This window comes from Actinomyces dentalis DSM 19115, assembly GCF_000429225.1.
GTDB lineage: Bacteria > Actinomycetota > Actinomycetes > Actinomycetales > Actinomycetaceae > Actinomyces > Actinomyces dentalis.
Map to the genome: position 1 here is coordinate 1,541 of NZ_KE386865.1, position 56,635 is coordinate 58,175.

A 56,635-nucleotide genomic window follows, 5' to 3' on the forward strand; every position below is an offset into this window, starting at 1 on the left:
TTGAGGATCATCCCCGCTCGCGCGGGGTTTACCCCTATGACACGCGGACGGAGGAGATCTCCATCGGATCATCCCCGCTCGCGCGGGGTTTACGAAACGCTACATCCTGCTACACTCACTGTGCTCGGATCATCCCCGCTCGCGCGGGGTTTACCGGAGGGCCTCGCGGAGGGCCTCACGGGTGACGGGATCATCCCCGCTCGCGCGGGGTTTACGGACGGCGGGGCCGGGCTGATAGTGGGGGTTAAGGATCATCCCCGCTCGCGCGGGGTTTACCTCCGCAACCCTGTCAACCCTCCGAGGTCTGTCGGATCATCCCCGCTCGCGCGGGGTTTACGTCGGCTTCGGATTGGTACTCACTAGACAAGCGGGATCATCCCCGCTCGCGCGGGGTTTACAATGTGGCGTAGGTTACGTTATCTATTTTTGACGGATCATCCCCGCTCGCGCGGGGTTTACAATTTCCATACTCCCAACCCACCCTCGCGCGGGGGATCATCCCCGCTCGCGCGGGGTTTACGTGAGGACCGCGTGGGCGTCCTCGTACAGACGAGGATCATCCCCGCTCGCGCGGGGTTTACCGTCACACACAGTATGTTTCGGCCAGCCGAAACGGATCATCCCCGCTCGCGCGGGGTTTACCGGGTTTGCTACTCACGCATGCACATAACAGCGGGATCATCCCCGCTCGCGCGGGGTTTACTTGCTACTCACGCATGCACATAACAGCGTTATCGGATCATCCCCGCTCGCGCGGGGTTTACCGGGGCGGGGGTTCATTGTTCGGTTCCTCTCGGGGATCATCCCCGCTCGCGCGGGGTTTACGCTTGCGGATCGTTGGTATCCCAACGAACCCGTAGTCTATCAGACCCCCGCCGCCTTCACTGCCGACCCAGGGCCCGCTCCGCCGGGTCGCCGTAGCGTCGCCGTCGTTCGGGGCGGCGCCTCTCCACTGCCGGACGTGCTGGACGCGACTCGGCCACCGCGGGTCTTCCCGGCCCCGGTCCGGGAACCGCTCCGACACGCCCAGACGAGTGGCAGCGTCATCCGGCTAGAAGCGGATCGCGTCGATCGGGCGGATCCGCACCGCCACGAACGCGGGGATGATCCCCGCCAGGGCTCCGACCCCGGATGCCGCCACCAGTCCGATGAGCGCGGCGGACATGGGGAAGGGCGGGTTGTCCGGCACCGGGATATCCAGAATGGCGCTCAGTGGCACCACCCGCAGGGCCACCACCGCGATGCCGACGCCGACGATGCCGGCCACGACCGTCGCCACCACCGACTCCAGCATGATCGAGAAGAAGATCCGGCGGCTCGTCGCGCCGAAGGAGCGGCGCACCCCGATCTCGTGGATGCGCTGGCGCACCGTCACCAGGGAGATATTGACCAGCCCCAGCGCCCCCAGCACCATGACGAAGACGCCCGCGCCGGAGACCACGGAGGTGAAGGCCCCCGTGCTCAGGTTCGCATTGGCGGACTGCAGATTGTCGGTGACCTGGGTCGAGCCCTGCCCGAACTGGGCGTCAAGATTGTCCTTGGCCCGCTGCTTGATCTCACTGACCCCCGCCGCCCCGGTCCAGATCTCCAGGGACGGGGCGGGGCGCGCGGCATGGGAGGGCAACTGCTGCTCGTAGGAGGAGTTCAGGACGAACGCGGACAGCGTCTGCGGGCAGGGCACCGTATTGCCCTCGGCGTCGGTCGTCGTGCAGTAGGACAGGTCCTCGGGCTTGAGCACCCCCACGATCGTGTAGGTGGTGCGCGTCGGTTCGTAGGAGGCGACCGTGAGCGGGCCGGAGAGGGAGCCCACCCCCAGGGCGTCGAGGAACCCCTGGGAGACGACCAGCGACGGGGACATGTCATCGGCGTCGTCCGAGCGCAGCCAGCGCCCCTGGGTCACCTGCGTGTGGTGGATCAGGCCGTAGCCCGTGCTGACGGCCTGGGTGCGCACCTGGCGGGGGCCGTCGGGGAAGGCGAAGCGGATGGAGGTGTCGTAGGTCGTCGCCCAGGAGTTGATCTCATAACGGTCCACGAAGGAGCTCATCGCCTGAGAGATGCGGATGGAGGTGTCCGGCGACGACGCCCCGGCCCCGCCGGTCCCGGCCGCACCGGCGGCCCCGGCCACTCCGGCTCCGCCGGATCCGGCCTGGCCCTCCGCGGCCGAGCCCCCGGAGCCCGCCCCCGCCTGGCCGCCGGAGCCGGCGTCCCCGGAGCCGGCGTCGTCCCCGGAGTCGTCGTCGGCCGGACGGCTCACGCCCCGCCAGGTGGGGGAGACGCTGATCGTCAAGGTGCCGGGGCGTCCGCTGTACTGCTCCATGACGGCGTTGACCGCGGAGACCGACACCTGGCCGACGGCGATGACGAAGGACATGGCCGCGACCGCGGCCGCCACCCCCACCAGGGACAGCAGCACCCGCAGCTTGCCGATCCGCAGCTGCGCCCACGCCTCGATAACGGCGCCGGTCAGGCCCGTGAACACGCCCCCCAGTCCCGTGAAGAGTCTCATCGTGGACCTCCCGATATCGATGCGGCGGCGGGCGCCGTCTGGACCTCGCCGAACTCCTCCAGCGAGCCCACTCGGCGGCGGGTGACCGTGATCGGCGTGAGCACGCCGTTCTCCAGGCGGTACTGGGTGTGGGCCCGGCCGGCCACGGCCAGGTCGTGGGTGATGATGATGAGCGCCGCGCCGGTCTCATGGCACTGCCTCTCGAGCAGGTCCATGACGACGGCGCCCGTGTCGACGTCGAGGGCGCCGGTGGGCTCGTCGGCCAGGATCACCCCGGGCCCGCGGGCCAGCGCCCGGGCGATGGCGACGCGCTGCTGCTCCCCGCCCGACAGCCGGCCTATGGACATCCCGGCCTTGTCCTTCAGCCCCACCGCCTCCAGCAGCTCCCGGGCGCGGGAGCCGCGCCGCCAGAAGGCGGCGCCGTGGTCGTACAGGAGCGGCGCCGCGACGTTCTCCGTCGTCGTCAGCCCGGCGATGAGGTTGAAGGACTGGAACACGAATCCGAAGGTCTGCCCGCGCAGGTGGGCGCGGCGGCTCTCGCCCAGGCCCGCGACGTCCACCCCGTTCAGCTGGTACCCGCCGGAGGTGGGCACGTCGATGAGGCCGAGGATGTTGAGCAGCGTCGACTTGCCCGTGCCGGACCGGCCGACGACGGCCACGTGCTCGCCGGGGCGCACGTCGAGATCGACGCCGGTGAGGATCCTCAGCGGCGGGGCGCCGGGCACCGAGAAGGTCCGGGTGATGCCCCGCAGGCGCAGCAGGGGGGCCGGTGTCACCGGATCTCCTTGCCGTTCTCGTCGTAGCACACCGAGTTGTCGGGCTCGCAGCTGCTGGGCGTGCCGTTGCGCACGATGTCCTTGCCGGGCACGAAGAGCAGGATCGTCTCGCCCTCGGTCAGCCCGTCGGTGACCTGGATGTTCGTGCCGTCGTTGATGCCCAGGGAGACCTGGCGCTGCTCGGTGGTCGCGGGATCGGCCGGGTCGGGGACCACCCAGACGATGCCGGTGGACACCGAGCCCTCGACGGCGGTGACGGGCACGAGCAGCGCCCCGGTGGCGCTGCCCGCGTCGATGCCGATGGTCACCGACAGCCCCGCGAAGACCTTCTGCTCGGACGGCACCGGGCAGCGGACCTCCACGCTCGTGCCGTCCCCCGTGGTCGTCGTCGTGCTGCCGTCCTGGCCGGTGGTCGTCGACGTGGTGGGCTTCGTGCCGATGGTCAGGTCGGAGCAGGAGAAGGGGGCGGGGCCGCCCTCGACGCTCAGGGTCGCCGACGTCGGGGCGCTGGTGAGCCGGTACTGCTGGGAGGCGCTGATGGTGCCGGTCGCCGAGTAGGTGTCGGGCGTGACGGTGGCGATCACCATGCCGACGGTGGTGTCCTGGTTCGCGATGACGTTGAAGGAGACGGTGCCGGTCGTCGGGGCGTAGACGGTGTCCCAGGTGACCTTGTCGGGAACCTCCGTCTGGGTGGTGTTCCCCTCCTCGTCGGTGGTGACCTTCGGCTGCTGCGGCTCGACCTTCTTGAGGTAGACCAGGGGCGCCCCCTGCGTGATGTGCCCGCCCTTCTCGACCCCGAAGGAGTCGACGACGCCGGTGAGCGTCGCCTTCGCCTCGACGGCCTTGTCCTGCACGATCTTCCCCTTGACCTCCACCGTGCTGGAGATGTCGCCGACCGCGACCGTCGTCGTCTTCGTGCTCAGCTGGTAGCCCGGGGTGATGTCTGCGGTGGCGGAGTCGCCCTGGTCGGGGAAGAAGGCGATCTTGGCCAGGGCGACGGCGACGACGACGGCGATGAGGACCTTGAGGGCGGGCATGATGTAGCGCTTCACGGAGTCCTCCACGGCGAAGGGGGGCGAGGGATGTGACGGGGCCAGGCTAAGGGCTCCCGCCGCGCCGGCGGATCCTCCTGGAGAAGGCCCGCGAATCCTCCCGGAGGATGAGGAGGGGCCGGCCGCCTCAGGCCAGGCGGCCGGCGGGGGCCGAGGGCACGGCGTCGAGGAAGGCCGGCGGGGTGAAGCCCTCCCGGGCGTAGGCCGCCACGACGGCGCGGGCGACGGCGTCGACGGCGTCGGCGTCCACCAGGGCGATCGCGGAGCCGCCGAAGCCGCCGCCCGTCATGCGGGCCCCGTGGGCCCCCGCCGCCCGCGCCGCCTCCACGGCCGCATCCAGCTCGGGGCACGTGCACTCGTAGTCCGCGCGCAGGGACTCGTGGGAGGCGTCCATGAGCTCGCCCGCGCGGGCGAGCTTGTCCCCGGCCAGCGGGCGGCCGTCGCGCAGCAGCGCGACCAGGTCGCGCGTGCGCTCGATCTCCGTGACCACGTGGCGGGTGCGCTTGACCAGCTCGGCGGCGTCGGGCTCGCCGCAGGCGGCCAGGTCGGCCAGACGCTCCTCCAGGTCGGCCGCCTCCAGGTCCGCCAGCAGCTCGACGCCCAGGATGCGGGCCGCCTTCTCGCAGGCCGCCCGTCGGGCCCCGTACTGGCCGTCGACCAGGGAGTGCCTGGCCCGGGTGTCGATGACCAGCAGGGCCAGGCCCGCCTCCGCCAGGTCGAAGGGCACCCGGCGGGCCCGCCCGGTGCGGCAGTCCAGCTCCAGGGCGCGGCCCGCGGCGGCGCGCAGGGACGCCGCCTGGTCCAGGCCGCCCGTGGGGGCTCCCGCCATCTCGTTCTCCGCCCTCACGCAGGCGGCGGCCAGGCGGGCCCGGCCCTCGTCGTCGGGCTCGTCGGCCGTGCCGGCCAGCCCCAGGTCATTGACCTCGTCCAGGGCGACGGCGGTGGCCGCCTCCAGCGCCGCGGAGGAGGACAGGCCCCCGCCCAGCGGCACGCACGAGTGCAGGGCCGCGTCGAAGCCGGCCAGCGGCCCCAGGCCGTCGCGCTCCAGCGCCCAGGCGACGCCCGCCACGTAGGCGTTCCAGTGGCGCACCTCGCCCGGCGTGCCCTTGGGGCCGATGACGTCGAGGTCGAGGACGTCCACCGAGTCCCGCGTCTGCGAGGAGACCAGGCGCACGGTCCGGTCGTCCCGGCGGCGCAGCGCCAGATGGGCCCGGTGCGGCAGGGCGATCGGCAGGGCCAGCCCGCCGTTGTAGTCGGTGTGCTCGCCAATGAGATTGACGCGCCCGGGCGCGTACCACACGCCGTCGGGTTCGGCGTCGAAGGCCTCGCGGAAGAGCGCCGCGGCCGCGGCGACCCCCTGAGCGGGTGCGAGGGCGGGGGAGAAGACGGGAGCGGCGACGTCGTCGGAGCCAGAGTACTGCATGGGCCCATTGTGCCCCAACCTCGAGCGCACCACGTCACAACCCCGTGTCACGCCGGTCGTCGGGTGGGACCACCGTCCCGGTGCGGGATAGGGTGCGCAGATGGGGGCCGCGCCCGTCGGGCGCCCGCACCCGGATCCGCTGCCGCTCCTGCGCTCGCGCCGCCACATCACGGAGGAACCATGGACGTCCCCACGGCCGGACCGTCTCAGTGCGTCCTGGGCGTGACCCTGCCCGTGCCCGAGCCCTGGGCCGCCCGCATCCGGCTCGTGCGCTCCGACGCCGGTGACCCCCTGGCCCTGGCCGTGCCCCCCCACATCACCCTCCTGCCCCCCACGCTCATCGCGCTCGACGCGCTCGGCGCGGTGATCGCCCACGTGCGCGCCATTGCGGAGCGGGCCGCCCCCTTCGTCGTCGAGCTGCGCGGGGCCGAGACCTTCCGGCCCGTCAGCGCCGTCGCTTACCTGGCCCTGACCCGGGGGGCGCGGGACTGCGCGGGCCTGGAGGGGGCGCTGCGCGCCGCCGGCGGCCCCCTGGCCGTCCCGGTGCGCTTCCCCTTCCACCCCCACGTCACCCTCGCCCACGACGTGGGGGACGAGGCCCTGGAGGCCGCGCGCGCCGAGGCCGCCGGCATTGAGGCCCGCTTCGTCGTCGACCGCATCCACCTGCACCGCCTGGCCCCCGACGCCACCTGGGCCCGGCTCGACGCCCCGCCGCTGCGCGGGCCCGCCGCCCCCGCCGCCCTGTGAGGACGCCATGACCCGCTTCGCTGCGCTCGCCGAACGCGTCAAAGCCCTCCTGGGGCGCTGCCGGCGCACCCGCGCGGGCCGCGCCCTGGCCCGCTACTCCGACGGCCGCGGCCCGCTCCTGGCCGGGGGCATCGCCTACACCGGCCTGTTCTCCGTCTTCGCCGCCCTGACCATCGGGGTGAGCCTGCTCATGGTCGCCATCGGCCGCCGCCCCGCCATGAGGCGGGCCACCCTGGATGCGGTCGACTCGATGCTGCCGGGCATGATCGACGACGGCACCGGCACGGGACTGGTGAGCATCGACCAGCTCACCCTGGATTCGGCGGTCAATCCGGGCTCCGTCCTGGCCGCCGGCGCCCTGCTGTACTCCGCCCTGAGCCTCATGGGCGCCCTCGCCAGCGGCATCCGGGCCATGTTCGGCCTGGCGACGGCGCATCCGGGCGGCCCGCTCCGGGCCCAGGCGCGCAACCTCCTGGGCTTCGCCGTCATCATGGTCTCCGTCCTGGTCACCGCCGCGGCCTCCATCCCCACCACCGCCCTGGCCGGCGCCGGCTCGCTGCCGGACTGGCTGACCGGGCCCGGCGCGAGGCTGATCGCCCTGTTCGTCTCCTTCCTCATCGACGCCGGCGTCCTGGCCCTGCTCATCCGCGTGTGCGGGGTCAGGGCGCCCCGCGGGGACCTGCTCCAGGGGGCGGGTCTGGGCGCCCTCGGCTTCGGGATCCTGCGTCAGACGGGCACCGGGGCGGTGGGGGCCGCGGCGAGGGGGAACCCGATGCTCGCCCCCTTCACCGCCATGATCGTGCTCATCCTGTGGCTCCACCTGGCCTGCCGCGTCGTGCTGTACGCGTGCGCCTGGACCGCCAACCCGCCGCTGCCCCGGCCCGTCGCCCGCCCCGACGGGGCCGGCGCCGACCACCGGCCCAATTACGCGAGCCTCTCGGCGCCCCCGGGCCGCGGGCCGGGGGCCGGTGCGCCTACCGCTAGCCTGGACCCGTGAAGGACCAGCACCGCCAGCGCCGCGACGACCGCCCCATCCACGCCATCATCCCCGCCGGGGGGGCGGGCACCCGGCTGTGGCCGCTGAGCCGGCGCGCGCGCCCCAAGTTCCTCCTCGACCTCACCGGCGCGGGCCGCTCCCTCCTCCAGGGCACCGTCGCCCGCCTGGAGCCGGTGGCCGCCTCGATCAGCGTGGTCACCGGGGCCGCCCACCTGGCCGCCGTCGCCGACCAGCTGCCCGGCCTGCCGCGCGAGAACCTGCTGGCCGAGCCCGCCCCGCGCGACTCCATGGCCGCCATCGGCCTGGCCGCCGCCGTCATCGCCGCCCGTCACGGCCGCGGGGCGATCGTCGGCTCCTTCGCCGCCGACCACGCCATCGCCGACGAGGCCGCCTTCGTCGGCGCCGTGCGCCAGGCGGCCGCGCTGGCGGAGGCGGGGTGGGTGGCCACCATCGGCATTGAGGCGAGCGGCCCGTCGACCGCCTTCGGCTACATCCACTGCGGGGGCCCGGCCGGGGTCGCCGGCGCCCCCGACGGGCGGCGCGTCCTGGCCTTCACCGAGAAGCCCGACGCGGCGACGGCCGCCGCCTACCTGGCCGCCGGCGACTACCGCTGGAACGCCGGCATGTTCGTGGCCCGCGCCGGCGTCCTGCTCGACCACCTGGCCGCCCGGCGGCCCGCGCTGGCGGCGGGCGTGGAGGCCATCGCCGCCGCCTGGGACGGCCCCGAGCGCGAGGAGGTGCTCGCCGCCACCTGGCCGGGCCTGGAGCCGATCGCCATCGATCACGCCATCGCCGAGCCGGTCGCCGCCGCCGGGGGGGTGGCCACCGTGCCCGCGTCCATGGGCTGGGACGACGTCGGCGGCTTCGACGCCCTGGCCGGGCTCGTGCCCGCGCGCACGGCCGGGGCGGCGGCGGGGGTCGCCGTCCTCGACGACGCCGCGGGCGGCGGGCCGGGCGCCGACGTCGAGGCCGTGGACTCGCCCGGGGCCCTGGTGGCCTCGACCACAGGCCGCAGGGTCGTGCTGCTCGGGGCGGCGGGCCTGGTCGTCGTCGACACCCCCGACGCCCTGCTCGTCACGACGCCGGCGCGCGCGCAGGCCGTCAAGGGGGTCGTCGACCGCCTGGGGGCCGAGGGCCGAACCGAGCTGCTGTGAGCGCCGCGGATGCCGGCGCGGGGGAGGGGGAGATCCGTCTATCCTGGTGCGAAGGTCGTCCGAACGCCCCGTCCGGACGACGTCTCCTCACACCACGGAGAGTCACAGTGATGAAGAAGTCCCACCCCGCCATCGCCCTGGGCCTGGCCACTGTTCTCAGCCTCGGCCTGGCCGCCTGCGGCTCCGCCCCGACCAGCTCGGCCTCCTCATCCGGGGGCTCGGGCACCACCTCGGACTTCAAGGCCTGCATGGTCTCCGACGAGGGCGGCTTCGACGACCAGTCCTTCAACCAGTCCGGCAAGGAGGGCCTGGACCGGGCCGGTGCCGACTTCGGCATTGAGACCGTGGCCGTGGAGTCCAAGAGCGCCGCCGACTACCCGACGAACGTCGACTCCCTCATCCAGCAGGAGTGCAACCTCATTATCGGGGTCGGCTTCAACCTGGCCGACGACATGACCAAGGCCGCCAAGCAGAACCCCGACGTCCGGTTCGCCCTCATCGACGCCCAGTTCACCGAGGCCGGCCTGCCCAACGCCAAGCCCCTCATCTTCAACACCGCCGAGGCCGCCTACCTGGCCGGCTACGCCGCCGCCGGCACCACCAAGACCGGCAAGGTCGCCACCTACGGCGGCCAGGCCATCCCCACCGTCCAGATCTTCATGGAGGGCTTCGCCAAGGGCGTGGAGAAGTACAACGCGGACAACGGCGCCTCCGTCCAGGTCCTGGGCTGGGATCCGGCCAACCCCTCGGGCGGCTCCTTCGTGGGCGACTTCTCCAACACCGCCAAGGGCCAGCAGCTCACCGAGCAGTTCCTGTCCCAGGGCGCCGACATCATCATGCCCGTGGCCGGCCCGGTCGGCCAGGGCACCCTGGCCGCCGTCAAGGCCGCCGGGGGCGACTCCAACGCCATCGTCTGGGTCGACGCCGACGGCTACCTGACCACCGGCAAGGACGGCGGCGCCCCCTACATGCTCACCTCCGTCATCAAGGAGATCGGCACCGCCGTCTACGACACCGTCGATGAGGCCCAGCGGGGCGCCTTCTCCGCCACCCCCTACGTCGGCACCCTGGGGAACCAGGGCGTGGCCCTCGCCCCCTACCACGACTGGGACTCCAAGGTCTCGCCCGAGCTCAAGACCAAGATCGACGAGCTCAAGAAGCAGATCGTCGACGGGACGCTGGACGTGTCCACCGCCTACGACCCCTCCTGAGGCCCGTCCCCGGCGGCCGGTCGCGCCGGCCGCCGGGCGGGAATCTCCACCGTTTCCCACCAGCCCCGCCCACCACCGACGGAAGCGAGCACACGTGCAGCTCGAGCTACGCGGGATCACGAAGACCTTCGGGCCGCTCGTGGCCAACGACCACATCGACCTCACCGTCGAGCCCGGTCAGATCCACGCCCTGCTGGGCGAGAACGGCGCCGGCAAGTCCACCCTCATGAACATCCTGTACGGCCTGTACCGGGCGGACGAGGGCGAGATCCTCATCGACGGCGAGCCCGTGACCTTCTCCGGGCCGGGCGACGCCGTGGCCGCCGGGATCGGCATGGTCCACCAGCACTTCATGCTGGTGCCGGTCTTCACCGTCGCCGAGTCCGTGGCCCTGGGCTACGAGCCGGTCGGGCCGATGGGGATCATCGACGCCGCGGCCGCGGCCGCCAGGGTCCGCGAGATCTCCGAGCGCTTCGGCTTCGACGTCGACCCGGCCGCCCGCATCGAGGACCTGCCCGTCGGCGTCCAGCAGCGCGTGGAGATCATCAAGGCCCTGGCCCGCGAGGCCCGGGTGCTCATCCTCGACGAGCCCACCGCCGTGCTCACCCCCCAGGAGACCGACGAGCTCATGGGGATCATGCGCGACCTCAGGGCCGCGGGCACCTCCATCGTCTTCATCACCCACAAGCTGCGCGAGGTCCGCGAGGTGGCGGACACGATCACCGTCATCCGCCGCGGCGCCGTCGTGGGCACCGCCGATCCCTCCGCCCCGGCGGGCGAGCTCGCGGGACTCATGGTGGGCCACGACGTCTCCCTGAGCGTCGACAAGGCCCCGGCCCGCCCCTCCGGCGCCGGCCTGGTCCTGGAGGGCGTGAGCCTGGTGGCCGACGGCGCCGTCCTGCTCGACGACATCAGCCTCGAGGTGGCCTCCGGCGAGATCCTCGGCGTGGCCGGGGTCCAGGGCAACGGCCAGACCGAGCTGGGGGAGGTGGTCCTGGGCCTGACCCGGCCGACGGCCGGATCCATCCGCTTCGGCGAGCGCGACGTCACCCGCCTCGGCGTGCACCGGCGCCTGGGGGCGGGCCTGGGCTTCGTGCCGGAGGACCGCTCCACCAGCGGCATGATCGCCGACTTCTCCGTGGCCGAGAACATGATCCTCGACCGCTACGACGACCCGGCCTTCGGGACCGGGCCGGCCCTGAGCCCCGCCAGGATCCGCGCCAACGCCCAGAGGCTGCGCGAGGAGTTCGACGTGCGCGTCACCGACGTCGCCGACCCCATCTCGACCCTGTCGGGCGGCAACCAGCAGAAGGCGATCCTCGCCCGCGAGCTGTCCCGGGACCTGAGGGTCCTCGTCGCCTGCCAGCCCACCCGCGGCCTGGACGTGGGATCCATCGAGTTCGTCCACGGGCGCATCGTGGCCGAGCGCGACGACAACGGCACCGCCGTCCTCATCATCTCCAGCGAGCTCGACGAGATCTACTCGCTGTCCGACCGCATCGCGGTCATGTACCGCGGCAGGATCGTCGGCGTCGTCGGCCCGGACACGCCCCGCGACGTCCTGGGGCTCATGATGGCCGGAATCCCCGGGGACGAGGCCCTGGCCCGCCGCGACGACGCCGACGCCCCCAGCACCAGCGCCACCAGCACCGAGGAGAGCCGATGAGCGAGTCCGCCCAGTCCGACGCCGAGACGGACGAGCCCGCGGGCCCCGACGGGCCCGACGTTCTGCGTCGGATCGCCGAGTCCAACGCCCTCATGGGCGCCCTGGCCGTCTTCTCCGCCGCGGTCGTGGGCAGCGTCCTCATCCTCGTGGCCGACTCCCGGGTGCGCGCCACCGCCGGCTACTTCCTGGCCCGGCCCTCCGACTTCTTCGGCGCCGCCGGCTCCCTGCTGACCAGGGCCTACTCCGCCCTCGTGCGCGGCGGCGTCTTCGACTGGCAGGCCGCGACGACGGCCCGCATGTGGCGGCCCGCCACCGAGACCCTCACCGTCTCCGCCCCCCTCATCCTGGCGGGCCTGGGCATGGCGGTGGCCTTCCGCGCCGGGCTGTTCAACGTGGGCGGGCAGGGGCAGATCATCGTGGGGGCCATGGCCGGCGGCTACGTCGGCTTCGCCTGGAGCCTGCCGGCGGGGGCGCACATCGCGGCCGCCATGGCCGCGGCCGCCGCCGGCGGGGCCCTGTGGGCCGGAATCGCCGGCGTCCTCAAGGCGACGACGGGCGCCAGCGAGGTCATCACGACCATCATGCTCAACTCCATCGCCGGCTACCTCCTCATCCACGCCCTGACCACCCGCGCCTTCAAAGGCGACAACACCAACCCCAAGTCCCTGACGGTCAAGGACGGCGCCCAGTACCCGCTCCTGCTGGGCGACTCCTTCCGCCTCCACCTGGGCTTCGTCGTCGCCCTCGTCGCGGCCCTGCTCGTGTGGTGGCTCATGGAGCGCAGCGAGTTCGGCTTCCAGTTCCGGGCCACCGGCTCCAACCCGCAGGCCGCCCGCACCGCCGGGATCGGCGTCCCGCGCGTCACCGCCCTGGTCATGGTCGTCTCCGGGGCGCTGTGCGGCCTGGCCGCCACCGGCCCCGTGCTCGGCACGCAGCACAACCTGACCACCTCCATCGCCGGGTCCGTCGGCTTCGACGCCATGACGGTGGCCCTGCTCGGCCGGTCCCGGCCGCTGGGCACGGTCCTGGCCGGGCTGCTCTTCGGCGCCCTGACCGCCGGGGGCACCGCCATGCAGACGACCACCGGCACCAATGTCGACATCGTGCTCGTCCTGCAGTCGACCATCGTCCTGTTCATCGCGGCGCCCCCGCTCGTGCGCGCCATCTACCGCCTGCCGGCGCCGGGGTCGCGGAGGCGCCGCGCCCGCCGCCCCGCCGCGACCGATACGCCCGCCGCGCCCGCCCGGGAGGCCTGAGCCATGACCGCCGCCGCCAGCCCCGTCCTGCGCAAGAGCGTCGACGACGTCGACGTCGACGAGCCCCTGGACCTCAAGGCGCCCGTCATCGGCGCCGTCGTCGTGGCCCTGGAGATCCTCATGGCCGTCTTCGGCCGCGGCGCCACCCGCTTCCAGCTGAGCACCGGCGCCGACCTCATCCAGATCCCCGTCCTCGACCTGCCCGCCCGCCGGGTCGTCGTCGTCATGGTCGTCGCGGCCGGGGCGATCACGGCGGCCCTGTGCGCCCGGGCGCTGCGCCGGGCCGCCGCGCCCGTGTGGATGACCCTGCTGCTCGGCCTGAGCTTCGTCGTCTCCTTCCTCACCTGGGCGGGCGCCGGGCGCAGCTCGGTCGTCCCGCTGGTGACGATCCTGTCCTCCACCCTGGCCCTGTCCGTGCCGCTGGTCTTCGGCGGCCTGGCCGGGGTCGTGGGGGAGCGCAGCGGCACCATCAATATCGCCATCGAGGGCCAGCTCCTGGGGGGCGCCTTCCTGGCCGCGGTGGTGGCCTCGGCCTCGGGCAGCCCCTGGGCCGGCCTGCTGGCCGCGCCCCCGGCCGGGATCCTCGTCGCCCTCCTGCTGGCCCTGTTCGGGCTGAAGTACCGGGTCAACCAGATCGTCGTGGGCGTGGTGCTCAATGTGCTCGTCTCGGGCCTGACCGGCTTCCTGTTCTCCACGGTCCTGTCCGACTCCGGGTCCCTGAACCGGGCCATGCGCCTGCCCCGCCTGCCGGTCCCCGGACTGTCGCACGTGCCCGTCCTCGGCCCCGTCCTGTTCAACCAGACCATCCTCGTCTACGCCATGTACGCGGCGGTGGGGATCCTGTCCCTCATGCTCTTCCGCTCCCGCTGGGGCCTGCGCATGCGCGCCGTCGGCGAGCACCCCCGGGCCGCGGACACCGTGGGCATCGCGGTCATGCGCACCCGCGTCAACAACCTCGTGCTCGGCGGTGCGCTGGCGGGCCTGGGCGGCGCCTTCTTCACCGTGGGCTCGGGCCTGTCCTTCACCAAGGGCATCTCCGCCGGCAACGGCTACATCGCGCTGGCGGCCATGATCCTGGGGGCCTGGAACCCGCTGGGCACCCTCTGGGCGGCCCTGCTCTTCGGCTTCGCCACCTCGGTGGGCCAGACCCTGTCCGTCATCGGCTCGCCCATTCCGACCAACTTCATCCTCATGATCCCCTACGTGGTGACGATCCTGGCGGTGGCCGGGTTCGTCGGCAGGGTCCGACCGCCCGCCGCGGAGGGCGTGCCCTACCCGTGAGCGGGCCCCGCGCCCGGCCCGCGCGGTGTATCGTCGGTCCCCCACGACCGCGCGCGAAAGGCGGATGAGCCATGACGGTCCCGGCGACGGCCCCGACGGGGGCCCTGACCCCCTCCGACGTCGACGGGGCCGCCTGGGCGCGACTGCGCTCGCTGGCCGTGGAGGCCATGGGGCGCGCCTACGCGCCCTACTCGCGCTTCCGCGTCGGCGCGGCCGGGCTGGTCGACGACGGGCGCCTGGTGTCGGGCTGCAATGTGGAGAACGCCGGCTACGGGGTGACCCTGTGCGCCGAGTGCGGGCTCGTGTCCGAGCTGGTGCGCACCGGGGGAGGACGGCTGATCGCCTTCGCCTGCGTCGACGGGCGCGGCGAGCCCTGCGCCCCCTGCGGGCGCTGCCGCCAGGTGCTCGGCGAGCACGCCCACCCGCGCATGCTCCTGGCCATGCCCGACGGGCTCATGACCATCGACGAGGTCCTGCCGGGCCGGTTCACCCGGGCCGACCTGGAGGCCCCCGGGGCCGACGCCGGTGCCGGCGGGCGGGCGGAGCCGGCGGACGGGCCCGGCGGGACGGCCGGGGCGGAGCCCGCCGGGACGGGCGCCGGCGCCGTCGAGCCCTTCGACGCCGTCGACGTCATCGCCGCCAAGCGCGAGCGCCGGCGCCTGTCGGACGCGCAGATCGACTGGGTCGTGGACGCCTACACCCGCGGCGCCGTCGCCGAGGAGCAGATGAGCGCCCTGGCCATGGCCATCTGCATGGGCGGCATGGACCGCGCCGAGATCGCCCGCTGGACCGACGCCATGATCCGCTCGGGCGAGCGCATGGACTTCTCCGGCCTGGGGCGCCCGACGGCGGACAAGCACTCCACCGGCGGCGTCGGCGACAAGATCACCCTGCCGCTGGCGCCCCTCGTGGCCGCCTTCGGGGTGGGCGTCCCCCAGCTGTCCGGGCGCGGGCTCGGGCACACCGGCGGCACCCTCGACAAGCTCGAGTCCATTCCCGGCTGGCGGGCGGACCTGACGGGCGGGCGGATCATGTCCCTGCTCGGCCCGCACGGCCCCGGCGCCGTCATCTGCGCCGCCGGGCCGGGCCTGGCCCCGGCCGACCGCAGGCTCTACGCCCTGCGCGACACCACCGGCACCGTCCCGTGCATCCCCCTGATCGCCTCCTCCATCATGAGCAAGAAGATCGCCGAGGGGACCGGCGCCCTGGTGCTCGACGTCAAGGTCGGCTCCGGCGCCTTCATGAAGGACCCGGACTCCGCGCGCGAGCTCGCCCGCACCATGGTGGCGCTGGGCGCCGGCGCCGGCGTGAGCACCCGCGCCCTGCTCACCGACATGTCCGCCCCGCTGGGGCTCACCGCCGGCAACGCCCTGGAGGTCCGCGAGGCCGTGGAGGTCCTGGCCGGCGGCGGCCCCGCCGACGTCGTCGGGCTCACTCTCGCCCTGGCCGCCGAGATGCTCGACGCCGCGGGCCGGCCCGTCGACCCCGACGAGCTGCGCGCCGCCCTGGCCGACGGGCGGGCCATGGACGTGTGGCGCGAGATGATCCGCGGCCAGGGCGGCGACCCCGACGCCCCGCTGCCCGCGGCCCCCGAGACCGAGACCCTCGTCGCCCCGGCCGACGGCGTGCTCACCGGCCTCGACGCCCTGGCCGTCGGCGTGGCCGCCTGGCGGCTCGGGGCCGGGCGCGCCCGCAGGGGGGATCCGGTGCAGGCCGTGGCCGGGGTGGAGATGCACGCCAAGCCGGGCGACGCCGTGCGCGCCGGGCAGCCGCTGCTCACCCTCCACACCGCCGACCCCGGGCGCTTCGAACGGGCGCGGCGGGCCCTGGCCGGCGCCGTCGTCGTGGCCGGGCCCGACTCGCCCGACGCCGCGCGCGCCCGGCGGCGCGCGGCGGCCGGCGTCGTCCTGGAGCGCCTCGTGCCGGAAGGCGCGGGCGCATGAGCCGCACCGGTCCCGAGGGCGGCGGCCCCGCCGGCCCCGCCGTGCGCGCCCGCGTGATCGGCGCGCGGCTGCGCGTGGGCGCCTTCGCGCGCCCCGGCGACGCCCTCACCCTGGTCCAGGGCGACGCCACCACCTGCGGGGCCACCGCCGTCCTGGCCGCCCGCCTCCTGCTGGGGGACGCCCGCGCGCCCGACCTCGCCGCGCGCGCGAGAGATCCGCGGCCCGTGCGCGCCCTGGACCGGGCCCTGCGCGCCGAGGGCCGCCGCCTCCAGGCGCGCATGAACCGGCGCGCGGGAGGGCCGCTGGGACCCCTGCCGTGGACGCGGCGGCTCGGGTCGACGCCGTGGGCCGTGGCCGAGGCCATGAGCGCCCCGGCGGGACGCGGGCCGCGCTACGCGGTGCGCCGGGTGGACGACGCCGGCCCCGACTGGCCCGGGGACGTCGAGGCCCTGCGGGCGCACCTGGCGGACGGGGACCCGGTGATCCTCCTGACCGGCGGACCGCTCGCCCGCCCCCGGCCCGACGACGGGATCCTGGCGGGGGCGCTGCACCGGGCCCTGGCCGCCGGTCCGGCGCTGCCGCGCCACTACGTCCTGGCCGTGCCCGCCGGCCTCGCCGGCCTCCCGGCCCCGGCGGCCGGCTGCGCCCGCGTCTACGACCCGTCCTCGGGCGCCGTCGGCGTCATCGACCTGCTCGCCCCGCGCGGGCGCCACGGCCCCGGCCCCCGCGAGCTCGGCCACTGGCCGCGCGTCCTGGCCCTCATCGCGCCCCGCCCGCCCCGTCCGCGCGGGGCGGCCCAGTCGGAAGGAAACCGGTGACCACTCGCCGCGACATCGCCCGCATGATCGACCACACCCTCCTCAGGCCCGAGGCCACCGGCGCGCAGGTCGCCGCCCTGGTCGCCCAGGGCGCCGGGCTCGGCGTCTTCTCGGTGTGCGTGTCCCCCAACCAGCTGCCGATCCGCGTCCCCGACGGGCTCGCCGTGACGACGGTCTGCGGCTTCCCCTCGGGCGCCCACACCAGCGCCGTCAAGGCGGCCGAGGCGGCCGGGGCCGTGGCCCGGGGGGCGGACGAGATCGACATGGTCGTCGACCTCAAGCTGGTCAAGGAGCACGACTTCGACGCCGTCGAGGCGGACATCCGCGCCGTGGAGAGGGCGGTGGGGGAGGGGGTCCTGAAGGTCATCATCGAGTCCGCCGCCCTGAGCGACGAGGAGATCGTCGCCTGCTGCCGGGCCGCCGAGCGCGCCGGGGCCGACTTCGTCAAGACCTCCACCGGCTTCCACCCGGCGGGCGGGGCCAGTGCCCACGCCGTCGAGCTCATGCGCGCCACCGTGGGGGACCGCCTGGGGGTCAAGGCCTCCGGCGGGATCCGCACCGCGGCCGACGCGCTGGCCATGGTGGCCGCCGGGGCCAGCCGCCTGGGCGCGTCCGCCACCGCCGCCATCCTCCAGGGCCTGGACGGCTGAGTCGCCCCGATACGGCGGCGGGGAGCGGCCGCGACGACTTGAAAGTTTCGGACAGCCGAAATATTCTCCGGGTCCATGAGAACAGTCGTCAACGGCTCCCGGCGCGCGGCGCTCGCCCTGGCCGCGCTCGCCCTGGCCGTCCCCGCCCTGGCCGCCTGCTCCCCCGGCACCGGGGCCCAGAACCCCAACGCCACCCGGATCAAGGCGGTCGCCTCGACCACCCAGATCTGCGACTACGTCACCCAGCTCGCCTCCGGCGGGGCGGACCTCGCCTTCACCCGCACGGGCGCGGACGGCAGGACCGCCGAGCTCGGCGCCGACGCCGCCACCGCCCCCGTGCACCTGAGCCTGACCTGTCTGCTGGCCCCCAACGCCTCCGCCCACGAGCACGAGATGACCGCCGCCCAGTCCCGGGCGCTGTCCGAGGCGGACCTCTTCCTCGTCTCCGGAGTCGACCTGGAGCACTTCCTCGACGACGCCGTGACCTCCACCGGCTTCAAGGGCACCATGGTCGTCACCTCCGGGGTCCTGGGCGCCGCCGACATCGACGACCTGGCCGCCCAGCAGGCCAAGGAGAAGGACCTGCCCTACACCGTGGACCGCGGCACCGCCAGGGTCGACGTCGCCCCCTGGCCCTTCCCGCCCGAGGACGGGCAGAGCACACCCGAATTCCGCTTCGACCCCCACGTGTGGACCTCGCCGAAGAACGCGATCGTCCAGGTGACCAATATCGGCGCCGCCCTGGAGAGGTCCGCGCCCTCCGGCGCGCAGACCATCAAGAGCCACGTCGACGCCTACACGGCCCGGCTCAACGACCTCGACCAGTGGGCCCGCGACTCCCTGGCCTCCGTGCCCCAGTCCCGGCGCGTCCTGTTCACCAGCCACGACGCCTTCGGCTACTTCTCCGCCGCGTACGACGTGCGCTTCGAGGGCGCCGCCCTGTCCGACTTCAACGCCCAGCAGGACGCCACCGCCCAGAAGATCCAGGCCACCGCCGACGCCGTCAAAGCCTCCGGCGCCGTGGCGATCTTCGCGGAGAACTCCAACAACCCCGAGTCCGTCGAGAAGGTCGCCTCCCTCGCCGGGGTCAGGCCGATCATCGGCGACGAGGCCCTGTACGGCGACTCGCTCGGCAAACCCGGATCCGACGGCGAGACCTACATCGGCTCCATCCTCCACAACGTCACCAACCTCACCATCGCCTGGGGCGGCACCGTCGCCGACGTGCCCGACGCACTGGCCGCATGGACCCCCACCGACGTCGTCAAGCCCTGACCGCAGGAGGCACCGCATGAGCACCGCCGAACAGCCGCACGCGGCGTCGAGGACCGCCCCGTCCGACGCCGCCGGCACCGCCCCGTCCGACGCCGTCGTCGTACTCGAGGACCTCGCCCTGGCCTACGGGCGCACCCCCGTGCTCACGGGAGTCACCGGCTCACTGCGCGCGGGCCGGGCCCTGGCCCTGGTCGGCCCCAACGGCTCGGGCAAGACGACGCTGCTGCGGGCGCTGCTCGGCATGGTCCGCATCGTCCGGGGCGCCGCCCGCGTCAACGGCAGGGCGCCCGGACGCGCACCGGCCGGCAGCATCGGCTACGTCCCGCAGATCGCCGACCTCGACCCCGCCTTCCCCGTCACCGCCCTCGACGTCGTCGTCATGGGCACCATCTCCGCCCTGGGGCCGCTGCGCCGGCCGGGACGCCCCGAGCGCGAGCGCTCGCAACGGGCCCTGGAGGCCGTCGGCCTCGGCCACGCGACCCGCCGCCGCTTCGGCGAGCTCTCCGGAGGCCAGCAGCAACGGGTCCTGCTCGCCCGCTGCCTGGCCGGCCGCCCCCGGCTCGTCCTGCTCGACGAGCCCTTCAACGGCCTGGACCAGCCCAACCGCGACGCCCTGCTGCGCATCCTGTCCGGCCTGAAGTCCGACGGCGTCGCCGTCGTCGTGTCCACCCACGACCTCGTGCTGGCCCGCGAGGTCTGCGAGCAGGTCGCCCTCCTGGCCGGGCACCAGGTGGGCTTCGGGCCCCGCGAGCAGATCCTCGTGCCCGCTCTCGTCGAGGAGGCCTACGGCGCCGGCCGCGAGCACGCCGCCCGGCTGCTGGGACTGCCGCTCGTCCCCGTGCCCTCGGCGACCCCGGCGGACCCGGCGGACCCGGTGACCCCGGCCCCGTCGCCCCGGCGCCCCGCCCCGGCCGCCGGGGGCCCGCGGCCCGCGAGCGTCGCATGAGCGCCGCCGCCGACGCCGACGCCCTGACGCGGGCGGTGACGGCCCTGGTCGAGATGCTGCGCTCGGCGCTGTCCGGGGTGCCCGGCATCGCCCCCCTGGCCACGGCCCCCTTCCTGTTCCGGCCCTTCGTCCTGCTCGTCATCCTGGGCTGCGCGTGCGCCCTGGTGGGCGCCCTGGTCAACCTGCGCCGCGCCGAGTTCCACGCCGAGGCCCTCGTCCACGCCGTCTTCCCCGGGATCGTCGTCGGCGCCGTGACCGCCGGGACGAGCATGATCGTGCCGGCCGGCGCCGTCGCGGGGGCGCTCGCCGCCGCCGCCCTGACCTGGGTGGACCACCACGCCCGGCGCGACGCCTCCGAGGCTGGCACCGCCGTGGTCCTCACCGGGTTCTTCTCCGTCGGCATGGTCGTCCTCCTGGCGAACGGGGACATGTCCGGCCAGCTCGAGGCCCTCATGTTCGGCCGGCTGCTGGAGGTCACCGACCTGCGCCTGGCCCAGACCGTCGTCGTCAGCGCGCTGGCGCTGACGCTGATGCGCCTGACCTGGAAGGAGCAGGTCGCCACCGCCTTCGACCCCGTCGGCGCCCGGGCCGCGGGGCTGCGCGTGCTCGCCCTGGACCTCGTGCTCAACGCGGCGATCGCCGCCGTCGTGGTCGCCGCCGCCACCGCCGTGGGCACCCTGCTCGTCATCGGCATGCTCACCCTGCCCGGAACGACCGGCCGCGTCGTGGCGCGCACCGTCAGGGGCATGGTGGGCACCGCGCTGCTCGTCGGAATCGGCGGGGGCTGGCTGGGGCTGCTGCTGGCCATCGCCCCCGCCCCCCGGCCGGTGTCCCCCCAGGCCGCCGTCATCATGGTCATGGCCCTCGCGCTCGTGGCCGCCGTCGGCGGGGTCCGGCTCGTCGGCGCCGTGCGCTCGCGCTCACGGGCGGGCGCCGGGGCGCCCGCCCGTGAGCGGGTTGCGGGGCCCGGGGAGGCGCAATGAGAACCATCGTGTCCTGGCAGCTGCTCGTCCTGCCGGTGACCGTCGCCCTGCTCGTGGGGGTGCTCGCCGGCGCGGTCGGCGCCATCGCCCTCATCGAGCGCCGGATCTTCCTGGCGGAGTCCCTCACCCACTCGACCTTCCCCGGGGCGGTGGCGGGCGTGGTCACCGCCGCCTGGGCCGTCCCGGCGCTGCGGGGCGAGCGGGCCGGGTACGCGGTGCTGTCCGTGTCCGTCCTCGCGGGGGCGGCCCTCATGTGCGTGCCGATGCTCGCCCTGGCCCGGTGGCTGCGGAGCGCGCCCGGCGTCTCCGCGCAGGCGGCCGCCGGGGCGGTGCTGTCCATCGGCTTCGCCCTGGGCTACCTGCTGAGCACCTGGTTCGCGCCCCTGCCCCTCAAGGTGGACGGCTTCCTCACCGGCTCCCTGCTCAACGTCAAGGCCGCCGACGCCTGGACGGCGGGCGCGTGCCTGGCCCTGACCCTGCTGCTCCTGCTCGCCCTCGGCCCGCGACTGGCCTTCCACGCCTTCGACCCCGTGGGCCACCGGGCCTCGGGCCTGAGCGGGCGCGGTGCCGAAACCGCGGTCATGGGGCTGATCTGCGTGACGATCGCGGTGCTCGTGCCCTCGCTGGGCACGATCCTGCCGATCGCGCTCATCGCCGCGCCCGCCGCCGCGGTCCTGCCGTGGGTGCGCACCGTGCGCGCCCTGGTGGCGGGATCGGCCCTCGTCGGCGCGGGCTGCGCCCTGGCGGGCCTGGCCGTCGCCGTCGCGGGGGAGCTGAGCGCCGGCGGGTGCATCGGCGTCCTGTGCGCCCTGGCCTGGGCCGGCTCCCTCACCGCCCGCCGGGCGCTGCGGGCCTGAGCGGCCGAGCGCGGGGCCGCCCCCGGCGCGGACCCGCGGAGGCGCCTCAGATCCCCAGGACGCCGCGCAGGTCGCTGCGCATGAGCTCCAGCCGCTCGGCGGCGGTGCGGCGCGCCACCTCCACGGGCTCGTCGACGGCCACCGGCACCACGACCTCGCAGTAGCACTTGAGCTTCGGCTCGGTGCCCGAGGGGCGGATGACGACCCGGTCGTCCGCGGCCGTCTTGAAGATGAGGCCGTCGGTGGGGGGCAGCCGACCGCCGTTGCCGTCCGAGGCGCCGTCGAGCAGGTCGAAGACGTCGACGACGGGCGAACCGGCCAGCACGGCGGGGCCGCCGCCGGCGCGCAGCCGCTCCATGGTTGCGGGGATGACGGACGGGTCGCTCACGCGCACGCTCAGCGGGCTCGTGGCGTGCAGGCCGTGCTCGCGCGCCAGGCGGTCCAGCAGCCAGGGCAGCGTGCGCCCCTGCTGCTTGAGCACCCCGGCGAGGGCCGCCAGGCGCACCGCCGCCGAGATGCCGTCCTTGTCGCGCACGCTGGCCGGGTCGACGCAGTAGCCCAGCGCCTCCTCGTAGCCGAACACGAGCCCGGGCACGCGGCTGATCCACTTGAAGCCGGTGAGCGTATTGCGGTGGGCCAGCCCGTGCGCCTGGGCGATGCGGCGCAGCAGCCGGGAGGAGACGATGGAGCTGGCCAGGACCCCGGTGCCGGTGAAGGAGGCGAGCTCGGCCGCCTGCTCGCCCAGGAGCGCCCCGACCTCGTCGCCCGTGAGCGGGCGCCAGCCGCCGGTGGCGTGCGCGTCGGGCACGGCGGCCGCGCAGCGGTCCGCGTCCGGGTCGTTGGCGAGCACCAGGTCGGCGCCGGCCTCGCGCGCCAGCGCCAGGGCCAGGTCCAGGGCGCCGGGCTCCTCGGGGTTGGGGAAGTCGACGGTGGGGAAGTCCGGGTCGGGCTCGAACTGCTCGGCGACGACGACGACGTCGTCGAAGCCGGCGCGCACGAGCGCCTCGCGGCAGACGCGCCCGCCCACCCCGTGCAGGGCGGTGAGCACGATCCGCAGGGGGGCGGGCGCCGTCGCGCGGGCGGAGCGCACGGCGGCGTCGAGGTACTCCTCGACCATGTCGGCGCCGACGGCCCCCCAGCCGGAGGCGGGCATGGGCACCCGCGCCGGCGGCCCGACGGCGGCGATGCACCGGGCGATCTCGTCGTCGTAGGGCGGGACGATCTGGGCGCCCCGGCCCGGGCCGGTCACGGCCCGCCCGCCCAGGTACACCTTGTACCCGTTGTCCTGCGGCGGGTTGTGCGAGGCGGTCACCATGACCCCGGCGTCGGCCCCCAGGCGGCGCAGCGCGAAGGCCAGCACCGGGGTGGGGCAGCAGCCGTCGAACAGGACGGCGCGCCCGCCCGCCCCGGTCACCACGCGGGCGGTGTCGCGGGCGAAGACGTCGGAGCCGTGCCGCGCGTCATAGCCGATGACGACGGTGAAGCCCTCGCCGAGCCGCTCGCGCAGCCAGGCGCTCAGGCCCGCGGCGGCCCGGATGACGACGGCGCGGTTCATCCGGTTCGGCCCGGCGCCCAGGCGGCCCCGCAGCCCCGCCGTGCCGAACCGGAGGGGCCCGGCGAAGGCGTCGGCCAGCTCGGCCGCGGCCGCCGCGTCCCCGGCCCGGTGGGCGGCCAGGAGGCGGCTCAGCTCCTCGCGCGCGCCGGGGTCGGGATCCCCGGCGATCCAGGCGGCCACGGCCTCGGCGTCGAAGGGCGCCAGAATGGGGCGGGCAGCGTCGAGGCCGTTCTCGGAGGGCTGAGTCATGCCTGTGACGGTACCGTTCGCAACAGACCTTGAAACGCCACAATGATCGCCCTCACGGGTGGTTCCGACCACAGGGGCGCGCCCGCCTCGCGCGGGCGGGGGAGGCGCCGGCGCGTGCCGGGCGGGCTCGAGCTCGAAGCCCGGCGCCCGGTTCACGGCCGGCGACCCGGCGTTGACCCCGGCCCCGCCCGCGCCCCGGCACCGGGCGATGAGCCGGTCGTGCTCCGGGTCGTCCTCGCGCACGATCCGCGGGTCGGCTCGGGCGCGTCGGGACGGGTTCACGCCGCCGGCCCTGCCCGGCGCCCGCCTTGCGCCTACCCTGGCCCCATGACCCGCGCCGCGACCGCCCCCGAACCCGTCGTCCTGCCCGCGCTGGAGGGGCCCCTGGCCGACCTCGCCCTGGCCCTCGTCGACGCCCCCAGCGTCTCGGGCGCCGAGGGCCCGCTGGCCGACGCCGTCGCCGCCGCCCTGGCCGCCCGCCCCCACCTGGAGGTCCTGCGCCACGGCGACACCGTCGTGGCCCGCACCCGCCTGGGGCGCCCCCAGCGGGTCGTCGTCGCCGGCCACCTCGACACCGTGCCGGTCTCCCGGCGCACCCGCAACGTCCCCGGCCGCCTGGAGACGCGCGCCGGCGAACCGGTGGTGTGGGGCCGGGGCAGCGTCGACATGAAGGGCGGGGTCGCCGTCGCCCTCCACCTGGCCGCGACCCTGAGCGCCCCGCGCCGGGACGTGACCTGGGTCTTCTACGACAACGAGGAGGTCGTGGGCGAGCGCAACGGACTGGGCCGGGCGCTGGCGGCCCGCCCCGACTGGTTCGAGGCGGACCTGGCGGTCCTGGGCGAGCCCACCGGCGCCGGCATCGAGGGCGGCTGCAACGGCACCCTGCGCCTCATCCTCCACGTGCCGGGCACGGCCGCCCACTCCGCGCGGGCCTGGCGCGGCGTCAACGCCATCCACGCCGCCGCGACCCTCATCGAGCGCGTCAAGGCGGCGCCGGTGCGCACCGTGGAGGTCGAGGGCCTGGCCTTCCGCGAGTCCTTCTCCGTGGTCCTCATCGAGGGCGGCACGGCCGCCAACACCATCCCCGACCACTGCCGCGTCACCGTCAACTACCGCTTCGCCCCCGACCTGGACGGCCCGGCGGCCCTGGCCCGCGCCAGGCGCGTGCTGGCCGGACTGGATCCCGACGGCGCCGAGGCCGACCCGCCCATCGACGCGGGCACCGGGCCGGTGGAGGTCGAGCTCGACGACCTCAGCCCGGCGGCCCGCCCGGGCCTGGACTCGCCCGGCGCGCGCGAGCTCGTCGACCTGGTGCGCGGGCGGGGGGGCGCGGTGGGCCCCAAGTACGGCTGGACCGACGTGGCCCGCTTCTCGGCGGCCGGCGTGCCCGCGCTCAACCTCGGCCCGGGCGACCCCATGCAGTGCCACACCGACGACGAGCACTGCCCCCTCGCCCAGATCGAGGCGGTCGCCGCGATCCTGCGGGACTGGTTGGCATGAGGCCGACCACGCGCCCGGCCCGGGCCGACGACGGGGACGGCGTCCTGCCGGACCGGTGGGCGCAGGGGGGCGACCGCCGCTCCTTCGTCGCCGAGCTCGACGGCGCCGTCCTAGGCCACTGCCGCGGCGTCGACAGCTCCTTCCACCCCGGCTCGCGCACCTTCATCCTCCAGGTGGACCCCGACCTGCCCCGCGACCTGGCGGTGGCGACGGCCGAGGCGCTCACCCGGGCCCAGTTGGCCGTCTCCGCGCTGCCCCTGCGACTGCGCATAGGCGCGGACGACTGGCTGGAGCGGCGCGTCATGGACGCCTGCGACGGGGTCGTCGAGCAGGTGCTGGCGCCCTGGTGCTACCGGGTCGGCCCGGCGCTGCGGGCGTGGGCCGCGACCCGCGCCGCCGCGGGCGGGCTGCGGCCCGTCGAGCCCCGGGACGAGGAGCCCCTGGCCCGCCTGTGGGCCCGCCACTACGCCGCCCAGCACGCGCGCTGGGCGCCGTCGGCCGCCCCCGACGAGCTCCGGCGGCTGTTCGCCAAGACCCTGGCCCGCGACTCGCCCGACTCCTACGACCGGCGCGCCTCGCGCGTGCTGGAGCGCGACGGCGAGCTCGTCGCCGCGGCCCTGGTGTGGCCCGAGGAGGAGGCGGGGGAGGGCCGGGAGGTCAACCTGGTCTCCGCCACCTACGAGGACCCGACGGCGCTCGCGGACAAGGACGCCTGCCTGGCCGACGTCGTCGGGGCCCGCGGGGAGGGGGAGCGCCTCCTCCTCGACACCCATATGACCGAGCCGGGCGAGCGGATCCTGCGGGCGGAGCTGCCGCCCGCCGAGGACTCGCAGTGGACCCTCCTGGTGGCGCTACCGTGCGCCGGCGGGCGGGTGCGCCCCTTCCCCGCCGGCATTCTCGCCGAGTGGGACGCCCCCGCCTGGGTGAGGGGGGCCATCGGGCCCGCCCGCCCGTGAGCGGGGCGGGCACGAGCGCAGGGCCGAGCGCCAGCAGGCCGCCAGCGCGACCAGGCCGACGACGTAGACGACTCCCAGCGCCGGCTGCGCCCAGGACTGCGGCCAGTCGGCGTTCCAGGCGAAGTGCAGGGCGAAGCCGGCGACCACTCCGAGCACCCCGTGGCGCCGGCGGCCCGTGGCCATGGCCGTCGTCAGCCCCCAGCCGGCGACGGCCGTGCAGATCGCGTGCAGCCCGGCGCCCGGGCCCAGTTCGCGCAGGCGCCAGCTGTCCAGGGCCCCGGCCAGGTCCGAGCTCGGGTGCGCCAGCGCCCCGGCGGCCCCGTAGACGAGGGTCTCGACGAGCTCGAAGCCCAGGCCGCAGAACAGGCCGATGATCAGGCCGTCGCCGGGGCGGCGCATGCGCGGCCACCAGGCGATGGAGATGAGGGCGACGCCGAGGTCCTTGGCGATCTCCTCCGGCCAGGCGCCCGAGACGGAGTCGGCGATGGCGTTCCAGCCGAGCCGGGTCATGAGGTCGTCGGTCCGGTCGGCGCACAGGATGATCAGGGCCGGGGCGGCCAGGGCCCCCCAGGCCAGGGCGAGGGCGACGACGGCGCCGTGGCGGTCCCACAGGCGGCTGCGGCGCACCAGGGCGGCGGCGATGCCCGTGACCGTGGCGCTGATGAGCAGGCCGACGCCCACCGAGACGGGGGCGGCGCCGGCGTAGGCGCTCAGGTCGGGGCCCGAGACGGCGGCGCCCGCCGCGATGATGAGGGCCAGGGCCCATGCGGCGGGGCTGCGCAGAAGGCGGGTCATGCGTCCTCCTGCTCGGCGCGGGCGGCGTCGAGGTCCTCCAGGAGGGCGTCGACCTCCTGCGCGGGCCCGGACAGGGTGGTGACCAGGGCGTCGCCCCCGCCGAGGTCCTCCAGGACGGTGACGTGCACCGCGCCGGTCCCGTCCGGCCCGCTCACGGCCGTCCACACCGGGTCGCCGGGCTCGTGGGTCACCGTGATCCGGTCCCGCCCGGCCTCCTCGTCGTCGTAGAAGAGCCGTTCGGCCAGGGCCCTGCGCACGGCCGTGGACGGATCGGTCACGCCGCGGCGCGAGTCCGCGACCAGGGACGCGTCCGCGCACAGGTAGAGCTCGCCCGTGTCGCCCGTGGCGCCCGCGGGCGCGCAGGGCGTGCGGGTCGACGCGGCGGCGGAGACGACCGGGTCGGCCCCGCCCAGCGGGATCCGCGTGGTGGTCTGCGAATCGGCGTCGCTCCGGGCCAGGGCGGCGTCGGCCAGCACGGGCAGGGCGTAGAGCGCGGCCGTGAGGGCGAGCGCGGTGAGCGCCGCCGCGGCCGGGCGGGCCCGTCGGGGGCCCGCGGCGGGGGAGGTCGGGGGACGATTGCTCAGCACGGGGGCGAACCTGCCATGGCTCCGGGCGCCGCGGCCTCGGCCTGCGGGCGGAGGGCGTCTCCTCCTGCCGGAGGAGTCGGGGCCGGGGCGGGCGCCGTCGGCATGGTGCATCATGCCCCTCATGAGCAGACGAGAGTTCTACCGCAGGGGTCCGGTGCTCCTGCGCGGCGACCAGATCCCGACCCAGACCACCGACACCCGCCTGCTGTCCGGCGGCAACGGCGCCGACTGGCTCCACAAGGATCCCTGGCGGGTGATGAGGATCCAGGCGGAGTTCATCGAGGGCTTCGGGGCGCTGGCCGAGCTGGGGCCGGCGATCAGCGTCTTCGGCTCGGCGCGCACCGCCCCCTCCGATCCGCACTACGCCCTCGCCGAGGGCATCGGCGCGGGGATCGCCCGGGCCGGCTACGCCGTCATCACCGGCGGCGGCCCGGGGATGATGGAGGCCGCGAACAAGGGCGCCCGGGAGGCGGGCGGCGTGTCGGTGGGGCTGGGCATCGAGCTGCCCCGCGAGCAGGGGATGAACGACTACGTGGACCTGGGCGTCCATTTCCGCTACTTCTTCGCCCGCAAGACGATGTTCGTCAAGTACTCCGACGGGTTCGTGGTCATGCCCGGCGGCTTCGGCACGCTCGACGAGCTCTTCGAGGCCCTCACCCTGGTCCAGACCCGCAAGGTCCTCGGCTTCCCGGTGGTGCTCGTGGGCAGCGGCTTCTGGGGGCCCCTGGTGGAGTGGATTCGCGGCACGCTAGCCGGCCGGGGGATGATCTCGCCGCGGGATCCGCAGCTGCTCCACGTGGTCGACACGGTCGACGAGGCCGTCGACTGCGTCGTGGCGGAGGCGCGGAGGCTGCGCAACGGGGACGACGCCGGGTCCGGGGCGCCGGGGGCGCGGTGAGCGCGGGCGGGCCGACGGCGGCGGCCCCGCGGCGGTTTTCCGGGCCCCGGATGGGACCATGCCGTAGAATGGGGCCGGTAGCGCGGTGAGTGCCGCGCCTTTGCACTGAAAGGGGAGCACATGGCTGCCATGAAGCCCAGGACCGGCGACGGGCCTCTCGAGGTCGTCAAGGAAGGCCGCTCCATCATCATGCGGGTCCCGCTGGAGGGCGGCGGCCGTCTCGTCGTCGAGATCACGCCCGATGAGATCAAGGAGCTCCAGGAGGCCCTCGGCTCGGTCAAGATCTGAGCGGTCCGGCCGGTCCGAGGCGCGCGACGAGGACCGGGTCCCCCGGGGCCCGGTCCTCATCCGTTGCTCGTGCGCGGGCCCGGTCGGTCCGCGCGCCGTCACGACCGGCGCACCGCCACCAGGAGCCCGTCGCCCACGGGCAGGAGCGAGGTGAGCAGGTCCTCGCGCTCGCGCAGCGCCTTGCCCAGTTCGCGCGCGGCCACGGTGGCGGGGTCGCGGCGGGCCGGGTCGGCGACGTGGTCGTTCCACAGGGCCCGGGTGACGGCCAGCACGCCGCCCACGCGCAGCATGCGCAGGGCCTGGTCGATGAGCGCGGCGGACTCCTCCGGCTCGACGTCGAGGACCACCATGTCGTAGGAGCGCGCCGCCATGCGGGGCAGGACGTCGGAGGCGCGCCCCCGGATGACGCGGGTGCGCGAGCGCGCCCGGCCCCCGGACTCGAAGGCGCGGCGCGCCTCGCGCTGGATCTCGGGCTCGACGTCGATGGTGGTGAGCACGCCGTCGGGCCCCATCCCGTCCAGGATCCACAGGCCCGACACGCCCGTGCCGGTGCCGATCTCGGCGACGGAGCGGGCGGCGACCGAGGCGGCCAGCATGCGCAGCGCGGCGCCCGTGGCGGGGGTGACGGGGGCGGTGCCCAGCTCGATGCCGCGCAGGCGGGCCCGCGCCGCGACCTCGGGCTCGATGGGGAACTCCTCCGTGTAGGACCAGCTCAGCGTCTTATCAGCACTCATGGGTGCTCCTTCCTCGAAGTGTGCTCCGCCGCGCGCCGCGGACGGCCGGCCCGGCGCCGCGCGGCCCCATTGTCCCAGGTCTCGGGCCGCGCGGCGCCGGGCGGGCGCGCGCCTATACTGACAGGCGTGTTTGGCATTTCGGGCTCCGAGTTCCTCGTGCTGCTCCTGGTCGTCATCGTCGTCGTGGGCCCCCGGCGCCTGCCGGAGTACACGCGCAGGCTCACCCAGCTCGTGCGCCGGCTGCGCCTGTTCCTCGACAACGCCAAGGAGCAGATCGCCCAGGAGGTCGGCCCCGAGCTCGGCGAGCTCAACCTGGAGGACCTCAACCCGCGCAATTACGATCCCCGCAAGATCGTGCGCGACGCGCTCGGCGAGGACCTCGACGCCATTCGCAGGGACCTGGCCAACCCCTTCCGGTCCGCCGCGTCCACCGCCGTCAGGACCGGCGACGAGGTCGTCGCGGCCGCCCGCGGCACGAAGTCCCTGTCGACGATGATCGACGACGAGGCCGCCCGGACCCGCGAGGGGAAGCGGGTCGGGGCGGTGTCCGCCGCCGCGCCGGAGCAGGCCCGGACACCCGAGCCGGCCTCGCCCGAGCCGGCCGCGCCGGAGCCCGTTCCCGCACCGGAGGCCGCGGTCCCGGCCGAGCCGGAGCCCGCCCGGGTGCCCTCGAGCCTGGCCGCCGATCGGCCCGCCGCGCCCGCCCGCCCGGTCTCCCCGCGCGATATCGTGCGCGCCGCCCGCGCCGCCGCGCGCACCCGGCCCGAGGCCGCCGTCGCCGTCGTCGACGCCTGACGGACGGCCGGGGCGGCGCGCTGCTCAGCCGACCGGGCTGATGCTCAGCCTCATCCCCGACAGGCCGCGCCGCACGCGGCCCAGCCGGCGGGCCACGTCGGCCAGGGCCCCGGCCGCCGGGGCGTCGGCGCTCGGGGCGCCGTCGGCGGCCACCGTCACCGGCACGCCGCGGTCGGAGCCCTCGCGCAGCGCGATGTCCAGCGGCAGCCGGGCCAGGAGCGGGACCTCGTAGCCCAGGGCCGTGCTCAGGGAGCGGCTGACGGCCAGGCCGCCGCCGGAGCCGAAGATCTCCAGGTGCGAGCCGTCGGGCTGGACCAGGTAGGACATGTTCTCGATGACGCCCACGACCTTCTGCTTGGTCTGCACCGCGATGAGGCCGGTGCGCTCGGCGACCTCGGCGGCCGCGGTCTGGGGGGTGGTCACCACCAGGATCTCGGCGCCCGGCAGGAACTGGGCCACCGAGATGGTCACGTCGCCGGTGCCGGGGGGCAGGTCGAGCAGGAGGACGTCCAGGTCGCCCCAGAAGACGTCGGACAGGAACTGCTGGACCGCCCGGTGGAGCATGGGGCCGCGCCAGATGACCGGCTGCCCGTCCTCCACGAACATGCCGATGGAGATGACCTTCACCCCGTGGGCCACCGGCGGGACGATCATGCCGTCCAGCTGGGTGGGGACCCGCTCCACCCCGAGCATGCGGGGGATGGAGAAGCCGTAGATGTCGGCGTCGACCACGCCCACGCTCAGGCCCTGGGCGGCCATGGCGGCGGCCAGGTTGGCGGTCACCGACGACTTGCCGACCCCGCCCTTGCCGGAGGTCACGGCGTAGACGCGGGTGAGGCTGCCGGGCTTGGCGAAGGGGATCTCCGGCTCGGCCGCCCCGCCGCGCAGGCGCGCGCGCAGCCCGGCGCGCTGCTCGTCGGTCATGACGCCCAGGCGGACCTCGACGCCGCTCACGCCCTCCAGGGCGCCGACCTCCCTGCGGGTGTCGGCGGTGATGGTGTCCTTGAGGGGGCAGCCGGCGACCGTGAGCAGCACGCCCACCGTGACGACGCCGTCCGCGATCTCCACGGATTCGACCATGCCGAGGTCGGTGATGGGGCGGCGCAGCTCGGGGTCGATGACCCGGCTGAGCGCCCGGCGGACCTGGTCCTGGGTGGGGGTGGTGGCCATGGAGACATCCTAGGTGGGCCCCGCGGGGGCGTTTTCGTGGCGCACGGCACGTTGAGGCCGACATCTCCGTGCGCAAGGGCCCGCGCGTCGGCGTCGGCGTCGTAGCCTGGACGGGCCGCCGCGCGCGGATTGATGTCCCTCAAGCGACTCGGAAAGACAAAGCGCATGCCCTCGACTCAGCGCTCCACCAGCCCGCCGCCCGCCGGCGCCGCCCCGCCGCGGGGCCGCATCGGCGGCCTCGACGGACTGCGCGCCATCGCCGTCGCCGTCGTCCTCGTCTACCACCTGATGCCCGGCCTCCTGCCGGGCGGCATGGTGGGGGTCGACGCCTTCTTCGTCATCTCGGGCTTCCTCATCACCAGCCTCCTGCTCGTCGAGCGCCGCACCACGGGGCGCATCGACGTGAGGCGCTTCTGGATCAGGCGCCTGCGCCGGATCGTGCCCGCCCTGCTCGTGGCGGTCGCCGCGACCGTGGCCGCGGCCGCCTGCCTGGGCGGCGACGTCCTGCTGGCCGTGCGGCGCCAGGTCCTCGGCTCGGTCCTGCTGGTCTACAACTGGGTGGAGATCGCCGCCGGATCGTCCTACTTCGACCAGACCCAGCCGCTCCTGCTGACCAATGTGTGGTCGCTGGCGGTGGAGGAGCAGTTCTACCTGGTGTGGCCGCTGGTCGTCATCGCCCTCCTGGCGCGGGGCGTCTCGCGCCGGCGGGTCAGGGCCGGCGCCCTCCTGGCCCTGGTGCTCTCGGCGGCCTCGGCCGCCTGGGCCCTGCGCCTGGTGCGCGACGGCGCCCCCGCCTCGCGCGTCTACATGGGCACCGACACCCACGCCTTCGGCCTCATGCTGGGCGCCGCCTGGGCCCTGTGGCACGGGCGCGCGACGGAGGGGGCCGATCTCGAGCCCCAGCCGGCGGGGCTGCGCCGGGTGCGCGGGGCGGCGGGGTGGGCCGGCCTGGCCGGCCTGCTCGTCCTGGCCCGCGTCGCCGGCGAGACGGCGGCCGACGGCGGGTCGGGGCCCGAGCCGGCGCTCATCATCGCATCCGTGTGCGCCCTCGCCGTCGTCCAGGCCCTCACCGGCGAGGTCGCCGGCGCCGACGGGCCGGCCCGCCGGCTGATGGACCTGCTGGAGGCCCGGCCGCTGAAGTGGCTGGGCGAGCGCTCCTACGGGCTGTACCTGTGGCACTGGCCCCTGGGGGTCCTGGCCTTCTACGCCATCCCGCCCACCGCCAACCCCCGGGTGGTGGCCGTCGGGGTCCTGGGGCTGACGCTGTGCGCCGCGGAGCTGTCCCACTCGCTCATCGAGACCCCCGTGCGCCGCGACGGCCTCCTGGTCCGGCTGCGGCGGGTCGCCCGGCTGCGCCCGCGCCAGATGGTGCCGGCGGGGGGTGGGGCCATCGCCCTCGTCCTGCTCCTCGTCCTCGCCTTCGCCTCCCAGCCCGCCCAGTCGGCGGCGCAGCAGGCCATCGCGGTCGGCACCGGCTACCTCAGCGCCCCCTCCGCGGCCCCCGCCCCGGCCGCGGCCACCGGGGCGCCGACGCAGGATCCCTCCCCCGAGCAGACCGTCGACCCCTTCACCGGCGGGGAGGTGGTCGTCGTCGGCGACTCCGTGACGATCGCGGCGGCGCCGAGCCTGGAGGCGGACCTGCCGGGCGTCGCCGTCAACGCCGAGGTCTCGCGGTCCGTGTACGCCGCCCTGCCCTCCCTCCAGGCCATGGACGCGGGCGGGGCCAGGCCCTGCGTCGTCATCGCCCTGGCCACCAACGGCTCGGTCGAGACCGACCAGCTCGACGCGATCCTGAGCTACCTGGGTCCCGACCGCAGACTCGTCCTGGTCACCGCCCACGGTCCGGCGCGCACGACCTGGATCCCGCCGGCCAACGACACGATCCGCGCCTTCGCCCGGGCCCACCCCGACCAGGTGGCGGTGGCGGACTGGGACGCCGCCGTCGCCGCCCGCCCCGACCTGCTCGTCGACGACCAGGTCCACCCCGTGCCGGAGGGCGGCGCGCTGTACGCGCAGACGGTGGCGGACGCGGTCGCGGCCCTGAGGCGTCAGCCGGCGTCCTGAGCCGTCGCCTCCGCCGCCCGGCCGTCCTCGGCGGTCCGGGCCGGCCGCCCGGCCCCGTCGTCGTCCTCCTCCTCGGAGAGCTCCTCCACGATCTCTCCGACGATCTCCTCGCGCGAGCGGCGCTCCTCGGTCAGCAGCTCCTCCAGCATGTCGCGCAGCTCGGAGCGCACGAAGTCGCGGGTGGCGACGTCGTTCATGGCCAGGCGCAGGGAGGCGATCTCCCGGGTGAGGAACTCGGTGTCCTCCAGGTTGCGCTGGGCGCGCTGGCGGTCCTGCTCGGCGGTGACGCGGTCGCGGTCGTCCTGGCGGTTCTGGGCCAGCAGGATCAGCGGCGCGGAGTAGGACGCCTGGGTCGAGAAGGCCAGGTTGAGCAGGATGAAGGGGTAGGGGTCCCAGGCGCCGGCGTTGATCCTCACCAGGAGGATGTTCGCCGCGATCCACGCCACCACGAACACCGTCATGTACAGGACGAACTTGGGCGAGCCCATGAATCGGGCCGTCGCCTCGGCGAAGCGCCCGAAGCCGTCGGAGCGGGAGGCGCGCGCCGGATGGAACCAGCGCATCCACCGCGAACGGGACCGGGACAGCGGCTGGTCGAGCTGCTCAGGCATTGGCGCTCCTCTCAATCATCTCATCGGTGATCTCGTCGTCGGCCTCGCGCCAGTCGTCGGGCATGAGATGGTCCAGGACGTCGTCGACGGACACGGCGCCCACCAGGCGGCCCGCCTCGTCGAGCACCGGCAGGGCGGTGAGATTGTAGGTGGCCAGCAGGCGCGTGACGGTGCCGATGGAGTCGGCGGGGTGGACCCGGTCCAGGGCGGTGTCCACGATCGAGCCCACCATGCGCTGCGGGCGCTCGCGCAGGGCGCGCTGGAGGTGCACCATCCCCAGGAAGCGGCCCGTGGGGGCCTCCAGGGGCGGGCGGCACACGAAGGCGACGGCCGCCAGGGCCGGGGGGACCTGCGCCTTGCGGGCCTGGGCGAGGAAGGTCGCCACATTCGCCTCCGGCGGCAGGATGATCGGCTCGGTCGTCATGAGCCCGCCGGCCGTGTACTCGGCGTAGGTCATCAGGCGGCGCACGTCCTCGGCCTCGTCGGGCTGCATGAGGTCGAGCAGCTCGGCGGCCTTGGCCTGCGGCAGCTCGCCGACGAGGTCGGCGGCGTCGTCGGGCTCCATGGCGTCGAGCACGTCGGCCGCCCGGGCGGTGCTCAGGGCGGAGATGAGGGAGACGGCCTCGTCGTCGGACAGCTCCTCGACGGCGTCGGCCAGGCGCGCGTCGTCGAGCTCGGCGGCGACCTCGACCTGCCGGGCCAGCGGCAGGTCCGCCAGCACGTCGGCCAGGTCCGCGGGCTTGAGGTCCTCCATGGTGGCCAGCAGCGCCGTGGCGCCCTGCCGGTCGGCGCCGGAGGCCAGGCCGGAGACCTCCTCGGGGCGGACCATGAGCGTCTCCCCGCGGCGCAGGCCCAGGGGGCCGGAGGAGGCGCGCTGGACGAACAGGCGCGTGACCTTCCAGTCCTTATTGCGGTCGGGCTCAATGGCGACGTCGCGGATGGTGACCCGGCCCGAGCCGTCGCGCAGGGTGACGACCCGGTCGAGCAGCTCGCCGACGACGAGGGTCTCGGCCTTGCGCTGCTCGAAGCGGCGGATATTGACCAGGCCCGTGGTGATGACCTGGCCGGGGTTGATGGCGGTGACCCGCGACAGGGGCAGGAAGACGCGCCGGCGCCCCGAGACGTCGATGACGAAGCCGACGGCGCGAGGGTCGCCGCGCATGCGGATGAGGACGATGACGTCGTGGACCTTGCCCACGGGGTCGCCGATCGGGTCGAAGACCGTCGTGTCGACCAGGCGGGCGACGAAGACCCTCGACGATGCGGGCCGGGCCCCTGCTCGCGTCACATTGTTCTCCACGGGCACAGCCTATGCGCCCTGAGCATCATGACGGCGGTACCGGGGCGTGGGCGGGGGGTCGGCGTGCGACCATGGGTCCATGAGCTACCAACTGAGCCCCTCCGCGGACCGGGGCGCCGGATTCCCGTCCGGCCGCGTCATGCCCCAGGGCGAGGAGGTCGCCTCCTTCGCCACCTACGCCGAGGCGCAGCACGCCGTCGACTCCCTGAGCGACGAGGGCTTCCCCGTCCAGTACCTGGCGATCGTGGGCACCGACCTGCGCCAGGTGGAGAACATCACCGGGCGGATGAGCTGGGGGCGGGCCGTGGCCTCGGGGGTCGGCTCGGGGTTGTGGATAGGGCTCTTCTTCGGGGCGATGCTCAGCTTCCTGGGCCCCTCGAGCAACGGCGGCGCCGTCTCCTTCGCGGCGGCGGTCATCATGGGCGTGGTGTGGGGGGTCCTGTTCCAGGTCATCGCCTACGCCCTGACGCGCGGCAGGCGGGACTTCACCTCCACCAGCTCCGTCGTGGCCTCCCGGTACTCCATTATCGCCGCGCGCGAGGCGCGGGCGGCCGCCCAGTCGCTCGCCGCGACGCCCGGCAACCTCAGCCGCGGGGGCGAGGCCGCCCGCCGGGCCGAGGAGCGGCGCCGGGCCCGGATGGAGGCGGCCGACGGGCCGACCGCCTTCGGCTCGCGCCCCGACGAGCAGCCGCGCTTCGGGGTGCGCGTGCCCGAGGGCGAGGACCCCGCCGCCTATGCGCGCGGCGGGGCCGGCGCGGAGGGCCCGGGCGCCGGGGGTGCGAAGGCGGGCCCGGGCGCGGCGCCGTCGGACGCGGCGGGTGCGGACGCGGGCACGGCGCCGTCGGACGACGAGACCCCGGACGCCTGAGACGAGAGGCCCGTCATGTCCATCCCCGTCGGTCTGTCGACATCCTCGGTCTACCCGGGCAACGCCGCCACCACCTTCCGGCTGGCCGGCGAGCTCGGCTACGACGGCGTCGAGGTCATGGTGTGGTCCGAGCGCGTCACCCAGGACGCCAGGGCCCTGCTCGCCCTGGCCGCGCGCTACGACCAGCCGGTGCTGGCGATCCACGCGCCCACGCTCCTGCTCACCCGCCCCGTCTTCGGGGCCGACCCCTGGCAGAAGGTGGACCGCTCCATCGACCTGGCGCAGGCGGTGGGCGCCCCCACGGTGGTCCTCCACCCGCCCTTCTTCTGGCAGACCCGCTACGCCCGATCCTTCGTGCGCGGGGTCGACATGCGCGAGCAGGTCGCCGACGTGCGCCTGGCGGTGGAGAACATGTTCACCTGGCGCCCGCGCTCGGGCCACTCCACGCGCGACTTCCAGGCCTACTCGCCCACCTGGGACCCGGTGGGCCAGGGCTACCGCTCGGTCACCCTGGACATCTCCCACGCGGCGACCTCCGGCTCGGACGCCCTGGCCATGGCCCGCGCCCTGGGCCCGACGCTGTGCCACCTGCACCTGACCGACGGCGTGCCCGGCTTCCGCGACGACCACCTCCTGCCCGGGCAGGGCGACCAGGACTGCGCCGGGGTGCTGGCGCACCTGGCCGCCACCGGCTTCGAGGCCGGCGGCGGCCAGGTCGTCGTCGAGGTCAACACCCGCGGCATGAGCGGGGCGCAGCGGCGCGAGGGCCTGGCCAGCGCCCTGGCCTTCGCCCGCGAGCACCTGGAGGGGACGGGGGACGCGCCGGTGCGCATCCCGCCGCCCACGCGCAAGCGCTACCGCTCCTGAAGCCGGTCCCCGTCCGGGTCCGAGCCGCGCCCGGGCCTGGTCGGGCCGCGCCCGGGCCGGCCGGGGCCGGTCTTCAGCGGCAGTCGACGGCCTCGCGCCGGCGCTGCGAGGCGGGCTCGAGCTGGAAGGTCGCGTGGGTGATGCGCACCGGGAAGTGCTCGGCCGCGCAGGTGCGCAGCGATTCGAGGATGACGGCGGTGTGCCCGTCGGCCAGGCACTCGTCGCGCACGACGACGTGCGCGGTGAGCACCGGCATCCCGGAGGACACGGTCCAGGCGTGCAGGTCGTGCACGTCCTCGACGTGGTCGACCCGCAGTATGTGCCGGCGCACCTGGGACAGGTCCAGGTCCTCGGGCGTGAAGTCCATGAGGACCCGCCCGGCCGCGCGCAGCAGGGTCGCGGCCCGGGGGACGATGAGGGCGACGATGAGCAGGGAGGCGAGCGCGTCGGCCCGGGTCCACCCCGTCAGGGCGACGACGGCGGCGGCCGCGATGACCCCCACCGAGCCCAGGGCGTCGCCCACGACCTCCAGGAAGGCGGCGCGCACATTGAGGTTCTCCCCGCGTCCGCCGGCCAGGACGAGCATGGAGGCGATATTGGCGGCCAGGCCGACCAGGCCCATGACGAGCATGCCGTCGGCCTCGATCTCGCCGGGCCCGACCAGGTCGCCGATCGCGCGCACGCCGACGACGACGCCGACGATGGCGAGCATGCCGGCCTGGAGGGCCGCGCCGATGACCTCGGCGCGGCGCATGCCCCAGGTGGAGCGGTCCGTCGCCGGCAGCGTCGACAGGTGCGCGGCGGTGAGCGCGATGATGAGCCCGGCGGCGTCGGTGAGCATGTGACCGGCGTCGGCGAGCAGGGCGAGGGAGCCGGTGAGCAGGCCGGTGACGACCTCGGCGACCAGGACCGTGGAGGTCAGGGCCAGGGCGGTGGCCAGGCGCCCCCGCGACGCCCCGGCGGCGTGGTCGTGACCGGCGCGGTCGTGGTGGTGTCCGGCGCGGTCGTGCCCGCGGCCGGCGGCGTCGTGCCCGCGGCCGGCGGCGTCGTGCCCGCGGCCGGCGGCGCTCATGCCCGCTCCTCGGCGGCGGCGCCGTCGGGCGCGATGGCGGCGGAGGCGAGGGTGCGCGCGGCGACGAGGACGGCGGTCAGCTCGTCGGGGTGCTCCAGGGCGCTGACGCTGGCGCGGCCGTGGGTGTGGGTGGAGATGAGTCCGGCGGCGCGCAGGATCGCCAGGTGCTGGGAGACGGTCGACTGCGCCAGCCCGAGGTGCTCGGCGAGCTCGCCGACGCGGTGCTCGCCGCCGCGCAGGTGAGACAGGATCGCCAGGCGGGTGGGGTCGGCCAGGACGGACAGGACGGCGGCCAGGGCGGCGGCGTCGTGAACGGCGGAGGTGTCGTCGGCGCGGTCAGTGGGCAGGATCTCATGAATAATCGCCATAAAACGATGATATCGGCGATTGACGATGAGATGTCAAGGGGTGTCACGATCCCTCCCGCCGCCCCGGCCCCGGGGGCGTCGGCGGGGCGTCTCGTCGAGGCCGGGTCGGCGTCGAGATCGTCGCTTAGCCCGCGAGCACGTCACATAACCCGCGAGATCGTCACTTAACCCGCGAGCACGTCTGCTAGAGGTACGTGCTCGCGGGTTATGTGACGTGCTCGCGGACCGCGACGTCCGATTCCGGGCGCGTCGGCGGTGTGGCGATGGCGGTGGCGTCGGGGATGAGGGCGGTCGGGGGCTCCCGGGTGTGTTGGCGGCGCCTGGCGGCGGGCACGTCGGGTACTGCGCCGGTGCGGGCGCCTCTGGGCGTGCCGGCGGCGTGGAAGAGGTGGCCGGTGCGTGCCTTTCGGGTGCGTCGGCGTCGGTGCGCGTACGGGGAATGGCGTCATTGCGCCGCTTCGGGACGGGAGGGGTGCGGGGCGGGAGGTCAAAAGCACGCGCCGGCCGCCTTTTTGATGTCGTCGGACCGTCCGCCGCCGGCCCGCCCGCGGTCCATCGCGGAGGGGCCCGGCGGGAACCGCCGCCGCACCGGGGGGACTCGCCCGACGGGCCCGCGTCCGCTACGCCCTTTTCCCTCTGCTGCGCCTCTTGACCCTTCACTGTACGAGAAAAGGGGGCGTAGCGAAGGGCGGAGGAGCGCAGCAGAGGGAAAGAGGCGTAGCAGACGACCCGGAGCGGCCTTCCGTGGACTCCCGCGGCCTCCCATGGACCCGGGCGGCGCCCCCGGCTGGCGGGATCCGGGCCGTGGCGGCGGGATCCGGGCCGTGGCGGCGGGATCCGGGCCGTGGCGGCGGGATCCGGGCCGTGGCGGCGGGCCATGGGACGGGCACTGCCCGCCCCATGGCCCGCCACCGCGGGCTCAGTCGGCGATGAGGCCGCTCACCCAGGCCTCGACGTCGTCGGGGCGCCGCGGGATCGCCGCCGTGAGGTACTCGGGGCGCCCGTCGGGGCGGATGACGACGTCGTCCTCGATCCGCACCCCCATGCCGCGCAGCTCGGCGGGCACCAGCAGGTCGTCGTCGCGGAAGTACAGGCCGGGCTCGATGGTGAACACCATCCCGGGCACCAGGAGCGCGTCCATGGACATCTCCCGGCGCGCCTGGGCGCAGTCGTGCACGTCCAGACCCAGGTGGTGGCTGGTGCCGTGGACCATCCAGCGGCGGTGGTACTGGCCCTCGGGGGACAGGGAGTCCTCGGCGCTGACGCCCTCGGGCAGCAGGCCCCACTCGTGGAGCCGGCGGGCGAGGACCTCCATGGCGGCCGAGTGCAGGTCCCGGAAGCGGACCCCGCTCTCGCCCGCCCTGACGAAGGCGGCGTCGGCCGCCTCCAGCACCGCCTCGTAGACGCGGCGCTGGGGGGCGGTGAAGCGCCCGTCCACGGGGATGGTGCGGGTCACGTCCGCGGTGTAGAGGGAGTCGACCTCCACGCCGGCGTCGACCAGGACCATCTCGCCGGGGCGCACCGGGCCGTCGTTGCCGATCCAGTGCAGGGTGTTGGCGTGGTTCCCGGCGGCGGCGATCGTGTCGTAGCCCAGGCCGTTGCCCTCCTCGCGGGCCCTGGCGCCGAAGGCCCCCTCCAGGACCCGCTCGCCGCGCCAGTGGCCCTTGGCCCGCGGGATGGAGCGGATGAGGTCGTCGAAGCCGGCCTTGGTGGCATCGACGGCGGCCTGGAGCTGGTCGATCTCCCAGGGGTCCTTGACCAGGCGCAGCTCGCTGGCGGCCTCCGCCAGGGCGTCGTCGACGCCGCGGGCGTCCTGGCCGTGGACCTGCCCGGCGGCCCGCCGGACCCGGTCGACCTGCGCGGTGACGGCGGCGTCGGCCTCGGTGATGACGCGCAGCTGCACGCCCTGGGCGCCCGCGTCCTTGGCCAGGGCGTCGGGAAGGGTGTCGATATGGGCCGCGCGCAGGCCCGTGGCGGCCTCGACCTCCTCGATGGAGGGGCGCACCCCCACCCACAGCTCGCCGTAGCGCGGGTCGGCGTAGAACTCCTCGCTGGAGCGCGGGGCCCGCGGCCGGAAGTACAGCACCGCCTCGTGGGTGGGCTCGTCGGCGGCCGCGGGCCGCCCCGGCGGGGTCAGGGGCTCCAGGACGAGCACGGCGTCGGGCTCGAAGTCCGTGCCGGTGCCCGCCAGGTGCGAGAAGGCCGAGTGGGGTCGGAAGCGGTAGTCGCAGTCGTTGTTGCGGGTCTTGAGGGGGCCGGCCGGCAGGACCAGGCGCTCGCCGGGGAAGCGGGCGCCCAGCGCCGCCCGCCGCTTGGCGGCCCACGGCGCGGCCTCGGACAGGGCGGGCGGGGTGTCGGGGCGCGGACCCCACCCGGAGCCGATGAAGTCCCGGAAGGCCCGGTTCGTCGGCTGCCGGGAGCGGTTGTTGCCTCGCTGCGCGAGGGACTGGGCCTCCTTCGGGGCCTCGGAGGAGCTGGGGGACGGGGTCTGCGACTGGGTCATGGGGCCATCCTCCCACCGCGCCGGCCCGCCCGCCGCCGGCCCCGCAACCGGGGGCGTCAAGACCGCCGGGGGCGGGTGGGGCGGTCGGGGCGGTCGGGGCGGCGCCGGCCTACTCGTCGCCCGGCAGGCGCACCCCGACCTGCTCGCGGGCCCGGGCCAGCACCCGCACGCAGGCCAGTGAGGCCTCCAGCGGGTGGAGGTCGGACTCGCGCCTCCCGCAGGCCACGAGGCGGCAGACCTCGGCCAGTTCGCGGGCGAGCACCGGGCCGTCCGAGTCCACCGACAGGTCCTGCTCGCCCTGCGGCCCGGTCAGGGCGATGCGGCGGGGCCACTGCACGTCGTCCATGCTCAGGGCCAGGTTGTCGGAGGCGATCGAGGAGGGGGCGGCGCCCCGCGAGGTCTTGGAGTGCAGGCACACGACCTCCAGGTCCGTGGCCCGCCCGTCCGGCAGGGTCTCGTAGTCCAGGACGACGACGCCGTGCGAGTCCGCCCCCGAGGCCAGCAGGCGGCCGGCGGCCCGCACCCGCGCGGGCTCGCCGAACAGGTGGACGGCCATGGACACGGGGTAGACCCCCAGGTCCATGAGGCTGCCCCCGCCGGCCGCCGGGTCGAAGGCGGGCGGCAGGCCCCCGGCCCGGTAGGCGGCCATCCGGCTGGAGAACTGCTCCTTGACCAGCAGGGCGCGGTGGGGGCCCGGGCCGTCGGCGAGAAGGTCGGGCAGGGCCCGGCGCACGGTCCGCGCGCCCGGCTCGAAGGCCGTCAGCCACCCCTCCATGAGGAAGCGGTCGTTGCGCCGGGCCGCGGCGATCATCTCCTCGGCCTGGCGCGGGTGCAGCGCGAAGGGCTTCTCCACCAGCACGTGGTAGCCGGCGTCCAGGGCGGCGACGGCCTGCTCGGCGTGCAGGACATTGGGCGAGCCGATGTGGATCAGGTCGATCTCGGCCCCGGCGCGCCGCCCGCCCTCGAGCATCTGGGGCAGCCCGGCGTAGGAGCGGGCGATGCGGTGGGCCGCGGCGAAGGCCTCGGCGCGCTCGGGGTGCGCGGAGGCGACGGCCACCGCCTGGGCCCCGGGCACGACGGCGACGGCCTCCATCATCCAGCGGGCGATGAAGCCGGCGCCGACCAGGCCGATCCGCACGGGCGGCGCCGCGGCGGGGGGAGTTCCAGGGGACGGCGCGGGCGCGGCGGCGGGTTCGCTCATGGCCCCATCCTCCCACGGCGCCCCCTACACTGGCGGGCGTGCGCATCGATCCCCACACCCACTCGGCCTGCTCGGACGGCACCGACTCCCCCGCCGCCCTCATGGCCGCCGCCGCGAGGGCCGGCCTTGACGTCGTCGGGCTGACCGACCACGACACGACCGCCGGGTGGGCCGAGGCCGCGGCGGCCGTGCCCGGCACCGGCGTCGCCCTGCTGCGCGGGGCCGAGATCTCCTGCTCCGACGACGGCGCGACCCTCCACCTGCTCGCCTACCTCTTCGACCCCGACGACGCCGCCCTGACGGGCGCCCTGGAGGAGGTGCGGACCTCGCGGGCCGACCGCGGCCGGCGCATGGTCGAGCGCCTGGCCGCCGACTACCCCATCACCTGGCGCGACGTGGCGGCCCGCGCCGGCGGCGCCGAGACGATCGGCCGCCCCCACATCGCCGACGCCCTCGTGGCGGCCGGCTGCTTCCCCGATCGCGCCGCCGCCTTCGCCGGCCCCCTGGCGACCTCCAGCCCCTACTACGTGCGCCACCGGGCCCTGGACCCCGTGGAGGCCTGCGAGCTCGTGCGCGCCGCCGGGGGCGTGCCCGTGGCGGCCCACCCGCGGGCGGCCTCCCGCCAGCGGCGCCTCGTGCCCGACGAGACCTTCGCGCGCATGGCCGAGGCCGGTCTGGCCGCCCTGGAGGTCGACCACCGCGACCACGGGCCCGCCCAGCGCGAGCAGGCCCGGCGCCTGGCCGCCCGCCTGGGCCTGGGGTGCTCGGGCTCCTCGGACTACCACGGCGCCGGCAAGCCCAACCGCCTGGGGGAGAACCTCATGCCCCCCGAGCTGCTGGAGCGGATCGTGGCCGAGGGGGCCCTGCCGCTGGTGACGCCGTAGGGGCCGCAGCCGACGCAGACGCCGCAATGCCGTAGATCCCCCGACAGATCCCACCCGACGCCCCGACCCGAACCCGCCCTTCCACCCGGACCCGGACCCCCGATGCTCGACTCCGTCTTCAACGTCTTCAACCCCGCCCTCTTCGCCACGGCCTTCACCACGATCCTGGTCATCCAGGACCCGCTGGGGGCGATCCCCATCTTCCTGTCGCTCACCAGCCGGCAGACGGCCCGCGAGCGCAAGTCCTCGGCGCGCCAGGCCACGCTCGTGTCCTTCTGGGTCATCTTCGTCTTCGCGGTCTTCGGCCGCTACATCCTCAAGTTCCTGGGCATCACGGTGCCGGCCCTCCAGATCTCGGGGGGCCTGCTCCTGCTGCTGGTGGCCCTGGAGCTGCTGACCGACAGGGCCGACGAGAGCCCGGACCCGGACGCGGTCACCGCCAACGCCGCCCTGGTGCCCCTGGGGACCCCGCTCCTGGCCGGCCCGGGCGCCATCGTCGCGGCCATGGTGGCCGTGGAGTCCGCGGCGACGCCGGTCGCGGGCTGGGTGAGCGTGGTCCTGGCGCTGCTGGCCACGCACGTGGTCATCTGGCTCGCGCTGCGCTTCTCCCTGACCCTGCACCGGGTCCTGGGGGACTCGGCGATCCGCGTGCTCACCCGCATCCTCGGCCTGCTGCTGGCGGCCATCGCCGTGCAGATGATCGCCGACGGCGTCCTGGCCTACATCGCCGTCCTGCTCTGAGGCGGCCGGGGCCGCGCGGGGGCCGGGGCCCGCCCCGTCGCGCCCCCGGGCCGCTTCTCAGCCCTCGTCGTCGCGGGGCGCGACGGGCCTGCCGCCGCGGGTGCGCTTGCGGGTGCGGGTGCGCCGGGTCCCGCTCCTGGCCGCCCGGCCGCGGCGCTCGCGCTCCTCGTCGGCGCCCCGCTCGGAGCGCCCGTCCCCTTCGGAGTGTCCGGAGCGCTCGGAGCGCCCCGAGCGCGGGCCGCGTCCGCCGTCGCGCCCGCCCCGCCGGCCCCGCGCCCGGGCGCGGCCGCGGTCGCGGTCGTGGCGGCCGGTTTCGCCCAGGTCCTCGATCTCCTCGGCGTCCAGGCCCGCCAGGGTGCGCTGGGAGCGCGGCAGGGTGCCGCTCACGCCCCGGGGGATGTGCAGGTCGGCGAAGAGGTGGTCGCTGGTGTGGTAGGTCTCCACCGGCTCCTCGATGGGCAGGCCCAGGGCCTTGGCGATGAGGCGCCAGCGGGGCACGTCGTCCCAGTCGACGAAGGTGATGGCGGTGCCCGAGTGCCCGGCGCGCCCCGTGCGGCCGATGCGGTGGACGTAGATCTTCTCGTCCTCGGGGCACTGGTAGTTGATGACGTGGGTGACGTCGTCGACGTCGATGCCGCGGGCGGCCACGTCGGTGGCCACGAGCACGTCGACCTTGCCGTTGCGCAGGGCCCGCAGCGCCTGCTCGCGGGCGCCCTGGCCGAGGTCGCCGTGGAGGGCGGCGGTGGCGAAGCCGCGGGCGGCCAGGTCCTCGGCCACGCGCGCGCAGGTGCGCTTGGTGCGCGCGAAGATGATGGTGCGGCCCCGTCCGGAGGCCTGGAGTATGCGGGCCAGGACCTCGACCTTGTTCAGGGCGTGGGTGCGGTAGACGACCTGCTGGGTGGTCTTGACGGTCATGCCCTCGTCGCCCGGGTCCTGGGCGCGGATGTGGGTCGGCTTGGTCATGTACCGGCGGGCCAGGGCGACGACGGCGCCGGGCATGGTGGCGCTGAAGAGCATGGTCTGGCGGTCGGGGCGGGTGCGCGCCAGGATCTTCTCCACGTCGGGCAGGAAGCCCAGGTCGAGCATCTCGTCGGCCTCGTCCAGGACGACGGTGGTCACGTGGGTCAGGTCCAGGAGATGCCGGTCCATGAGGTCGATGAGGCGCCCCGGCGTGCCCACGACGACCTCCGCGCCCCGCTCCAGGGCCTCTATCTGCGGCTCGTAGGCGCGTCCGCCGTAGACCTGGACGATGCGCACGGTGCGCTCGGAGGCGGCCTGGGCGAGTTCGACGGCGACCTGCTTGGCCAGTTCGCGGGTGGGCAGGACCACCAGGGCCTGCGGGCTGCCGGCGGCGGGGTCGGAGTCCCAGCCCTCCTCGCCGGGCCCCAGGGTGTCCATGAGCAGGGGGATGCCGAAGCCCAGGGTCTTGCCGGTGCCGGTCTTGGCCTGGCCGATGATGTCCAGGCCCTCCAGCGCCACGGGCAGGGTGAGGGCCTGGATGGGGAAGGGGCGGGTGATGCCCCTGGCGGCCAGCGCCCGGCAGATCTCCGGTTCGACGCCGTAGTCGGCGAAGGTCCTGTCGGTGATGTCGGCGGCGCCCTCGTCGGTGATGTCGGGGGTGGCCTCGTCCAGGACGGGGGCGTGCGCGCCGGCGGTCCTGATGATGCCCGAGCTCGGCGGGCCGGCCGGGTCGGTGGCCGCGGCGGCCGGGTCGGGGGCGGGTGTCGTGGTGGGATTGTCGTCGGTCACGGGGCTCCTTCGATCGGGGACCGCGCGCACGGGCGCCGCGGCGCCGGACTGCCGGCGCCGCGGGGCGCCGCCCGCCCGGCCGACGGGTCGGGCGCGGGTGCGACGCGGTCGCGGGTGGCAGCCGATCGTGAATCGTGCGCCGGGTCGACCGGCGGGCGTGCCTGCTGGACGACCGGGCAGCCGTGGACGGGCTTCAGGGTAGCGCCCTCCGGCAGGCCGTGACCCGGTTGGTGGCGGGCCGCACAGCTTTGACGTGGGCGAAGTCACCGCGGCGCGACCGCCGGGGGCGCGCGCCCTACGCTTGAGCCATGACTCCTCCTGCTGCGGCGACCGTCCCCGGTAGCGGTGACGCGCCCCCCCTTCTGTCCGAGCACGAGCGCAGCGTCCTGGGCGTCGTCGTCTACTCCTGCACGGTGTCCTCGATCCGTCACGCCAAGGACGCCGACAGGGCCCCGTCCATGGCCGAGCGCGGCGAGATGCTGCGGATGAGCGCCGAGCGGGTGGCCGCCCTCGACGGGCTGGGGGCGCTGGCGGCCTCGGTGGGCGCCGACGCCGCCGCGGCCGCCGAGCCCTTCATGGGGGCGCTGGGCGACTTCGACCAGCGGCTGCGCCCGCTGGACTGGGCCGAGCGGCTGCTCAAGACCCACCTGGCGCTGGGGCTGCTGGCGGACTTCTGCCGGGCGCTGGCCGCGGGCCTGTCCGAGCCGCTGCGCAGCGGGCTGAGCGGGGCCCTCGTCGAGGACCGCTCCGCCCGCTTCGCGGCCGACGCGCTCGTGCCGGGCATCGACTCCGATCCGCAGCTGGCGGGCAGGCTGGGGCTGTGGGGGCGGCGCGTGGTCGGGGAGGAGATCGGCACGCTCCAGCGCATGCTCGCCTCCTTCCCGCCCCTGCTCGACGGCGCCGCCGGGCTGGAGGACGTCCACGCGGTGCTCTCCGAGGGCGCCGTGACGCGCATGCGGAGCCTGGGCCTGCGCGACTGAGGGCCGCGGGGCTCAGATGCCGAAGCCGACGCGGCGGGGCGCGGCCTCGCCGAGCTCGACGTAGGCCAGGGACCCGGCCGGCACGAAGACCCGGCGGCCCCTGTCGTCGGCGAGGGCGACGTCCTTCGTCGAGGCGCCGGCCAGGATCTCCAGGACCTCGTCCTGGCTCGCGGAGGTCTCGAGGCTCAGCTCGCGACCGGAGTGCTTGATGCCGATGGTGACCTGCATGATGCTCCTTGGATTCGTCGTCGGGCGCGGCGGGGCGCGCCCGTGGCGCAGATCCTAGTGGCGCGCCGCCGCCCGGCGCTCGACGGTATCCTGTGGCCCCGCCGTCACCGGCGCGCCCCCGCCGCCCGGCGGGGGCTCTGCGAGGGGCCCCGGCCCGGGGCCCCGCCGTCCGAGAGGAGGTGCGCACATGCGTACCATGTTCGTCCTGCGCGGGGCACCCGGCGCGGGCAAGTCGACTCTGATCCGCCGTCACCGCCTCGGCGACCTCGCCGTCGGCCTGGACGACTTCCGACGCCTGTTCTCGGCCACCTTCACGGACCTGGACGGCGCGCCCACCCTGTCCATGACCTTCGGCGCGGAGAAGCAGGTCGTGGCCGCCTTCAAGGCCGCCGTCGCCTCCCGGATCCGCCAGGGCGCCACCCTCCTGCTCGACTGCACCAACCCCTCGCGCAAGAGCTACCGCGAATTCGCCTCGCTCGCCCGGCGCTGCGGCTACGAGGTCTACGTCGTCGACGTCCAGGGGGACCTGACCGACTCCGAGCTCATCGAGCGCAACGAGACCCGCCGCGGGGCCCTGGGCTACGTCGAGCCCCGGGTCGTGGCGGACATCGCCGCCCGGGTCCGCGGCGGCGCGGCCTCCGTGACCGAGCGGGTCGTGCGCCTCGACGACGTGCGGCGCCTGAACACGGTCGAGGAGATCGACGCCTCCGGCTACGAGCGCGTCGTCGTCATCGGCGACGTCCAGAGCTGCGCCGGCGCCCTGGCCAAGGTCAAGGACTTCTACGGGGGCTGGGACCCCGCCTCCCTGTTCGTCTTCGTCGGCGACCTGTTCGACCGCGGCCCCGACGCCGCGGGCGTCATGGACCTCATCGTCCAGGACGGGGCGGTGCCCGACAACGTCGTCCTCGTCGAGGGCAACCACGACGAGCACATGCGCATGCTCATCGGCGAGGTCCGCGCCGGCGGCTGGCCCGACACCCGCGCCTCGCGCGACCAGATCCTGGCCGCCGGGCGCAGCCGGGGCGAGATCCAGGCGCTCCTGGCGCGCATGGTCCCCCTGGTCGGCCTGCGCCTGGCCGGCGAGCACATCCTGATCACCCACGCCGGCCTGGACCCGGCCACCATCGACCGCATCGCCGTCGAGGGCGAGGACGGCCTGCTGGCCTGGGACCTCACCGAGGTCCCCATGCTCCAGCTCCTGCTCGGCTCCTCCGACCGCTCCACCGCCTTCCAGGGGCGCTCGAGCTACGCGCGCGCCGTCGAGGAGCGCCTGTCCCACCCGCGGATCCTCCAGGTCCACGGGCACCGCAACGGGGCCCGCTCCGAGGAGCCGGGGCCCGCGCACGCCGCGCCCAACGTGTACACCCTGGAGCACCGGGTCGAGGACGGCGGGCACCTGGCCGTCCTGGAGATCGGCGCCGACGGCGCGCGCACCCTGCGCGCCTTCGAGCAGGAGCGCGTCGAGCCCGTCGGCGCCGCCGCCGACCCGACCAGCCTCGTGTCGCGCATGAGCGCCCACCCGGAGGTGCGCGTGCGCCGGGTCGAGGGGCTGCCCGGCGTGCTCGCCTGCAATTTCACCAAGCGGGCCTTCGCCAAGGGCATCTGGGACGAGACCAGCTGCCGGGCCCGGGGGCTGTTCCTGCGCGAGGCCGACGACGAGGTCGTGGCCCGCGGCTACGACAAGTTCTTCAACATCGGCCAGGCCCCCGGCCCGGCGGACCTGGAGGAGGTCGTGCGCGCCGGGGCCGGGCGGCCCCTGACCGTGCGCCGCAAGTGGAACGGCTACCTCGGCATCGTCAGCGTCATCGACGGGCGGCTGCGCGTGTTCTCCAAGTCCGGCGTCACGGCCTACTCCGAGCACGCCCGCTCCCTCCTGGAGGCCCACCTGGGCGGGAGGGCCGACGAGCTCGCCGAGCGCATCGCCGAGGCCGGCGCCTCGCTCACCTTCGAGGTCATCAGCCGCCGCGACCCCCACATCATCGACGAGGGCGACGACAAGGTGGTGCTGCTCGACGCCATCCGCAACCAGGAGGACATGGTGCTGCTCGACGGGCTGCGCCGGGACCTGGCCGAGGACTTCGGCTTCGTCTGCCCGCCCGTGGAGGTCCTGTCGCCGGCCGCCGACGACGACGCCCTGGCGGCGCTGGCGCGGCGCGCCCGGCGGGCGGAGGAGAACCGGGAGGAGGGCTTCGTCATCACCTACGCCGACGGCGCCATGACCAAGTACAAGTCCGACTACTACCGCGGGGTCAGGGCCTTCCGCTCCCTGCTGACCCGCCACCTGGCCGGCGGCCCGGTGCGCCTGGCGGGCCCCGGGGCGGACCTCATGCGCGCCTTCCTCGACCACGGCACCACGGAGGGCTTCATGGTCGAGGGCCTGCTGGGCCCCGTCGTGAACATCCCGGCGCTCGTCGCCTCCCTGTGAGGGGCGCCTCGCGGCCCTGCGCGCGCGCCGTCGGCGGGGGCGCCGGTTCGCGTCGCACCCGCGTGGTCTGATGGGCCCATGGACGACGACGGACGCCTCCCCCCGGTGCGGCTCCTGCCCCCCGTCGCGCCCGAGCCCCTCCCGGACCCGGACGCCTCGGGGCGGGAGGTGATCGGGCGGGTGGGGGCGGGCGCCGACGTCGTGGTCCTGGGGGCCCCCGGCACCGGCAAGACCTGCCTGGCGCTGCACCTGCTGCTCGACGCCGCCCGGCGGGGCCGCGACGCCCTGCTCCTGGCGCCCACCCGGGCCCGCGCCAACGCCCTGCGCACCCGCGCGGCGCGCCTGGCGCGGCCGGGCCCCGCCGACGGCGCCGTGAGGGTGCGCACCCCCGCCGGCTACGCCTTCGCGGTCCTCACCGCCTTCCTCACCCGCCGCCCCGACCCGCTGCCCGCGCCGGTCCTGCTGGCCGGCGCCGAGGAGGACGCCGCGCTGGCGGCCCTCATCCGCCCCGAGCAGTGGCCGGGGCTGCCGCCCGAGGCCGTGGCCTCCCGGGCCTTCCGCACCGAGCTGCGCAACCTGCTGGCCCGCGCCGGGGAGCTGGGCGTGGGGGCCGGGGCCCTGGCCGCCCTGGGGCGCGAGCTGGACGTGCCCCTGTGGGGCCCGGCCTCCGCCCTCCTGCGCACCTGGGACGCCCAGGGCAGGCCCACCGCCGAGCGCCGCGGCGAGACCCGCCGGATGGACACCGCCCGCGTCCAGGACCGCGCCGTGGAGGCCCTGGAGGCGTGGGGGGCCCAGGGCGTGACCGGGGCCCGCCCCGTGCCCGACCTGGTCGTCGTCGACGACTACCAGGACTGCACCGCCGCCACGGCCCGCCTCCTGGCGGCCCTCGCCCGCCCCGACGCCGACGGCCGGCGCGCCCAGGTCGTGGTGCTGGGGGACCCGGACCTCGCCGTCGAGACCTTCCGCGGGGGCAGCCCGAGCCTGCTGGTGGAGGCCGAGGACCGCTCGGGCCTGGCCGCCGAGCGCCTCATCCTGCGCACCTCCCACCGCGGCACCCCGGCCCTGCGGGCCGTGTGGCGCGACCAGGCCGGGCGGATCCCGGTGACCGGCACCGCCTCCCACCGCCTGGCGCCGGGCGCGCCGGACGGCGCCGGGGGCGGTGCGGGCCCGGGCGATGCCCGGCCGGGCGGCGTGGAGGTCCTCGTGGCCTCCGGCCCCGCCCAGGAGGCCGCGCACGTGGCCCGGACGCTGCGCGGCGAGCACGTCCACCACGACACCGCCTGGGACGCCATGGCCGTCGTCGTGCGCTCGGCGGACCGCGCCCGGGCCGTGGCCCGCGAGCTGCGCCGCCGCGGCGTGCCGCTGGCCACGACGACGCCGGCGGTGCTGCTGCGCGCCGAGAGCGCCGCCGGGGCCGTCCTGTCCGCGGCGCGGGCGGCGCTGGACGGGCGCCTGGGGGCGCAGGGGGAGCCGCCCGAGCGCGCCGCCGCCCTCGACCTGCTCACCGGCCCCCTGGTGGGCCTGAGCGCCCTGGACCTGCGCCGGCTGCGCCGCCGACTGCGCCGGGACCGGCCCGCCCCGGGCGGCCCCGACGAGAACCTGCTGGCCGCCCTGGCCTCGCCCGAGGCGGCCGGGGCCCTGGCCGAGGAGCTGGCGGGCGAGCCCCTGGCCGACCGGGCCGCGCGCCTGGTGGGCGCGGCCGGGATCGTGCGCGCGGCGCGCCGGGTCTGCCGGGGGGAGCCCGGCGGGGAGCCCCCGGCGCGCGTGGACGCCGAGGCCCTGCTGTGGGCGGTGTGGGACGCCTCGGGCTGCGCCGGGCGGTGGCGCGCCGCGGCCCTGGGGGCCGACGCGGGCGCCGAGCCGCTCCTGGCCGAGGCCGCCGAACGGGACCTGGACGTGGTCACCGCCCTGTTCAAGCGCGCCGAGGTGTGGGCCGAGCGCCACCCGGGGGCCGGGGCCGCCGCCTTCCTGGCCGAGCTCGACGCCGAGGTCCTGCCCTCGGACTCCGTGGCCCCCCACGGGTCGCGGCCCGGGGGAGTGGCCGTGCTGACCCCCGCCGGCGCCGTCGGCTCCCAGTGGGAGGTCGTGGCGGTCATGGGGGTGGGGCGCGACGCCTGGCCCGACCTGCGCCTGCGCGACACCATGACGCGCTCGGGCCTGCTGGTCGAGGCCGTCCTGGACCGCCTGGGCCTGGACGCCGCCGGCCGGCCCCGGGCCCGGACCGACCCCGCCTCCGCGCGCGCCCAGGTCCGCGCCGACGAGCGCCGCATGCTCCTGGCGGCGCTGACCCGCGCCACCCGCCGCCTGCTGGTCACCGCCGTCGCCGACGAGGACAGCGCACCCTCCTCCTTCCTCACCCAGATCGCCCGCGCCGCGGGCGCCGACGTCGTCGACGTCGACGGGGCCCCCCTCGTCGCCCCCGACGTCGACGACCTGACCCTGCGGGGGCTGGTCGGCCGGCTGCGCCGCGCCGCGCTCGACGGCAACCTGCCGGCCGCCGGCCCCGTGGAGCGCGAGCGCGCCCGCCGGGCGACCCGGATCCTGGCGGTCCTGGCCGACGCCGGCGCGCCCGGGGCCGACCCCGCCGCCTGGGCGGGCTGGCAGGGGCCCACCTCGGACGCGCCCCTGGTGGCCCCGGGGCGGCGGGTGCGGGTGAGCCCCTCCGACGTCGAGGCCCTGCTGCTGTGCCCGCTGCGCTGGTTCCTCACCCGCGTCGGCGGGGGCGGGGCGACCTCGGGCGCCCAGATCCTGGGCGAGCTCGTCCACCGCCTGGCCCAGGAGGCGCAGCGGGACGGTCTGCGCGGGGCCGGGCTCATGGCCCGCTTCGAGCAGTGCCTGCCCGAGCTGGCCTACCCGGACACGTGGCTGGGGTCGGTGCGCGCCGGGCGCGCCCGCGCCATGGTCGAGCGCCTGGACGCCTACCTGGGCCAGGCCCCGCCCGTCGCCCGGGTCGAGCTGCCCGTGCGCGCCGCGCTGAACCTGCCCGACCCCGCCGGGGCGGGCCCGGCCCTGCCCGTCCTGGTCGCCGGGCGCATCGACCGCCTCGAGCACCTCGACGCGCCCGGCCCGGCCGGGAGCGCGGATCCCGGAGCCGGGCCCGGGTGCGGCCGGGTGCGCCTGATCGACTTCAAGACCGGCCGGCGGGTCCCCGCCGACCCGGCCCGCCACCCCCAGCTGGCCGTCTACCGCCTGGCCCTCCGGGCCCTGGGCTACGAGGTCGACGGCGGCGCCCTGGTCCTGCTGGGCAAGGAGCCGCCCAAGAAGAACCGGGGCGCCCCCGTCATGGCGCCGGCCGGGGCCGCCCTGGCCCCCAGCCCCGATCCGGACACCGGGCAGGACTGGGCCCGCGACATGCTGCGCGAGGCGGCGCTGGCGGCCACGGGCCCCGTGCTGGCGGCCCGCGCCAGCGAGCAGTGCCGCACCTGCCCCGTCAGGGACTCCTGCCCGATCCGGCCCGAGGGCCGCAGGGTCGTCGCATGAGCGCCGCCCCGCCCCCCGGCCCCCGGGCCCTGGCCGAGATCCTCGGCGTGCCGCCCCCCACGCCCGAGCAGGCGCGCATCATCGCCCACCCGCTGACCCCCCTGCTCGTCGTGGCCGGGGCCGGCAGCGGCAAGACCGCCACCATGAGCCAGCGCGTGGTCCACCTCGTCGTGCGCGGCGAGGTGCGCCCCGACCAGGTCCTGGGCCTGACCTTCACCCGCAGGGCCACCGCCGAGCTGGACCAGCGGGTGGCGGCGCGCCTGGCCCGCCTGGCCGGCTCCGGCCTGGTCCGCCTCGACGAGGAGGCCGGGGCCGCCATCGCCACCTACAACGCCTTCGCCGGCTCGCTCGTGCGCGAGCACGGCCTGCGCATAGGCGTCGACCCGGACTCCACTCTCATCACCGGGGCGCGCGCCTGGCAGATCGCCGTGCGGATCGTCGAGGAGCGCACCGCGCCCCTGCCGGTGGACCGCCCCGGCGCCGCCGCCTCGGTCCTGCTGGCGATGGAGGGGGCCCTGAGCGAGAACCTGCTGACCGTGGACGAGGCCGCCGAGCGCCTCGACGAGCTCGTCGCCCTCATGGAGGGCGTCGCGTCCGTGCGCGGGTGCAGGGCCCTGGTGCGGGGCGTGCCCGAGGCGCTGGGCAACCGCCTGGGCATGCTGGAGGCGGTGGCCGCCTACCGGGACTACAAGCGGCGCCACGCCCTGCTCGACTTCGGCGACCAGATCGCCCTGGGCTGCCGGATCGCCGAGGAGGCGCCCGAGGTCGCCCGGCAGCTGCGCGAGCGCCACCGGGCCGTCCTGCTCGACGAGTTCCAGGACACCTCCGTGGCCCAGATCCGCCTGCTGTCCGCGCTTTTCGCCGGGAGCGGGGTCACCGCCGTCGGCGACCCCAACCAGGCGATCTACGGCTGGCGGGGCGCCAGCGCCGGGGCCCTGGACGCCTTCCACGAGCGCTTCAACCCCGACGGCGCCGCCGGGTCCCCGGTCCTGCCGCTGTCCACCGCCTGGCGCAACGACCGGGCGATCCTGCGGGCCGCCAACGTCATCTCCTCGCCGCTGCGCCGCCGCGAGGCCCGGCCCGGGGACCCCGAGGCGGTCCGCATCCCCGTCGAGGAGCTGCGCGAGCGCCCCGGGGACGGCCCGCAGGAGGGGCGCGTCGTCGGCGCCTTCGTGCAGGACCCGCTCCAGGAGGCGCGCACCATCGCCGCCTTCATGGAGGAGCGGTGGGGCCCGGACGCCCAGATGGCGGTCCTGTGCCGCACCCGCGCCCAGATCGCCCCCATCGCCGAGGCCCTGGAGGAGCGGGGCGTGCCCTACGAGGTGATCGGGCTGGGCGGCATGCTCGACGTGCCGGAGGTCGCCGACGTCCGCGCCGCCCTGACGGTGGCGGCCGACCCCGAGCGCGGCGAGCGGCTCATGCGCCTGCTCACCGGCCAGGGCCTGGGCGCCGCCGACCTCGCCGCCCTGGCGGCGCTGGCCCGCGACCAGGTCCGCGCCCCGCGCCGCCGGGACGACGGCCGGGCCGGGGGCGGTCGGGCCGACGGCGCTGATGGGGCCGCCGGGGCCGGCCGGGCCGGTGAGACCGATGAGGACGCCGAGCGGGAGGCGCCGCTGCTGTCCGAGGCCATCGAGGCCCTGGCGCGCCGGGCGGACGCCGGCGACCGGTCCGCGCCGCCCGGCGCCCCGGGGCTCAGCGGCGCCGGCGCCCGCGCCGCCGTCCGCCTGGCCCGCGCCCTGCGGCGGGTGCGCGCCGGCCTGGCCCTGCCCCTGCCCGACCTGGTGGTCCTGACCGAGCAGGCCCTCGGCCTGGACATCGAGGTCGCCGCCCGGGTCGGCAACCCCCTGGGGCGGCGGGCCCTGGACCGCTTCCGGCAGGTCGCCGAGCAGTTCGCCGCGCAGACGGACCGCCCCGGCCCGGCCGGCTTCCTGGCGTGGCTCGACGCCGCCGAGGAGCGGGAGAACGGCATGGAGGCCCCCCGCGTCGAGCCCGAGCCGGGGGCGGTCCAGCTGCTGACCGTCCACGCCGCCAAGGGGCTGGAGTGGGACGCGGTCGCCGTCGCCGGCCTGGTCGAGCAGGTCTTCCCCTTCTACCGCGTCCGGGCGCGCGAGGACCTCGCCGTGGCGGACAGGGGGTGGATGACCGACGCGCAGGAGCTGCCCCACCCCCTGCGGGCCGACGCCCGGACCCTGCCGCCCTTCGCCCCGCTCGCGCGCGCCGCGGCCGGACTCGAGGCCCCGGCCATCAAGGACGCCTGGGAGGAGTACACCCTGGCGCTGGGCCGCTTCGCTCTGGCCGAGGAGCGCAGGCTGGCCTACGTCGCCCTCACCCGCGCCCGCCACGACCTGCTCCTGACCGGCTCCCACCTGACCGGGCGGGCGACGGCGCCGCGCCCCATGTCCCGCTTCCTGGCCGAGCTCGTGCGCCGGGACCTGGTGGACGCCTACGGGCCGGGCCTGCAGGACTACGACGAGGACCTGCCCAACCCCCTGGTCGCCTCCGGCGCGACCGGGACCTGGCCGCCGCCCGAGCCCGACGGCGTGCAGGGGGTCCGCCGCCGGGCGCGCCGCCGGGCCGCCGCCCAGGTCGCGGCGGCCCGGGCCGCCGGGGCCGGGCTCGGGGGCGGGCCGGCGGGCGCGGACCCCGTCGCCGACCAGTGGGAGGCCGACGCGCGGCTGCTGCTGGCCGAGCGCTCGCGCGGCCGCGGGCGGACGCCGTCGGTGCGCCTGCCCGACCACCTGCCCGCCACCAGGGTCGACGACCTGCGCGCCGACCGCGGGGCCTTCGCCCTCGACCTGCGCCGCCCCCTGCCGCCCGAGCCCAGCCCGGCCGGGCGCCTGGGCACCGTCTTCCACGACGCCGTCGCCCTGCGCCTGGCGGCCCGCGGCCAGCTGCTGACCCTGGCCCAGGCGGGCGTGCCCGACACCCTCGACCCCGCCGGGCGGCGCACCCTCGAGCGCTGGCTGAAGACGGCCTGCGAGCTGCCCCTGCTCCAGGACCACGTCCTGGAGGACACCGAGACCGAGCTCGAGCTGGCCCTGGAGGCCACGACCCTGCGCTGCCGCCTGGACGCGGTGTTCCGGGGGCCGGACGGCACCTGGCTCGTCGTGGACTGGAAGACCGGGTGGCAGCGGGCGCCCGTCGACCAGCTGAGCGTCTACGTCCACGCCCTGGCCGCCCACCGGGGCGTGGGGACCGAGTCGGTGCGGGCCGCCTACGTCTACGTCAACCGCCCCGGCGGGCTCGTCGACGAGCTCGGGGCCGCGGACCTGCTGGCCCTGGACGAGATCGAGGCGTCCCTGCGGGTGGAGGGGGATTGACCCGCGGGCGCCCGCGCGGCCCTCAGGCCCCGTCGGGCGAGTCGATCGGGCGCGGCGCCAGGCGCAGCGGGAAGGGGAAGGGCGGCGGGACCGGGAAGGGATCGTCGTCCTCGTCCTCCACCGGCATCATGTCCACCTCGCGGGTCACGGCGCGGGGCCCGCTGCGCCTGCGCTCGCCGGGCACCGGCGCCAGGCGCGGGGAGTGCGGCGCGACCAGGGGCTCCCGGCCCACCTGCTCGGCCAGGTCGGCCAGCATGGACACGGCGTCGTCGATGACCTCCTGACGGCCGGAGCCGATGCCGTGCAGGAGCCAGCGGGCCAGGCTCATCTCGCTGACCAGCTCGGCCCGGTCACGCAGGTGCTTGTCGACCCCCTCGGAGCGGGCCGTGTCGTAGGCGGACTCGATGGACTCCAGGCAGTCCACCGGGGCGGTGGAGTAGATCCAGGCCATGTCCTCGGCCGGGTCGCCCACGTGCGCCTGGTTCAGCCCGCGCACGGCCACCACGGCGCCGCCGGCCGTCAGTATGTTCTCCTCGGCCAGGTCGCCGTGCACGACGGTGGGCTTGAAGCGCCACAGCGCGGTGTCCTCCAGGGCCTGCTCCCAGCGCGAGAGCAGGGCGGAGGGCACCTTGCCGGTGGCGGCGGCGTCGTCGAGCACCGCCAGCCAGCGGTCGCGCACGTCGTCGGCGTCGTAGACCGGCATGCCGGCCTCGGAGATGACCGAGGTGCTCAGCTCGTGGAGCTCGCCCAGGGCGCGCCCCAGCCCCGCCGACAGCCCCGGGCCCGGGTGGAGGGCGGCGGCGTCCACGGGCCTGCCCTCCACGTGGGAGCGGACCTGGATGCGCACCCCGTCCTGGTGCAGCGACCCCGCCGGGCGCGCCACGTCGAAGGAGGCGCGCCCGTCGT

At 75.8% G+C, this 56,635-nt stretch carries 45 protein-coding genes, 2 pseudogenes and 1 CRISPR repeat array (1 of these 48 only partly in view); of the genes and pseudogenes, 29 read left to right on the forward strand and 18 right to left on the reverse strand.

The features are described from left to right. Positions 1-4 precede the first annotated feature (4 nt). Positions 5-825: direct repeats of the CRISPR family, unit length 28 nt; unit sequence GGATCATCCCCGCTCGCGCGGGGTTTAC. Between the two features lie 226 nt (positions 826-1,051). The 4 genes from G446_RS0113815 to galK form a co-directional block, all read right to left on the reverse strand. Next, positions 1,052-2,506 carry an ABC transporter permease gene (locus G446_RS0113815; RefSeq protein ID WP_034470896.1) on the reverse strand — a complete coding sequence of 485 codons (1,455 nt, stop codon included), beginning with the start codon at positions 2,504-2,506 and terminating at the stop codon, positions 1,052-1,054. Next, a complete protein-coding gene (locus G446_RS0113820) occupies positions 2,503-3,282 on the reverse strand; it encodes an ABC transporter ATP-binding protein (RefSeq protein ID WP_026410562.1) in 780 nt (259 codons plus the stop codon). The genes G446_RS0113815 and G446_RS0113820 overlap by 4 nt, the downstream gene beginning before the upstream one ends. Beyond that, the gene (locus G446_RS0113825; protein ID WP_026410563.1) at positions 3,279-4,334 is read right to left on the reverse strand and encodes an efflux RND transporter periplasmic adaptor subunit; all 1,056 of its coding nucleotides are present in this window, start codon (positions 4,332-4,334) and stop codon (positions 3,279-3,281) included. Before G446_RS0113825 ends, G446_RS0113820 begins: the two co-directional genes overlap by 4 nt. A gap of 127 nt (positions 4,335-4,461) precedes the next feature. Next, on the reverse strand, positions 4,462-5,757 hold the full coding sequence (gene galK, locus G446_RS0113830; protein ID WP_026410564.1) for a galactokinase: 1,296 nt from the start codon (positions 5,755-5,757) through the stop codon (positions 4,462-4,464). 180 nt (positions 5,758-5,937) lie between these two features. Here galK and G446_RS18220 point away from each other — a divergent pair, with 180 nt between their 5' ends. The 15 genes and pseudogenes from G446_RS18220 (at position 5,938) to G446_RS0113900 (ending at position 21,541) form a co-directional block, all read left to right on the forward strand. Then, entirely contained in the window at positions 5,938-6,504 is a 567-nt protein-coding gene (locus G446_RS18220) for a 2'-5' RNA ligase family protein (RefSeq protein WP_051286034.1), read from the forward strand. Between the two features lie 7 nt (positions 6,505-6,511). Continuing rightward, positions 6,512-7,501: a YihY/virulence factor BrkB family protein gene (locus G446_RS18225; RefSeq protein ID WP_051286035.1), complete on the forward strand. Its 990-nt coding sequence runs from the start codon at positions 6,512-6,514 to the stop codon at positions 7,499-7,501. After that, positions 7,498-8,655, forward strand: coding sequence for a mannose-1-phosphate guanylyltransferase (locus G446_RS0113845; protein WP_051286036.1), 1,158 nt, complete (start codon positions 7,498-7,500; stop codon positions 8,653-8,655). The genes G446_RS18225 and G446_RS0113845 overlap by 4 nt, the downstream gene beginning before the upstream one ends. 110 nt (positions 8,656-8,765) lie before the next feature. Further along, positions 8,766-9,866 (forward strand): BMP family lipoprotein, encoded by a 1,101-nt coding sequence (locus tag G446_RS0113850; RefSeq protein WP_026410566.1) that lies wholly within the window; start codon positions 8,766-8,768, stop codon positions 9,864-9,866. 94 nt (positions 9,867-9,960) lie between these two features. After that, complete coding sequence (locus tag G446_RS0113855) at positions 9,961-11,532, forward strand: ABC transporter ATP-binding protein (protein WP_026410567.1); 1,572 nt, start codon at positions 9,961-9,963, stop codon at positions 11,530-11,532. After that, the gene (locus G446_RS18230) at positions 11,529-12,788 is read left to right on the forward strand and encodes an ABC transporter permease (RefSeq protein ID WP_051286037.1); all 1,260 of its coding nucleotides are present in this window, start codon (positions 11,529-11,531) and stop codon (positions 12,786-12,788) included. Before G446_RS0113855 ends, G446_RS18230 begins: the two co-directional genes overlap by 4 nt. Positions 12,789-12,791: 3 nt before the next feature. Further along, positions 12,792-14,069: an ABC transporter permease gene (locus G446_RS0113865; protein WP_026410568.1), complete on the forward strand. Its 1,278-nt coding sequence runs from the start codon at positions 12,792-12,794 to the stop codon at positions 14,067-14,069. 71 nt (positions 14,070-14,140) lie between these two features. Continuing rightward, positions 14,141-14,575, forward strand: a pseudogene (locus tag G446_RS21220) (cytidine deaminase); the annotation flags it as partial. A gap of 99 nt (positions 14,576-14,674) precedes the next feature. Further along, positions 14,675-16,012: pseudogene (locus G446_RS18235) on the forward strand (thymidine phosphorylase); the annotation flags it as partial. Next, a complete protein-coding gene (locus tag G446_RS18240; protein ID WP_051286038.1) occupies positions 16,009-16,830 on the forward strand; it encodes a hypothetical protein in 822 nt (273 codons plus the stop codon). The pseudogene G446_RS18235 and the gene G446_RS18240, both read left to right, overlap by 4 nt. Continuing rightward, positions 16,827-17,480 (forward strand): deoxyribose-phosphate aldolase, encoded by a 654-nt coding sequence (gene deoC, locus G446_RS0113880; protein WP_026410569.1) that lies wholly within the window; start codon positions 16,827-16,829, stop codon positions 17,478-17,480. The genes G446_RS18240 and deoC overlap by 4 nt, the downstream gene beginning before the upstream one ends. Positions 17,481-17,555: 75 nt before the next feature. Beyond that, the gene (locus G446_RS0113885; RefSeq protein ID WP_026410570.1) at positions 17,556-18,755 is read left to right on the forward strand and encodes a metal ABC transporter solute-binding protein, Zn/Mn family; all 1,200 of its coding nucleotides are present in this window, start codon (positions 17,556-17,558) and stop codon (positions 18,753-18,755) included. A 16-nt stretch (positions 18,756-18,771) separates the two neighbouring features. Further along, positions 18,772-19,701: a metal ABC transporter ATP-binding protein gene (locus G446_RS18245; RefSeq protein WP_084779267.1), complete on the forward strand. Its 930-nt coding sequence runs from the start codon at positions 18,772-18,774 to the stop codon at positions 19,699-19,701. Then, a complete protein-coding gene (locus G446_RS18250; RefSeq protein WP_051286039.1) occupies positions 19,698-20,684 on the forward strand; it encodes a metal ABC transporter permease in 987 nt (328 codons plus the stop codon). The genes G446_RS18245 and G446_RS18250 overlap by 4 nt, the downstream gene beginning before the upstream one ends. After that, complete coding sequence (locus tag G446_RS0113900) at positions 20,681-21,541, forward strand: metal ABC transporter permease (RefSeq protein ID WP_026410571.1); 861 nt, start codon at positions 20,681-20,683, stop codon at positions 21,539-21,541. The genes G446_RS18250 and G446_RS0113900 overlap by 4 nt, the downstream gene beginning before the upstream one ends. 46 nt (positions 21,542-21,587) lie before the next feature. Here the strand turns inward: G446_RS0113900 and G446_RS0113905 are convergent, their stop codons facing one another. Further along, positions 21,588-23,345 carry a phospho-sugar mutase gene (locus tag G446_RS0113905; protein ID WP_084779268.1) on the reverse strand — a complete coding sequence of 586 codons (1,758 nt, stop codon included), beginning with the start codon at positions 23,343-23,345 and terminating at the stop codon, positions 21,588-21,590. A 327-nt stretch (positions 23,346-23,672) separates the two neighbouring features. Here G446_RS0113905 and dapE point away from each other — a divergent pair, with 327 nt between their 5' ends. Together dapE and G446_RS0113915 are read left to right on the forward strand one after the other, a co-directional pair. Then, positions 23,673-24,845, forward strand: a complete 1,173-nt coding sequence (dapE, locus tag G446_RS0113910; protein ID WP_026410573.1) for a succinyl-diaminopimelate desuccinylase — start codon at positions 23,673-23,675, stop codon at positions 24,843-24,845. Continuing rightward, positions 24,842-25,801: a hypothetical protein gene (locus G446_RS0113915; protein WP_026410574.1), complete on the forward strand. Its 960-nt coding sequence runs from the start codon at positions 24,842-24,844 to the stop codon at positions 25,799-25,801. The genes dapE and G446_RS0113915 overlap by 4 nt, the downstream gene beginning before the upstream one ends. On the opposite strand, the gene G446_RS18955 is transcribed toward G446_RS0113915, so the two are convergent. Together G446_RS18955 and G446_RS0113925 are read right to left on the reverse strand one after the other, a co-directional pair. Continuing rightward, positions 25,697-26,596 (reverse strand): PrsW family intramembrane metalloprotease, encoded by a 900-nt coding sequence (locus G446_RS18955; RefSeq protein ID WP_051286040.1) that lies wholly within the window; start codon positions 26,594-26,596, stop codon positions 25,697-25,699. The genes G446_RS0113915 and G446_RS18955 overlap by 105 nt on opposite strands. Continuing rightward, complete coding sequence (locus G446_RS0113925; protein ID WP_026410575.1) at positions 26,593-27,183, reverse strand: hypothetical protein; 591 nt, start codon at positions 27,181-27,183, stop codon at positions 26,593-26,595. The genes G446_RS18955 and G446_RS0113925 overlap by 4 nt, the downstream gene beginning before the upstream one ends. Positions 27,184-27,304: 121 nt before the next feature. Between G446_RS0113925 and G446_RS0113930 the strand changes: the two genes are divergently transcribed. Next, positions 27,305-28,081, forward strand: coding sequence for an LOG family protein (locus G446_RS0113930; protein ID WP_026410576.1), 777 nt, complete (start codon positions 27,305-27,307; stop codon positions 28,079-28,081). Positions 28,082-28,201: 120 nt separating this feature from the next. After that, positions 28,202-28,369, forward strand: a complete 168-nt coding sequence (locus tag G446_RS19605) for a DUF3117 domain-containing protein (protein WP_084779269.1) — start codon at positions 28,202-28,204, stop codon at positions 28,367-28,369. Between the two features lie 98 nt (positions 28,370-28,467). Here G446_RS19605 and G446_RS0113940 read toward each other — a convergent pair whose 3' ends face one another. Beyond that, on the reverse strand, positions 28,468-29,103 hold the full coding sequence (locus G446_RS0113940; protein WP_026410577.1) for an O-methyltransferase: 636 nt from the start codon (positions 29,101-29,103) through the stop codon (positions 28,468-28,470). A 126-nt stretch (positions 29,104-29,229) separates the two neighbouring features. On the opposite strand from G446_RS0113940, the gene G446_RS0113945 reads away from it, so the two are divergent. Next, positions 29,230-29,898 (forward strand): twin-arginine translocase TatA/TatE family subunit, encoded by a 669-nt coding sequence (locus G446_RS0113945; protein WP_026410578.1) that lies wholly within the window; start codon positions 29,230-29,232, stop codon positions 29,896-29,898. Between the two features lie 24 nt (positions 29,899-29,922). Here the strand turns inward: G446_RS0113945 and G446_RS0113950 are convergent, their stop codons facing one another. After that, positions 29,923-31,068: a P-loop NTPase gene (locus G446_RS0113950; protein ID WP_026410579.1), complete on the reverse strand. Its 1,146-nt coding sequence runs from the start codon at positions 31,066-31,068 to the stop codon at positions 29,923-29,925. A gap of 165 nt (positions 31,069-31,233) precedes the next feature. On the opposite strand from G446_RS0113950, the gene G446_RS0113955 reads away from it, so the two are divergent. Beyond that, the gene (locus G446_RS0113955) at positions 31,234-33,132 is read left to right on the forward strand and encodes an acyltransferase family protein (protein WP_034470902.1); all 1,899 of its coding nucleotides are present in this window, start codon (positions 31,234-31,236) and stop codon (positions 33,130-33,132) included. Here G446_RS0113955 and G446_RS18260 read toward each other — a convergent pair. Both G446_RS18260 and G446_RS0113965 read right to left on the reverse strand, forming a co-directional pair. After that, positions 33,117-33,743: a DUF1003 domain-containing protein gene (locus tag G446_RS18260; RefSeq protein WP_051286041.1), complete on the reverse strand. Its 627-nt coding sequence runs from the start codon at positions 33,741-33,743 to the stop codon at positions 33,117-33,119. The two genes, G446_RS0113955 and G446_RS18260, sit on opposite strands and share 16 nt — an antisense overlap. Beyond that, on the reverse strand, positions 33,736-35,043 hold the full coding sequence (locus tag G446_RS0113965) for a magnesium transporter MgtE N-terminal domain-containing protein (RefSeq protein WP_169721302.1): 1,308 nt from the start codon (positions 35,041-35,043) through the stop codon (positions 33,736-33,738). The genes G446_RS18260 and G446_RS0113965 overlap by 8 nt, the downstream gene beginning before the upstream one ends. Before the next feature lie 79 nt (positions 35,044-35,122). Between G446_RS0113965 and G446_RS0113970 the strand changes: the two genes are divergently transcribed. Both G446_RS0113970 and G446_RS0113975 read left to right on the forward strand, forming a co-directional pair. Next, complete coding sequence (locus G446_RS0113970) at positions 35,123-35,911, forward strand: YflT domain-containing protein (RefSeq protein WP_026410582.1); 789 nt, start codon at positions 35,123-35,125, stop codon at positions 35,909-35,911. A gap of 15 nt (positions 35,912-35,926) precedes the next feature. After that, on the forward strand, positions 35,927-36,778 hold the full coding sequence (locus tag G446_RS0113975; protein WP_026410583.1) for a sugar phosphate isomerase/epimerase family protein: 852 nt from the start codon (positions 35,927-35,929) through the stop codon (positions 36,776-36,778). 73 nt (positions 36,779-36,851) lie between these two features. On the opposite strand, the gene G446_RS0113980 is transcribed toward G446_RS0113975, so the two are convergent. From G446_RS0113980 to G446_RS0114000, 4 genes are all read right to left on the reverse strand, one after another. Then, on the reverse strand, positions 36,852-37,850 hold the full coding sequence (locus G446_RS0113980; RefSeq protein WP_026410584.1) for a cation diffusion facilitator family transporter: 999 nt from the start codon (positions 37,848-37,850) through the stop codon (positions 36,852-36,854). Next, on the reverse strand, positions 37,847-38,218 hold the full coding sequence (locus G446_RS0113985) for an ArsR/SmtB family transcription factor (RefSeq protein WP_026410585.1): 372 nt from the start codon (positions 38,216-38,218) through the stop codon (positions 37,847-37,849). The genes G446_RS0113980 and G446_RS0113985 overlap by 4 nt, the downstream gene beginning before the upstream one ends. 919 nt (positions 38,219-39,137) lie before the next feature. Then, complete coding sequence (locus tag G446_RS0113995; RefSeq protein ID WP_026410586.1) at positions 39,138-40,721, reverse strand: aminopeptidase P family protein; 1,584 nt, start codon at positions 40,719-40,721, stop codon at positions 39,138-39,140. Between the two features lie 109 nt (positions 40,722-40,830). Then, the gene (locus G446_RS0114000) at positions 40,831-41,922 is read right to left on the reverse strand and encodes a Gfo/Idh/MocA family protein (RefSeq protein ID WP_026410587.1); all 1,092 of its coding nucleotides are present in this window, start codon (positions 41,920-41,922) and stop codon (positions 40,831-40,833) included. Positions 41,923-41,960: 38 nt separating this feature from the next. Here G446_RS0114000 and G446_RS0114005 point away from each other — a divergent pair, with 38 nt between their 5' ends. Together G446_RS0114005 and G446_RS0114010 are read left to right on the forward strand one after the other, a co-directional pair. Then, positions 41,961-42,806 carry a PHP domain-containing protein gene (locus G446_RS0114005; protein ID WP_026410588.1) on the forward strand — a complete coding sequence of 282 codons (846 nt, stop codon included), beginning with the start codon at positions 41,961-41,963 and terminating at the stop codon, positions 42,804-42,806. 102 nt (positions 42,807-42,908) lie between these two features. After that, positions 42,909-43,547 (forward strand): MarC family protein, encoded by a 639-nt coding sequence (locus G446_RS0114010; protein ID WP_026410589.1) that lies wholly within the window; start codon positions 42,909-42,911, stop codon positions 43,545-43,547. Positions 43,548-43,604: 57 nt separating this feature from the next. Here the strand turns inward: G446_RS0114010 and G446_RS0114015 are convergent, their stop codons facing one another. Beyond that, a complete protein-coding gene (locus G446_RS0114015) occupies positions 43,605-45,296 on the reverse strand; it encodes a DEAD/DEAH box helicase (RefSeq protein WP_026410590.1) in 1,692 nt (563 codons plus the stop codon). Positions 45,297-45,604: 308 nt separating this feature from the next. On the opposite strand from G446_RS0114015, the gene G446_RS0114020 reads away from it, so the two are divergent. Next, positions 45,605-46,276 carry a ferritin-like fold-containing protein gene (locus G446_RS0114020; RefSeq protein ID WP_026410591.1) on the forward strand — a complete coding sequence of 224 codons (672 nt, stop codon included), beginning with the start codon at positions 45,605-45,607 and terminating at the stop codon, positions 46,274-46,276. 12 nt (positions 46,277-46,288) lie between these two features. On the opposite strand, the gene G446_RS0114025 is transcribed toward G446_RS0114020, so the two are convergent. Continuing rightward, positions 46,289-46,504 carry a DUF3107 domain-containing protein gene (locus tag G446_RS0114025; RefSeq protein WP_026410592.1) on the reverse strand — a complete coding sequence of 72 codons (216 nt, stop codon included), beginning with the start codon at positions 46,502-46,504 and terminating at the stop codon, positions 46,289-46,291. Between the two features lie 187 nt (positions 46,505-46,691). Between G446_RS0114025 and G446_RS0114030 the strand changes: the two genes are divergently transcribed. The 3 genes from G446_RS0114030 to G446_RS0114040 all read left to right on the forward strand — a co-directional run bounded on the left by G446_RS0114030 (position 46,692) and on the right by G446_RS0114040 (position 55,729). Further along, a complete protein-coding gene (locus tag G446_RS0114030; RefSeq protein WP_026410593.1) occupies positions 46,692-48,929 on the forward strand; it encodes an RNA ligase in 2,238 nt (745 codons plus the stop codon). Between the two features lie 78 nt (positions 48,930-49,007). After that, positions 49,008-52,409: a PD-(D/E)XK nuclease family protein gene (locus G446_RS0114035; RefSeq protein WP_026410594.1), complete on the forward strand. Its 3,402-nt coding sequence runs from the start codon at positions 49,008-49,010 to the stop codon at positions 52,407-52,409. Then, the gene (locus G446_RS0114040; RefSeq protein WP_026410595.1) at positions 52,406-55,729 is read left to right on the forward strand and encodes an ATP-dependent helicase; all 3,324 of its coding nucleotides are present in this window, start codon (positions 52,406-52,408) and stop codon (positions 55,727-55,729) included. Before G446_RS0114035 ends, G446_RS0114040 begins: the two co-directional genes overlap by 4 nt. Before the next feature lie 22 nt (positions 55,730-55,751). Here the strand turns inward: G446_RS0114040 and G446_RS18265 are convergent, their stop codons facing one another. Further along, positions 55,752-56,635, reverse strand: partial view of a phosphotransferase gene (locus tag G446_RS18265; protein ID WP_084779271.1) — the 3' portion only. Its footprint extends 340 nt past the window's final position; only the last 884 of its 1,224 coding nucleotides appear in the window; its start codon lies off the right edge, out of view — the gene reads right to left on this strand; the stop codon is at positions 55,752-55,754.

What these genes read in the sequence shown, in the direction of transcription:
- G446_RS0113975 (WP_026410583.1), top strand. Translation starts at nt 35,927, where the DNA reads ATGTCCATCCCCGTCGGTCTGTCGACATCCTCGGTCTACCCGGGCAAC.
- G446_RS0114000 (WP_026410587.1), bottom strand. Translation starts at nt 41,922, where the DNA reads ATGAGCGAACCCGCCGCCGCGCCCGCGCCGTCCCCTGGAACTCCCCCC.
- G446_RS18245 (WP_084779267.1), top strand. Translation starts at nt 18,772, where the DNA reads ATGAGCACCGCCGAACAGCCGCACGCGGCGTCGAGGACCGCCCCGTCC.
- G446_RS0114040 (WP_026410595.1), top strand. Translation starts at nt 52,406, where the DNA reads ATGAGCGCCGCCCCGCCCCCCGGCCCCCGGGCCCTGGCCGAGATCCTC.
- G446_RS18240 (WP_051286038.1), top strand. Translation starts at nt 16,009, where the DNA reads ATGAGCCGCACCGGTCCCGAGGGCGGCGGCCCCGCCGGCCCCGCCGTG.
- G446_RS19605 (WP_084779269.1), top strand. Translation starts at nt 28,202, where the DNA reads ATGGCTGCCATGAAGCCCAGGACCGGCGACGGGCCTCTCGAGGTCGTC.
- G446_RS18250 (WP_051286039.1), top strand. Translation starts at nt 19,698, where the DNA reads ATGAGCGCCGCCGCCGACGCCGACGCCCTGACGCGGGCGGTGACGGCC.
- G446_RS0113900 (WP_026410571.1), top strand. Translation starts at nt 20,681, where the DNA reads ATGAGAACCATCGTGTCCTGGCAGCTGCTCGTCCTGCCGGTGACCGTC.
- dapE (WP_026410573.1), top strand. Translation starts at nt 23,673, where the DNA reads ATGACCCGCGCCGCGACCGCCCCCGAACCCGTCGTCCTGCCCGCGCTG.
- G446_RS0113850 (WP_026410566.1), top strand. Translation starts at nt 8,766, where the DNA reads ATGAAGAAGTCCCACCCCGCCATCGCCCTGGGCCTGGCCACTGTTCTC.
- G446_RS0114030 (WP_026410593.1), top strand. Translation starts at nt 46,692, where the DNA reads ATGCGTACCATGTTCGTCCTGCGCGGGGCACCCGGCGCGGGCAAGTCG.
- G446_RS0114035 (WP_026410594.1), top strand. Translation starts at nt 49,008, where the DNA reads ATGGACGACGACGGACGCCTCCCCCCGGTGCGGCTCCTGCCCCCCGTC.
- G446_RS18955 (WP_051286040.1), bottom strand. Translation starts at nt 26,596, where the DNA reads ATGACCCGCCTTCTGCGCAGCCCCGCCGCATGGGCCCTGGCCCTCATC.
- G446_RS18230 (WP_051286037.1), top strand. Translation starts at nt 11,529, where the DNA reads ATGAGCGAGTCCGCCCAGTCCGACGCCGAGACGGACGAGCCCGCGGGC.
- G446_RS0113815 (WP_034470896.1), bottom strand. Translation starts at nt 2,506, where the DNA reads ATGAGACTCTTCACGGGACTGGGGGGCGTGTTCACGGGCCTGACCGGC.
- G446_RS18220 (WP_051286034.1), top strand. Translation starts at nt 5,938, where the DNA reads ATGGACGTCCCCACGGCCGGACCGTCTCAGTGCGTCCTGGGCGTGACC.
- G446_RS18225 (WP_051286035.1), top strand. Translation starts at nt 6,512, where the DNA reads ATGACCCGCTTCGCTGCGCTCGCCGAACGCGTCAAAGCCCTCCTGGGG.
- G446_RS18260 (WP_051286041.1), bottom strand. Translation starts at nt 33,743, where the DNA reads ATGCCTGAGCAGCTCGACCAGCCGCTGTCCCGGTCCCGTTCGCGGTGG.
- G446_RS0113940 (WP_026410577.1), bottom strand. Translation starts at nt 29,103, where the DNA reads ATGAGTGCTGATAAGACGCTGAGCTGGTCCTACACGGAGGAGTTCCCC.
- G446_RS0114025 (WP_026410592.1), bottom strand. Translation starts at nt 46,504, where the DNA reads ATGCAGGTCACCATCGGCATCAAGCACTCCGGTCGCGAGCTGAGCCTC.
- G446_RS0114020 (WP_026410591.1), top strand. Translation starts at nt 45,605, where the DNA reads ATGACTCCTCCTGCTGCGGCGACCGTCCCCGGTAGCGGTGACGCGCCC.
- G446_RS0113950 (WP_026410579.1), bottom strand. Translation starts at nt 31,068, where the DNA reads ATGGCCACCACCCCCACCCAGGACCAGGTCCGCCGGGCGCTCAGCCGG.
- G446_RS0113970 (WP_026410582.1), top strand. Translation starts at nt 35,123, where the DNA reads ATGAGCTACCAACTGAGCCCCTCCGCGGACCGGGGCGCCGGATTCCCG.
- G446_RS0113930 (WP_026410576.1), top strand. Translation starts at nt 27,305, where the DNA reads ATGAGCAGACGAGAGTTCTACCGCAGGGGTCCGGTGCTCCTGCGCGGC.
- G446_RS0113980 (WP_026410584.1), bottom strand. Translation starts at nt 37,850, where the DNA reads ATGAGCGCCGCCGGCCGCGGGCACGACGCCGCCGGCCGCGGGCACGAC.
- G446_RS0113995 (WP_026410586.1), bottom strand. Translation starts at nt 40,721, where the DNA reads ATGACCCAGTCGCAGACCCCGTCCCCCAGCTCCTCCGAGGCCCCGAAG.
- G446_RS0113915 (WP_026410574.1), top strand. Translation starts at nt 24,842, where the DNA reads ATGAGGCCGACCACGCGCCCGGCCCGGGCCGACGACGGGGACGGCGTC.
- G446_RS0113955 (WP_034470902.1), top strand. Translation starts at nt 31,234, where the DNA reads ATGCCCTCGACTCAGCGCTCCACCAGCCCGCCGCCCGCCGGCGCCGCC.
- galK (WP_026410564.1), bottom strand. Translation starts at nt 5,757, where the DNA reads ATGCAGTACTCTGGCTCCGACGACGTCGCCGCTCCCGTCTTCTCCCCC.
- G446_RS0113985 (WP_026410585.1), bottom strand. Translation starts at nt 38,218, where the DNA reads ATGGCGATTATTCATGAGATCCTGCCCACTGACCGCGCCGACGACACC.
- G446_RS0113885 (WP_026410570.1), top strand. Translation starts at nt 17,556, where the DNA reads ATGAGAACAGTCGTCAACGGCTCCCGGCGCGCGGCGCTCGCCCTGGCC.
- G446_RS0114010 (WP_026410589.1), top strand. Translation starts at nt 42,909, where the DNA reads ATGCTCGACTCCGTCTTCAACGTCTTCAACCCCGCCCTCTTCGCCACG.
- G446_RS0113905 (WP_084779268.1), bottom strand. Translation starts at nt 23,345, where the DNA reads ATGACTCAGCCCTCCGAGAACGGCCTCGACGCTGCCCGCCCCATTCTG.
- G446_RS0113865 (WP_026410568.1), top strand. Translation starts at nt 12,792, where the DNA reads ATGACCGCCGCCGCCAGCCCCGTCCTGCGCAAGAGCGTCGACGACGTC.